This is a genomic window from Sphingopyxis soli (assembly GCF_018682675.1).
GTDB lineage: Bacteria > Pseudomonadota > Alphaproteobacteria > Sphingomonadales > Sphingomonadaceae > Sphingopyxis > Sphingopyxis soli.
Genome location: NZ_JAFMTR010000115.1, coordinates 1 through 57,032, shown reverse-complemented (window position 1 = coordinate 57,032; position 57,032 = coordinate 1). Strand labels below are relative to the sequence as shown.

At 65.9% G+C, this 57,032-nt stretch carries 51 protein-coding genes (1 of these 51 running past the window's edge); 35 read left to right on the top strand and 16 right to left on the bottom strand.

Going from position 1 to position 57,032, the window contains the following annotated elements:
• From J1N50_RS17525 to J1N50_RS17500, 6 genes are all read left to right on the top strand, one after another.
• Window positions 1-2,051, top strand: the 3' portion of a protein-coding gene (locus tag J1N50_RS17525) for a TonB-dependent receptor (RefSeq protein ID WP_215356149.1). It extends 217 nt beyond the left edge of the window; the window shows 2,051 of its 2,268 coding nt (coding positions 218-2,268); the start codon falls outside the window, past its left edge; its stop codon occupies window positions 2,049-2,051.
• A 28-nt stretch (window positions 2,052-2,079) separates the two neighbouring features.
• Window positions 2,080-3,717: a carboxylesterase/lipase family protein gene (locus J1N50_RS17520; protein ID WP_215356147.1), complete on the top strand. Its 1,638-nt coding sequence runs from the start codon at window positions 2,080-2,082 to the stop codon at window positions 3,715-3,717.
• Window positions 3,714-5,273: an AMP-binding protein gene (locus J1N50_RS17515; protein WP_215356145.1), complete on the top strand. Its 1,560-nt coding sequence runs from the start codon at window positions 3,714-3,716 to the stop codon at window positions 5,271-5,273. The genes J1N50_RS17520 and J1N50_RS17515 overlap by 4 nt, the downstream gene beginning before the upstream one ends.
• 50 nt (window positions 5,274-5,323) lie before the next feature.
• Window positions 5,324-6,019: a TetR/AcrR family transcriptional regulator gene (locus J1N50_RS17510; protein WP_246553738.1), complete on the top strand. Its 696-nt coding sequence runs from the start codon at window positions 5,324-5,326 to the stop codon at window positions 6,017-6,019.
• A gap of 292 nt (window positions 6,020-6,311) precedes the next feature.
• On the top strand, window positions 6,312-7,982 hold the full coding sequence (locus J1N50_RS17505; RefSeq protein ID WP_215356143.1) for an MFS transporter: 1,671 nt from the start codon (window positions 6,312-6,314) through the stop codon (window positions 7,980-7,982).
• A 240-nt stretch (window positions 7,983-8,222) separates the two neighbouring features.
• Entirely contained in the window at window positions 8,223-8,399 is a 177-nt protein-coding gene (locus tag J1N50_RS17500; protein ID WP_215356141.1) for a hypothetical protein, read from the top strand.
• Window positions 8,400-8,469: 70 nt separating this feature from the next.
• On the opposite strand, the gene phhA is transcribed toward J1N50_RS17500, so the two are convergent.
• Window positions 8,470-9,303, bottom strand: coding sequence for a phenylalanine 4-monooxygenase (phhA, locus tag J1N50_RS17495; protein WP_215356139.1), 834 nt, complete (start codon window positions 9,301-9,303; stop codon window positions 8,470-8,472).
• A 205-nt stretch (window positions 9,304-9,508) separates the two neighbouring features.
• Between phhA and J1N50_RS17490 the strand changes: the two genes are divergently transcribed.
• From J1N50_RS17490 to maiA, 9 genes are read left to right on the top strand one after another with little or no spacing between them, the layout of a single operon-like run.
• Entirely contained in the window at window positions 9,509-9,976 is a 468-nt protein-coding gene (locus J1N50_RS17490) for an Lrp/AsnC family transcriptional regulator (RefSeq protein ID WP_215356137.1), read from the top strand.
• Between the two features lie 19 nt (window positions 9,977-9,995).
• The gene (locus J1N50_RS17485) at window positions 9,996-10,904 is read left to right on the top strand and encodes a tryptophan 2,3-dioxygenase (RefSeq protein WP_246553736.1); all 909 of its coding nucleotides are present in this window, start codon (window positions 9,996-9,998) and stop codon (window positions 10,902-10,904) included.
• The gene (gene kynB / locus J1N50_RS17480; RefSeq protein ID WP_215356135.1) at window positions 10,901-11,530 is read left to right on the top strand and encodes an arylformamidase; all 630 of its coding nucleotides are present in this window, start codon (window positions 10,901-10,903) and stop codon (window positions 11,528-11,530) included. The genes J1N50_RS17485 and kynB overlap by 4 nt, the downstream gene beginning before the upstream one ends.
• Window positions 11,527-12,762 carry a kynureninase gene (kynU, locus tag J1N50_RS17475; RefSeq protein ID WP_215356133.1) on the top strand — a complete coding sequence of 412 codons (1,236 nt, stop codon included), beginning with the start codon at window positions 11,527-11,529 and terminating at the stop codon, window positions 12,760-12,762. The genes kynB and kynU overlap by 4 nt, the downstream gene beginning before the upstream one ends.
• 10 nt (window positions 12,763-12,772) lie before the next feature.
• Window positions 12,773-13,783, top strand: coding sequence for a carbon-nitrogen hydrolase family protein (locus J1N50_RS17470; protein WP_215356131.1), 1,011 nt, complete (start codon window positions 12,773-12,775; stop codon window positions 13,781-13,783).
• A 20-nt stretch (window positions 13,784-13,803) separates the two neighbouring features.
• Window positions 13,804-14,940, top strand: coding sequence for a cupin domain-containing protein (locus tag J1N50_RS17465; protein WP_215356129.1), 1,137 nt, complete (start codon window positions 13,804-13,806; stop codon window positions 14,938-14,940).
• Window positions 14,941-14,973: 33 nt separating this feature from the next.
• Complete coding sequence (locus J1N50_RS17460) at window positions 14,974-15,882, top strand: fumarylacetoacetate hydrolase family protein (protein ID WP_215356127.1); 909 nt, start codon at window positions 14,974-14,976, stop codon at window positions 15,880-15,882.
• Window positions 15,883-15,893: 11 nt separating this feature from the next.
• Window positions 15,894-16,646, top strand: coding sequence for a maleate cis-trans isomerase family protein (locus tag J1N50_RS17455; RefSeq protein ID WP_281414854.1), 753 nt, complete (start codon window positions 15,894-15,896; stop codon window positions 16,644-16,646).
• 15 nt (window positions 16,647-16,661) lie between these two features.
• The gene (gene maiA / locus J1N50_RS17450) at window positions 16,662-17,303 is read left to right on the top strand and encodes a maleylacetoacetate isomerase (RefSeq protein ID WP_215356125.1); all 642 of its coding nucleotides are present in this window, start codon (window positions 16,662-16,664) and stop codon (window positions 17,301-17,303) included.
• Window positions 17,304-17,335: 32 nt separating this feature from the next.
• Here maiA and J1N50_RS17445 read toward each other — a convergent pair whose 3' ends face one another.
• Window positions 17,336-18,451 carry a serine hydrolase domain-containing protein gene (locus tag J1N50_RS17445; protein ID WP_215356123.1) on the bottom strand — a complete coding sequence of 372 codons (1,116 nt, stop codon included), beginning with the start codon at window positions 18,449-18,451 and terminating at the stop codon, window positions 17,336-17,338.
• Between the two features lie 12 nt (window positions 18,452-18,463).
• Complete coding sequence (locus J1N50_RS17440) at window positions 18,464-20,740, bottom strand: TonB-dependent receptor (RefSeq protein WP_215356121.1); 2,277 nt, start codon at window positions 20,738-20,740, stop codon at window positions 18,464-18,466.
• Between the two features lie 105 nt (window positions 20,741-20,845).
• Between J1N50_RS17440 and J1N50_RS17435 the strand changes: the two genes are divergently transcribed.
• Window positions 20,846-22,096, top strand: a complete 1,251-nt coding sequence (locus tag J1N50_RS17435) for a TetR family transcriptional regulator (RefSeq protein WP_215356119.1) — start codon at window positions 20,846-20,848, stop codon at window positions 22,094-22,096.
• Window positions 22,097-22,101: 5 nt separating this feature from the next.
• On the opposite strand, the gene J1N50_RS17430 is transcribed toward J1N50_RS17435, so the two are convergent.
• Genes J1N50_RS17430 through manD form a run of 4 tightly spaced genes read right to left on the bottom strand, consistent with a single transcriptional unit; the run spans window position 22,102 to window position 26,702 of the window.
• Window positions 22,102-23,805 carry an N-acyl-D-amino-acid deacylase family protein gene (locus J1N50_RS17430; RefSeq protein ID WP_215356117.1) on the bottom strand — a complete coding sequence of 568 codons (1,704 nt, stop codon included), beginning with the start codon at window positions 23,803-23,805 and terminating at the stop codon, window positions 22,102-22,104.
• A gap of 44 nt (window positions 23,806-23,849) precedes the next feature.
• Window positions 23,850-24,563, bottom strand: coding sequence for a FadR/GntR family transcriptional regulator (locus tag J1N50_RS17425; RefSeq protein ID WP_215356114.1), 714 nt, complete (start codon window positions 24,561-24,563; stop codon window positions 23,850-23,852).
• A gap of 34 nt (window positions 24,564-24,597) precedes the next feature.
• Window positions 24,598-25,491, bottom strand: coding sequence for a DUF4861 family protein (locus J1N50_RS17420; RefSeq protein ID WP_215356112.1), 894 nt, complete (start codon window positions 25,489-25,491; stop codon window positions 24,598-24,600).
• Window positions 25,491-26,702, bottom strand: coding sequence for a D-mannonate dehydratase ManD (manD, locus tag J1N50_RS17415; protein WP_215356110.1), 1,212 nt, complete (start codon window positions 26,700-26,702; stop codon window positions 25,491-25,493). Before manD ends, J1N50_RS17420 begins: the two co-directional genes overlap by 1 nt.
• 115 nt (window positions 26,703-26,817) lie before the next feature.
• Here manD and J1N50_RS17410 point away from each other — a divergent pair, with 115 nt between their 5' ends.
• From J1N50_RS17410 to J1N50_RS17385, 6 genes are all read left to right on the top strand, one after another.
• A complete protein-coding gene (locus J1N50_RS17410; protein ID WP_215356108.1) occupies window positions 26,818-27,978 on the top strand; it encodes a glycoside hydrolase family 88/105 protein in 1,161 nt (386 codons plus the stop codon).
• Window positions 27,975-29,198 carry an alginate lyase family protein gene (locus J1N50_RS17405; protein ID WP_215356106.1) on the top strand — a complete coding sequence of 408 codons (1,224 nt, stop codon included), beginning with the start codon at window positions 27,975-27,977 and terminating at the stop codon, window positions 29,196-29,198. The genes J1N50_RS17410 and J1N50_RS17405 overlap by 4 nt, the downstream gene beginning before the upstream one ends.
• Complete coding sequence (locus J1N50_RS17400; protein WP_215356104.1) at window positions 29,195-30,355, top strand: alginate lyase family protein; 1,161 nt, start codon at window positions 29,195-29,197, stop codon at window positions 30,353-30,355. Before J1N50_RS17405 ends, J1N50_RS17400 begins: the two co-directional genes overlap by 4 nt.
• Window positions 30,356-30,625: 270 nt before the next feature.
• Window positions 30,626-33,244 (top strand): TonB-dependent receptor, encoded by a 2,619-nt coding sequence (locus J1N50_RS17395; RefSeq protein WP_215356101.1) that lies wholly within the window; start codon window positions 30,626-30,628, stop codon window positions 33,242-33,244.
• Window positions 33,245-33,314: 70 nt separating this feature from the next.
• The gene (locus J1N50_RS17390) at window positions 33,315-35,003 is read left to right on the top strand and encodes a hypothetical protein (RefSeq protein ID WP_215356099.1); all 1,689 of its coding nucleotides are present in this window, start codon (window positions 33,315-33,317) and stop codon (window positions 35,001-35,003) included.
• A 184-nt stretch (window positions 35,004-35,187) separates the two neighbouring features.
• Window positions 35,188-37,722 carry a TonB-dependent receptor gene (locus tag J1N50_RS17385; protein ID WP_215356097.1) on the top strand — a complete coding sequence of 845 codons (2,535 nt, stop codon included), beginning with the start codon at window positions 35,188-35,190 and terminating at the stop codon, window positions 37,720-37,722.
• Window positions 37,723-37,844: 122 nt separating this feature from the next.
• On the opposite strand, the gene J1N50_RS17380 is transcribed toward J1N50_RS17385, so the two are convergent.
• The gene (locus J1N50_RS17380) at window positions 37,845-40,796 is read right to left on the bottom strand and encodes a TonB-dependent receptor (protein WP_215356095.1); all 2,952 of its coding nucleotides are present in this window, start codon (window positions 40,794-40,796) and stop codon (window positions 37,845-37,847) included.
• Between the two features lie 244 nt (window positions 40,797-41,040).
• On the opposite strand from J1N50_RS17380, the gene J1N50_RS17375 reads away from it, so the two are divergent.
• Entirely contained in the window at window positions 41,041-41,220 is a 180-nt protein-coding gene (locus tag J1N50_RS17375) for a hypothetical protein (protein ID WP_215356093.1), read from the top strand.
• Window positions 41,221-41,231: 11 nt separating this feature from the next.
• A complete protein-coding gene (folE, locus tag J1N50_RS17370; protein ID WP_058454650.1) occupies window positions 41,232-41,828 on the top strand; it encodes a GTP cyclohydrolase I FolE in 597 nt (198 codons plus the stop codon).
• Window positions 41,829-41,837: 9 nt separating this feature from the next.
• Here the strand turns inward: folE and J1N50_RS17365 are convergent, their stop codons facing one another.
• The 3 genes from J1N50_RS17365 to J1N50_RS17355 are packed head-to-tail and all read right to left on the bottom strand — an operon-like array spanning window position 41,838 to window position 43,491.
• Entirely contained in the window at window positions 41,838-42,485 is a 648-nt protein-coding gene (locus tag J1N50_RS17365; protein WP_215356091.1) for a heme exporter protein CcmB, read from the bottom strand.
• Complete coding sequence (gene ccmA / locus J1N50_RS17360; RefSeq protein ID WP_343227913.1) at window positions 42,482-43,066, bottom strand: heme ABC exporter ATP-binding protein CcmA; 585 nt, start codon at window positions 43,064-43,066, stop codon at window positions 42,482-42,484. Before ccmA ends, J1N50_RS17365 begins: the two co-directional genes overlap by 4 nt.
• Window positions 43,063-43,491 (bottom strand): metallopeptidase family protein, encoded by a 429-nt coding sequence (locus J1N50_RS17355; RefSeq protein ID WP_215356087.1) that lies wholly within the window; start codon window positions 43,489-43,491, stop codon window positions 43,063-43,065. The genes ccmA and J1N50_RS17355 overlap by 4 nt, the downstream gene beginning before the upstream one ends.
• A gap of 52 nt (window positions 43,492-43,543) precedes the next feature.
• Here J1N50_RS17355 and J1N50_RS17350 point away from each other — a divergent pair, with 52 nt between their 5' ends.
• The gene (locus J1N50_RS17350) at window positions 43,544-43,831 is read left to right on the top strand and encodes a 4a-hydroxytetrahydrobiopterin dehydratase (RefSeq protein WP_215356085.1); all 288 of its coding nucleotides are present in this window, start codon (window positions 43,544-43,546) and stop codon (window positions 43,829-43,831) included.
• 103 nt (window positions 43,832-43,934) lie between these two features.
• On the opposite strand, the gene rplI is transcribed toward J1N50_RS17350, so the two are convergent.
• The 4 genes from rplI to J1N50_RS17330 form a co-directional block, all read right to left on the bottom strand.
• Window positions 43,935-44,561 (bottom strand): 50S ribosomal protein L9, encoded by a 627-nt coding sequence (rplI, locus tag J1N50_RS17345; protein ID WP_215356082.1) that lies wholly within the window; start codon window positions 44,559-44,561, stop codon window positions 43,935-43,937.
• 13 nt (window positions 44,562-44,574) lie between these two features.
• Window positions 44,575-44,799, bottom strand: coding sequence for a 30S ribosomal protein S18 (gene rpsR / locus J1N50_RS17340; protein WP_058454644.1), 225 nt, complete (start codon window positions 44,797-44,799; stop codon window positions 44,575-44,577).
• Between the two features lie 11 nt (window positions 44,800-44,810).
• Window positions 44,811-45,176, bottom strand: a complete 366-nt coding sequence (gene rpsF / locus J1N50_RS17335) for a 30S ribosomal protein S6 (protein ID WP_058454643.1) — start codon at window positions 45,174-45,176, stop codon at window positions 44,811-44,813.
• A gap of 158 nt (window positions 45,177-45,334) precedes the next feature.
• The gene (locus J1N50_RS17330; RefSeq protein ID WP_215356080.1) at window positions 45,335-46,720 is read right to left on the bottom strand and encodes a Mur ligase family protein; all 1,386 of its coding nucleotides are present in this window, start codon (window positions 46,718-46,720) and stop codon (window positions 45,335-45,337) included.
• Window positions 46,721-46,877: 157 nt separating this feature from the next.
• Here J1N50_RS17330 and J1N50_RS17325 point away from each other — a divergent pair, with 157 nt between their 5' ends.
• The 5 genes from J1N50_RS17325 to J1N50_RS17305 all read left to right on the top strand — a co-directional run bounded on the left by J1N50_RS17325 (window position 46,878) and on the right by J1N50_RS17305 (window position 50,570).
• A complete protein-coding gene (locus tag J1N50_RS17325; protein ID WP_215356077.1) occupies window positions 46,878-47,705 on the top strand; it encodes an LD-carboxypeptidase in 828 nt (275 codons plus the stop codon).
• Between the two features lie 105 nt (window positions 47,706-47,810).
• Complete coding sequence (fabD, locus tag J1N50_RS17320; protein WP_215356075.1) at window positions 47,811-48,749, top strand: ACP S-malonyltransferase; 939 nt, start codon at window positions 47,811-47,813, stop codon at window positions 48,747-48,749.
• Window positions 48,750-48,786: 37 nt separating this feature from the next.
• The gene (locus J1N50_RS17315) at window positions 48,787-49,251 is read left to right on the top strand and encodes a GxxExxY protein (protein WP_215356073.1); all 465 of its coding nucleotides are present in this window, start codon (window positions 48,787-48,789) and stop codon (window positions 49,249-49,251) included.
• Window positions 49,252-49,255: 4 nt separating this feature from the next.
• Window positions 49,256-49,996: a 3-oxoacyl-[acyl-carrier-protein] reductase gene (gene fabG, locus J1N50_RS17310; RefSeq protein WP_215356071.1), complete on the top strand. Its 741-nt coding sequence runs from the start codon at window positions 49,256-49,258 to the stop codon at window positions 49,994-49,996.
• A gap of 34 nt (window positions 49,997-50,030) precedes the next feature.
• On the top strand, window positions 50,031-50,570 hold the full coding sequence (locus J1N50_RS17305; RefSeq protein ID WP_215356068.1) for a hypothetical protein: 540 nt from the start codon (window positions 50,031-50,033) through the stop codon (window positions 50,568-50,570).
• A gap of 63 nt (window positions 50,571-50,633) precedes the next feature.
• Here J1N50_RS17305 and J1N50_RS17300 read toward each other — a convergent pair whose 3' ends face one another.
• Window positions 50,634-52,703 carry a TonB-dependent receptor gene (locus J1N50_RS17300; protein ID WP_215356066.1) on the bottom strand — a complete coding sequence of 690 codons (2,070 nt, stop codon included), beginning with the start codon at window positions 52,701-52,703 and terminating at the stop codon, window positions 50,634-50,636.
• Between the two features lie 196 nt (window positions 52,704-52,899).
• On the opposite strand from J1N50_RS17300, the gene J1N50_RS17295 reads away from it, so the two are divergent.
• The 5 genes from J1N50_RS17295 to rsmH form a co-directional block, all read left to right on the top strand.
• Complete coding sequence (locus J1N50_RS17295) at window positions 52,900-53,871, top strand: cysteine synthase A (RefSeq protein ID WP_215356064.1); 972 nt, start codon at window positions 52,900-52,902, stop codon at window positions 53,869-53,871.
• On the top strand, window positions 53,868-54,251 hold the full coding sequence (locus tag J1N50_RS17290; RefSeq protein WP_246553733.1) for a hypothetical protein: 384 nt from the start codon (window positions 53,868-53,870) through the stop codon (window positions 54,249-54,251). The genes J1N50_RS17295 and J1N50_RS17290 overlap by 4 nt, the downstream gene beginning before the upstream one ends.
• The gene (locus J1N50_RS17285) at window positions 54,248-55,396 is read left to right on the top strand and encodes a Gldg family protein (RefSeq protein WP_215356062.1); all 1,149 of its coding nucleotides are present in this window, start codon (window positions 54,248-54,250) and stop codon (window positions 55,394-55,396) included. Before J1N50_RS17290 ends, J1N50_RS17285 begins: the two co-directional genes overlap by 4 nt.
• A 305-nt stretch (window positions 55,397-55,701) precedes the next feature.
• On the top strand, window positions 55,702-56,202 hold the full coding sequence (locus tag J1N50_RS17280; protein ID WP_215356061.1) for a division/cell wall cluster transcriptional repressor MraZ: 501 nt from the start codon (window positions 55,702-55,704) through the stop codon (window positions 56,200-56,202).
• Window positions 56,169-57,032, top strand: an 864-nt coding sequence (gene rsmH, locus J1N50_RS17275) for a 16S rRNA (cytosine(1402)-N(4))-methyltransferase RsmH (protein WP_425516957.1), incomplete at its 3' end; no start/stop codon positions are given. The genes J1N50_RS17280 and rsmH, both read left to right, overlap by 34 nt.

Genomic DNA, 57,032 nt, shown 5'->3' with positions numbered 1-57,032 from the left:
TCGTCGGCTATGAAGGCATCGCGCAGAATACGCCGGGCATCGTCATCAACCGGCCGACGCAGAATTTCAACAATTTCACCGCGCGCGGCATCAACACCAATGGCTATTCGGCCGGGCTGCAGAGCGCGGTCGCCATCTATATCGACGAACTGCCGATCTCCGCGAACGGCAATTCGACGATCCTCGATCCCAACCTCTATGACGTCGAGCGCGTCGAATTCCTGCGCGGGCCGCAGGGCACGCTGTTCGGGTCGAACTCGCTTGCGGGGGCGATGCGGATCATCACCAAGAGCCCCGATCTCGACGATTTCGAAGCCTCGGCGAGCGTCGACCTTGGCCTGACCGGGTCGAATTCGGTGCGCCAGCGCTATAATGCGATGGTCAATGTCCCGATCATGAAGGACGGGATCGCGCTTCGCGTCACCGGCTATTATCGCGACGAGGACGGCTGGATCGACAATATCGGCACCGGGGTCGAGGATGCGAACAGCCTCGAGGCCTATGGCGGACGCGCGATCCTGCTGCTTCAGCCGAGCGACCGGATGAAGGTCAAGCTGCTCGCCTCCTATGAGAACAGCAAGCCCGCCGATTCCGCCCTGACCAACCCGCTGCTCGGCGATTTCGTGCGGCGCTCCGACCGGCCCGACCTGTTCCAGGGCAAGCTCACCAACTATAATGTCACCGTCAATTACGAGTTCGACTTTGCCGAACTCATCAGTTCGACGACGCTGTCGGACTATGACGCATCCTTCTATGTCGACCTCGCCGGAACATTTGCGCAGGCCTTTCCCTTCGCGCTCGATGCCTATGGCTATGATGATCTGTTCGTCCAGGAAACGCGGCTGGTGTCGCGCCACGACGGGCCGTTCGAATGGGTCGCGGGCTTCTTCTACTACGACAAGCGCCGCACGGTCGATTTCGCCTATCGTTCGACGCCCGAATATCTGGCCGCGCGCCGGCTCACCGGCCTGCCCGACGAATATTATCAGCGCTTCAACAGTTACAGCGACCAGACCGAGATTGCGGGGTTCGGCGAGGCGACATTCCGCTTCAACGACCGCTTCTGGATCACCGGCGGCCTGCGCTATGGCAGCACCGAAGTGCAAAGCTTTACGCGCGGCGGCGGGTACAACAGCAATTATCTGACCGCCGCATTCTTCAATCTTCAGAATTTTGCGCTGACGGTCACGCCGATCAATTATGCGGCGGGGCTCAAGGTCAAGGACGACCGGCTGTCGTGGAAGGGCAGCGTCTCGTGGAAGCCGAGCGACAGCCTGACGACCTATGCGACCATCTCGACCGGCTTTCGGACGCCGGTGGTCAACGCGTTTGCGGGGCGGGTCAGCACCATCAATCCCAACGACCTCGTCATTCCCGACGGGGCGAAATCGGACAGCGTCACCAACTATGAAATCGGCCTGAAGGGTCGCTGGCTGAACGGCGACCTGACCGCCAACATCGCCGCCTATTATATCGACTGGAAGGATATCCAGGTCCAGGCGAACCGCGTGTCGGACTCGGTCCAGTTCGCGACCAACATCGGCGGCGCCGAAAGCTATGGCCTCGAATATGAGATCGTCGCGCGGCCGGTGCGGGGATTGAGCATCGCGCTGAACGGATCGTTCAACCGCGCCAAGGTCACCGACCTCACGCCGGTCGAAGCGGCGGTCTCCGGCGCCGTGCCCGGTGCGCGGCTGGCATCGCCGCGTTTCCAGGGGTCGGGGACGCTGCGTTATGATTTCGGGATCGGCGGGGGCGATACCGCCTTCGCGGCGGTCAATGTATCGCACGCCGGATCCTTCCCGAACCAGTTCCCCAATGTTCCGGGTAATCCCAATGCGGCCAGCCCGACCTACGACTTCACCGAGGCATGGACCAATGTGAACCTGTATGCCGGGGCGAAGTTCGGCGGGCTCGACCTCACCGCCTATGTCGAGAATCTCTTCGACGACAAGTCGATCACCTATGTCCACCCCGAGGCGTTTCTCGACGGTCGCTATGCGCGAATGCGCCCGCGCACGGTCGGCGTCCGCGCCAATTATCGCTTCTGATTGCGGGCATGGGCAAAAGGACGCGGCGATGACTCGAGGTTGGGGTAATTGGCTGTTCGCGATTGCGCTGCTCGCGCCGACCCCCGTGGTCGCCGCCGACGATGCCGTCGTCGCGGCCCCGGCGGGCAGCGTGCAGGGCAGCGAAGAGCGCGGCATACGGGTCTTCAAGGGCATTCCCTATGCGGCGCCGCCGGTTGGTGAACGCCGCTGGCGTCCGCCGGTATCGCTCGCGGCCTGGGAAGGGGTGCGCGATGCGACGAAGTTCGGCGCGGCGTGCCCGCAGCCGAAGCCGCGCGGCCCCAGCATCTATGCGGGGGACCTTCCGGCGACGAGCGAGGATTGCCTGTCGCTCAACATCTGGACGCCCAAGAATGCGCGCGGCGCGCCGGTGTTCGTGTGGATCCACGGCGGCGCGCTGACTTCGGGGGCGAGCAGCGAGGCGATCTATGACGGCAGCGCGCTCGCGAAGCGCGGGCTGGTTGTCGTCTCGATCAACTATCGGCTCGGCGCGCTCGGCTATCTCGCGCATCCCGAACTGAGCGCGGAGTCGCCCGACCATGTGTCGGGCAATTACGGACTGCTCGACCAGATCGCCGCGCTCGAATGGGTGAAGCGCAACATCGACGCGTTCGGGGGAGACGGGGGCAATGTCACGATCGCCGGGGAGTCGGCGGGCGGGCTCAGCGTCATGTATCTGATGGCGGCCCCCGCCGCGCGCGGATTGTTCCACAAGGCGGTGGCGCAAAGCGCCTATATGGTGTCGGCCCCCGGGCTGAAGGCTGCGATCAACGGGATGGTTCCGGCCGAGGAGCAGGGCAGGGATCTGGCGGCGAAGCTGGGCGCCGCCGACCTGGCCGCGCTGCGGGCGTTGCCGGCGGAGGAGATCGCCTCCAAGGCGCCGACGACGGGCTATTTCCCCTTTCCGAATGTCGACGGCAAGGTCGTGCCGCGTCAGTTGGTGGAGACGTTCGACAGGGGCGAGCAGGCGCCGGTGCCGATCCTCGCCGGATTCAACAGCGGCGAGATCAGGTCGTTGCGCGTCCTTTTGCCCAAGGCGCCGGCCGATGCAGCCGCATATGAGGCGGCGGTCCGCGCGGGCTACGGCGAGTTGGCTCCCCTCTTTCTCGCGCGCTATCCGGCGAAAACCATCGATGAAAGCATGCTCGCCGCGACCCGCGACGCGATGTACGGCTGGACGTCGGAGCGGCTGGTGTCGAACCAGTCGGCGATCGGTCAGCGATCCTATTACTATCTGTTCGATCATGGCTATCCGGCGACGCAGGAATGGAATCTCCATGCCTTCCACGCGGCCGAGTTGCCCTATGTCTTCGGAACCGCGACCCGCACACCGCCGCTCTGGCCGAAGATTCCCGACACGCTCGCCGAACGGAAACTGTCGGATGCGATGACCGACTATTGGGCGAGCTTCGCAGCAACCGGCGCGCCGCGCGCCAGGGGCTATCCCGACTGGCCCGACTATGGCGACAAGCGGGGCTTCATGCATTTCGCCGACGTTCCGAAAGCGGGCCATAATCTGTTTCCGGGCGTCGCGGCGCTGCACGAGGCGGTCGTGTGCCGTCGCCGCGCCGCGGGCGACATACCATGGAACTGGAACGTCGGGGTGATCGCGCCGCCGCTGCCCCCAAAGGCCGCGGGGTGCCAATGATCGACGGATCGATGCAGACCTATGCGTTGACGCTCGACAAGTTCCTCTCCCACGCCGCAAAATGGCATCCCGGCGCGGAAGTGGTGTCGGCGGGGGCGGATGGCGGGATCGCGCGCATCGGCTACGCCGCGCTTCGCGATCGCGCGCTGCGCGTCTCGGGGGCGCTGTCGCGTCTGGGGATCGCCACGGGCGACCGCGTCGCGACGCTGGCGTGGAATACGCAGGGCCATGTCGAGGCGTGGTACGGAATCATGGGCATGGGCGCCATCTGCCACACGCTCAACCCGCGGCTGACGCCCGCGCAACTGGGATCCATGCTCGCGCAGTCCGAAGCTTCGGTGCTGTTGGCGAGCCCCGATCTGCTGTCCCTCGCCGAGGATGCGGCCCGGGGCGTCGGCACGGTGCGGCACATGCTGCTGCTCGATACGGACGGAGGGGAGCGGGCGCTCGAACCGCTGATCGCGGCGGCCGACCCCGATATCGTCTGGGGCGGGTTCGACGAGACCAGCCCCTCGGGGCTCTGCTTCACCTCGGGCAGCACGGGCGCACCCAAGGGGGTTACCTACACGCATCGCGGCTGTTTCCTGCACACGATGCGGCAGCTTCAGGCCGACGTCCTCGGTATCACCGCGCGCGATGCGGTGATGCCGGTCGTGCCGATGTTCCATGCCAATGCGTGGGGCATTCCTTTCACCGCGCCGGCGGTCGGCGCAAAGCTGGTGCTGCCGGGGCGCCATAGCGACGGTGCGCATCTGGCGCGGTTGATCCGGTCGGAAGGTGTCACGGCGGCGGTCGGCGTCCCGACCGTGTGGCTGGGGCTGGTCGAGCATCTGGAGGCCGAGGGCGGCGAGGTGCCGACGCTCGAACGCATATTGGTTGGCGGATCGCCGATGCCGCCCGCACTGATGGACCGCATCGAACAGCGGCTGGAGGTCGAGGTGCAGACGAGCTGGGGAATGACCGAGCTGTCGCCGCTGGGCACCGCGGCGTTGCCCGGCGATCCGGGACGCCGCGCCGCGCTGTCGGGCCGTCCCGCGATGGGGATCGACCTGCTGCTGACCGATGCCGACGGTTTGGCGCTGGCCGAACAGCGCGGCGGGGAAGGGCATTTGCGGGTGCGCGGCGGGTCGGTGGTCGAGCGCTATTTCGGCCAGGACGCGCCCGCGACCGATGCCGACGGCTGGTTCGACACCGGCGACCTCGCGCGGATCGACGCCGCGGGCAATCTGACGATCACCGGCCGCGCGAAAGACCTGATCAAATCGGGTGGCGAATGGATCAATCCCGCGGAGATCGAAGCGATCGTCGGCGCGCTGCCGCAGGTTTCGCTCGCGGCGGTGATCGGGCGATCCGACCCCAAATGGGGCGAGCGGCCGATCCTGCTGGTCGAGACCTGCGAGGCGTCGGTGAGCGACGAGGATCTGCTCGCCCCGCTTGGCGGGCGCGTCGCCTCCTGGTGGGTCCCCGATGCGGTGATCCGCCTCGAAACGATGCCGCTGGCGCCGACGGGCAAGATCGACAAAATGCGATTGCGGGCCGAATACGGACAGGTGTAGGCCCGGCCGGGGTCGCGGCTCAGGACCAAAGGGTGCGGAAGGAAGCGAATTTGGCGTCGAACGCAAAGATTGCGGTGAAGCGGCCCACCAAGGCGGAAAAGCGTGCCGAGATGATGGAGCAGATTCTCGACACGGCCGAGCTTCTGTTCTCGAAGCATGGCTTCCACGGCGTGACCCTGAAGGATGTCGCGAAGCAGATCGGAGTCCACCACACGCTGCTCAACTATTATTTCGACGACAAGCGGACGCTGTTCGACGCGGTGTTCGCGCGGCGCGCGGTGGTGACGATCGAGAAGCGGATGAAGGCGCTCGACGATTATGATCGCGCAGCGCGCGGCAAGCCGACGGTCGAGGGCGCGCTCCACGCCTTCCTCGACACCGACCTCGACCTCTATATTCAGGGGGGCGAGGGCTGGAAAAATTACGGCGCGTTCGGCGCGCAGGCGTCGAACAGCCCCGAGGGCGCCGAATTCATGGACAAATATTTCGATCCGGTCGTCCTGCGATTGATCGACCTGCTCAAAAAGGCGCTTCCCGACGCCGCCGAGGAAGATATCTTCTGGGGCTATCATTTCGTCACCGGCGCGCTGATGCTGACGCTCGCGCGGACCGGGCGCATCGACAAATTGTCGCACGGGCTTTGCCGGTCGGACGATTATGAGGCGGTGAAGGCCCGCATGGCGCGCTTCATGGCCGCGGGATTCCGCGATATCTGCAACCAGCGACGGCTCGAACGCGAGGACTGAACCCGGGGCGGCTGGCGATGACTCGATCTCTTCAATTCATTCACTCACCGGTGAGTTATTGATATGCAAGGCAGGGGAGTTGCGGGAATGGATCTGGCGGGACGGGTTGCCCGTGTGACGGGCGCCGACGGCGGATCGGGACGACTGGCCGCATCGCCGCCGGCACGACAAGGCGCGAGCGCGGGCTTCACCGCGTCGAGGATGGCGGCCTGCCGCTGATATTCCACGGGTGGCGGGACGGACGGGACGGACAAGAGCCCGCCGCCGCTGCCGGGTCGAAAGGGAGAAGGATATGGCAACCGACAGCGAAGCCTTGCCCGCCGAAAAGGGGGCAAAGGGCCAGAACGAAACGCTCGTCATCACCGCATCGTCGCTGGGGACGGTGTTCGAATGGTATGATTTCTACCTCTACGGGCTGCTGGCCAGCGCGCTGTCGCACCATTTCTTTTCGGGCGTGAACGAGACGACGGGGTTCATCCTCGCGCTGATGGCCTTCGCCGCGGGCTTCGCGGTGCGGCCGTTCGGCGCGCTCGTCTTCGGGCGCGTCGGCGATATCGTCGGGCGCAAGAACACCTTTCTCGTCACCATGGCGATCATGGGGCTGTCGACCTTCGCGGTCGGTTTCCTGCCGAATTACGAGACGATCGGGGTCGCCGCGCCGATCATCCTGATGTTGCTCCGCCTGCTGCAGGGGCTGGCGATCGGCGGCGAATATGGCGGCGCCGCCGTCTATATCGCCGAGCACGCCCCGCCCGGAAAGCGCGGTTTCTACACCAGCTTCATTCAGACCACCGCGATGATCGGGCTGATCCTCGCCTCGACCTTCGTCGTGTCGTTGCGGCTGTTCATGGACGAGGCCAGCTTCGGCGAATGGGGTTGGCGCCTGCCTTTCATCTTTTCGATCGTCCTGCTCGGGATCGCGATGTGGATCCGTCTGCAACTGGAGGAAAGTCCGGTCTTTCAGCGTATGAAGGAAGCAGGCGCGACGTCGAAGGCGCCGCTCAAGGAAGCGTTCGGCGAGTGGAAGAATTTGAAGATCGTCCTGATCGCGCTGTTCGGTGCGGTCGCGGGGCAGGCGGTCATCGGCTTTGCCGCGCATCTCTATCCGCTCTTCTATCTCGAGCGGATCGCTCGCGTCGACGGCGCGACCGCGAACTTCCTGGTTGCCGCGGCGCTGACGATCATCATCCCCAGCTTCGTCTTCTTCGGCTGGCTGAGCGACCGGATCGGGCGCAAGCCGATCATGATGACCGCGTGCGTCGTCGCGGTCTTCGTCTATTTCCCGCTGTACAAGGCACTCGTCGTTGCGGCGAACCCGGCGATGGCCGCGGCGGTCGAGCGGGCGCCGGTGACGGTCTTCGCGCACGCGGGCGAATGTTCGTTCCAGTTCGATCCGATCGGCAAGAACAGCTTCGACACCACAAGCTGCGATATCGCCAAATCCTATCTGGCGAAGAACGGGATCAACTACGCCAATATCGTGGCGTCGGCCGGAACGGCGGCGTCGGTGCGGGTCGGCGAACGGGTGATCGCAGTCCCCGACCCGGCGGGTCTGGACAAGGAGGCGGGCGCCGCTGCGGTCGCTGCGTTCGGCGCCGCGGCAAAGGCGGCGCTGGATGATGCGGGCTATCCCGACAGGGCCGATCCGGCAAGGGTGGACAAGCCCAAGGTGATCCTGATCCTCTGCGCGTTCGGCGTGCTGGCGACGATGGTCTATGGTCCGCTCGCTGCGCTGCTCGTCGAACTCTTCCCGGCGCGCATCCGTTACACGTCGCTGTCGCTGCCCTATCATATCGGCAACGGCTGGATCGGCGGCTTCATGCCGACCATCGGCTTTGCGATGGTCGCGGCGACGGGGAATATCTACCAGGGGCTGTGGTATGCGGTGACGATCGCCGCGATCACCGCAGTCGTCGGGATTTTCTTCCTGCCCGAAACATACAGGCGGGATATCGAAGCCTGAGCGCGATCGACCGAACCGGCGCGCGCCGCAGGGCGTTCCGTCGCCGTTGGCGCCCCGGTGGCCGCGGCCGGTCAAGATGACGAATCCGTAATCCGGCGGTCATCGGGCGGGCAGGGGCGGGCGTCTATTCCTCGGGCGTCGGGTTGAGCCGGTCCGCTCCATCCCCCTGACCCTGGCAATGGACCGGCTCCCCCTGACACGCCCCCGGAAGGGTGGATCAACAGTCTGAGGAGTCCAATCATGCGTAACTATGCGAAGCTCGTTGCTGCCGGCGCCCTGTCGCTGGCGATGATCAGCGGATCCGCCTTTGCCGCGACCCCGGCCGCCACGCCGGCGCAGTCGCACAAGGCGGTCAAGGCCCCGGTGAAGAAGGCCACGATGCACGCCGCGAAAAAGACCGACAAGAAGGCCAAGTAAACCGGCCGATCCTGTTCCGTCCGAAAGGCCGGTCCGCTTCTTGCGCGGGCCGGCCTTTTCCGTTGTGCGGTCAAAGGGTGAAGGGACTATCGCCTTCAGCCGTTTCGCCGGGCGCGAGCAGCGGCAGCTCTTTCAACCGCGCATAGATCGGGGTGAAATCGGTCTCGTCGGTTTCCTTCAGCAGATGCTCGAAACTCTCGATCACGAAATAGGTCGGCTGGAAGTCGTCGAAGAGATAGTCGCTTCGCATCACGCGCGCGAGGTCGAATCGCAGCCGCCGCGCGCCGGGAGACGTCACCGCATGGACGGTTTCGGCGATGCTCGACAGCAGCCCGGCGCCATAGGCGCGAATCCCGCCCGCCTCGCGCACCAGCCCGAACTCGACGGTGTGGAGGTAGAGACGTCCCAGATAGTCGGCGGCGCCCAGCGTTTCGGCGCGCAGCCCCGCCTTGCCATAGGCGACGAGGAAGTCGGCGAAGACCGGGTTGGTGAGCATCGGCAAATGCCCGAACAGGTCGTGGAACATGTCGGGTTCCTCGCTGTAATCGAGCGAATCCGGGCCGCGCAGGAAGTTGGCGGCGGGGAAGCGGCGTGCGGCGAGGTGCCGGAAAAAGGGCTCGTTCGGGATCACGCCCGGGACCGGCACGATCTCCCACCCCGTCGTCGCCTTGAGCCGCGGGTTGAGGTCGGCGAGGTCGGGAATTCCGGGCCCCGCGAGGTGCAATATGTCGAGCCCGTCGAGAAAGGCCTGCGAGGCGAATCCGCCCAATGCCTGCGACTGGCGCGCGACGAGCTGGTCCCAGGTGCGATGGTCGTCGGCGCTGAACTGGCTCCAGTTCTGCGGCATCGTCCAGTCGGCCGCCACGCCCGCGGGCGGCGCTTCGAAAACATGCGTTGCGGCCATCGCCGGGCTCCCTTGCGTTTCGGCTGTGCAGGATAGCGCGCGAAGCGGCGAACATTGTCCCGAACCCGCATTGATCTTGCGCGCATTTCAGAACAATGTTCTGTCCGGTTTGAAGTACAAAAAAGGCTGTTCTGACCTTTCGCGGGAAACTTGGTTGTTTTCCTGCGGCGGGCGGACTGGCCGGTGAACAGCCGGAGCAGGGAAGATGGACAAGATCGACTGGAAAATCCTGACCGAGCTCGAGGGCGACGGACGCTTGTCGTTCGCCGACCTCAGCGAACGCGTGGGGCTTTCCAAATCGCCCTGCTGGTCGCGCGTGCGCGATCTGGAGGCCGATGGCGTGATAAGCGGTTATCATGCGCGGATCAGCCCCGCGGCGCTGGGGCTCGCCGTCCAATGCTATGCCGATGTGCGGATCAAGTTCGACGGCCATGCGGCGTTCGAGGCGGCGGCGCTCGCGCATCCGGCGATCATCGAATGCCACACCACCGCGGGCGACAGCGATTATCTGCTGCGCATCTACGCGCGCTCGGTCGAGCATCTGGACGAGCTGCTGCGCAACGACCTGTCGAAGCTTCCGGGCGTCCACCGGCTGTCGACGACCGTGTGCCTCAAGACCATCAAACAACATGCGCCCCTGACACCATGGGCCTCGGAAGGAGCGCGGGCGTGACGCGCGCGGGGAGGACGGCTTGAGCATCAGGCGATTTGTCGAGGACGGAGTCGAGAGCTTCGAGGCCGAGATCGACGGCGAAATGATCCAGTGGGACAAGGGATTGTCCTACGCCCGGCATCTGCAGACCGAAAAGCTGCTCTCGGCGCAGGTTCCGGTGACCGACAAGCCCGACGAGATGCTGTTCGTCATCATGCACCAGACGATGGAGCTGTGGCTGAAGCTGGTGCTGCACGAGGCGCGGATCGCGGTTGCCGCGATCCAGGCCGACGACCTCGGCCATGCGGGCAAGACGCTCGACCGCATCGCGACGATCCAGCGCCACATGATCCATAGCTGGGAAGTGCTGGCGACGCTGACCCCGCATGATTTCCTGACCTTTCGCGGCTATCTGCGCAAAGCGTCGGGGTTCCAGTCGCACCAGTATCGCGAGCTCGAATATCTGCTCGGCAACAAGCGCGAGGATCTGCTCCTTGTCCACGCCGACGATGCCGAGACGCACGCACGGCTGAGCGCGGTGCTGCACGCGCCGTCCTTCTATGACGAGGTGCTGAAACTGCTTGCGCGACGCGGCTTCGCGATCCCCGCCTCGCATCTCGAACGCGACTGGAGCCGGCCTTATGAGGCGTCCGAGGCGGTCGAGGATGCCTGGCTCGCCGTCTATTCGGACGTCGAGCAATATTGGGATCTCTACATGCTGGCCGAAAAGGTCACCGCACTCGAATATTATTTCCAGGAATGGCGCTTCAAGCACATGAAGACCGTCGCGCGGGTGATCGGGCAGAAACAGGGCACCGGCGGATCGGCCGGGGTCAATTATCTGGTCAAGGCGCTGAACCTCAGCTTTTTCCCCGAACTCTGGGCGATGCGAACGCGCATGGTCGCGCCGAAGGCCGGCGGCAACTATGCCGACGGAGGCGCGCCGTGAGGATCTGGGATATCTCGCAGGTGGTGCGACCCGACATGCCGGTCTGGCCGGGCGAGCCGCCGGTCCGCGTGATGCGCAACGTCGAGATCGGTGACGGCTGCCCGGTCAACGTCGGCGAGATCGATGCGCCGCTCCACGCCGGCACCCATGCCGATGCGCCGCTGCATTATGCCCCCGATGGCGCCGCGAGCGCCGATTGCGACCTGGCGCCGTACATCGGCCGCTGCGTGCTCGTGGATGTGCGCCACGCGGCGGCGCGGGTCGAGATGGGCGACGTCGACTGGGATGCGGTCGCGGGCGCCGAGCGCGTGATCTTCCGCACCTATGATCGCTTTCCCGCCGAGGTATGGGACAGCGATTTCACCGCGATCGCGCCCGATGTCGTGGCCAGGCTGCGCGAGGGCGGGGTACGGCTGGTCGGGACCGACGCGCCGTCGCTCGATCCCGAAACATCGAAGACGATGGACGCGCATCACGAAATCCTCGCGGGCGACATGCGCATCCTCGAGGGGCTCGTGCTCGATGACGTGCCGCCGGGCGAATATGAACTGATCGCGCTGCCGCTGAAGATCGCGGCCGCCGATGCCAGCCCCGTCCGGGCGATCCTGCGGGAGCTTGCGAAGTGAAGGATGGTCTCGCCGAAGTCGCCGATCTCGACGCGCGCGATCCGCTGGCGCCGTTTCGCGACGAGTTCCGGCTGCGCGACGGGCTGATCTATGTCGACGGCAATTCGCTCGGCGCGCTGCCCAAGGCGACGGCAGCGCGTCTCGCGGCGACGGTGACCGAGGAATGGGGAGAGGGGCTGATCACCTCGTGGCTCGGCGCCAACTGGGTCGGCGCGCCGCAGCGGATCGGCAACAAGATCGCGGCGCTGCTCGGCGCGAAGGCCGGCGAGGTGATCGCGGCGGACTCGACCTCGGTGAACATCTTCAAGGCGGTGACCGCGGCGGCCTCGCTCCGCCCCGACCGGTCGGTGATCCTGTCGGAGACGACCAATTTCCCGACCGACGTCTATATGATGCAGGGGATCGAGGCGTTCAGCGGCGGGCGGCTCAAATCGGTGACGGTCGATCCCGACGCGGTGCTCGATCGGCTGGGCGCGGATGTCGCGGTGCTGCTGCTGACGCAGGTGCATTACAAGTCCGGCCTGATCCGCGACATGGCCGAGGTGACGCGCCGCGCGCACGAAAGGGGCGTGCTGGTCGTCTGGGATCTCAGCCACAGCGCCGGCGCGATCGAGGTCGACCTCAATGGTGCGAACGCCGACTTCGCGGTCGGCTGCGGCTATAAATTTCTGAACGGCGGTCCCGGCGCGCCCGCCTTCCTCTTCGCGGCGGAGCGCCACCATGACGCGATGCCCGTGCTGTCGGGCTGGTTCGGCCATGCGAGCCCCTTCACTTTCGAGGAGGATTATCGCGCCGCCGCGGGCGTGACGCGCTTCCTCTGCGGAACGCCGCCGGTGCTCGGGCTGGCCGCGCTCGAATGCGGCGTCGACCTGATGGCGCGCGCCGACATGCGCGAGCTGCGCAAGAAGTCGGTCCGGCTTGGCCAGCTCTTCATCGAGCGGATGACCGCGCGCTGCGGCGAGTTCGGCTTCGCACTCGTGAGCCCCGCCGATCCCGAGCTGCGCGGAAGCCAGATTTCCTATGCGCACCCCCATGGTTACGAGATGGTGCAGGCGTTGAAGGAGCGCGACGTGATCGGCGATTTCCGCGCCCCCGACGTGCTGCGCTTCGGGCTGACGCCGCTCTATCTTCGCTACGCCGACGTCGTCGAGGCGGTCGAGCGGCTGCGCGACATTTGCGTGACGCGCGCTTGGGACAAGCCCGAATATCGCGTCCGCGCGGCCGTGACCTGAGGAGACGCCGATGCTCGAACTCCCCAAATCGAAGGTCGCGGCGGTCCAGACGGCACCCGTCTTCCTCGACCCTGCGGCGACGGTCGACAAGGCATGCGCGCTGATCGCCGAGGCCGCGGGCAACGGCGCGAAGCTCGTTGCCTTTCCCGAGGTGTTCGTCGCGGGCTATCCCTATTGGAACTGGCTGATGACGCCGGTCGAGGGGAGCGAATGGTTCGAACGGCTCTGCCGCGCCGCGATCACCGTGCCGGGGCCCGAGGTCGAGCAATTATGCGCGGCGGCGCGTGCGCATGACTGCACGGTGGTCATCGGAGTCAACGAACGCGACCCGCGCGCGCTCGGTACGCTCTACAACACCAACCTTGTCATCGGCGCCGACGGGACGTTGCTCGGCCGGCATCGCAAGCTGGTGCCCACCTGGGCCGAGAAGCTGACCTGGGCGGGCGGCGACGGCGCGAGCCTCCGCGTCTATGACACGCCGGTCGGCCCGCTCGGGACGCTCGCGTGCGGCGAGAATACCAATACGCTCGCGCGCTTCGCGCTGCTCTCGGCGGGCGAACTGGTCCATGTCGCCAATTATATTTCGCTGCCCGTCGCGCCGGCCTCGTACAATATGGCTGACGCGATCCGCATCCGCGCCACCGCGCACAGCTTCGAAGGCAAGTTGTTCACGATCGTCGCCTGCTCGACCGTCAGCGAGGAGATCATCGCGGCGATGAGCGCCGGGCGGCCCGAGAACCGCGCGCTGCTCGAGCGGCGGCAGAGCGCCTTTTCGGGCGTGATCGGCCCCGACGGCAATCTTGTCGGCGACCCGCTGATCGACGACGAGGGCATCGTCTATGCCGAGATCGACCTCGCGCGCTGCATCCAGCCCAAGCAGATGCACGATATTATCGGCGCCTATAACCGCTTCGACATTTTCGACCTGCGCATCGACCGGCGCCCGCGCACCAGCGCGAGCTGGCGCGATCACGAAGTGCCGCCCGCCGACGACGACGGTGCGGAGCCGCCCACGGCTTGAGATTGGCAAGGAGAGGCAAGATGGCCAGCGTCGTGTCAAAACCCGATCCCCGCGATGCGCAGCTCGGGCGCGCGCGTGTCACCGATACCGACGAGCTCCGGCAATTCTATGCCGAGCTCGGCGCGCATAATGCCGACGCCTTCTGGAACCGCGCCAACGCGATCGAGCCGTGGGAGCCGCAAAGCCGGTACAATCCGACGCTGTGGAAATATGCCGAGATGCGCGAGCTTTGCCTGCGCGCGGTCGAACTGGTGCGGCCCGAGGATGCCGGGCGGCGCGTCGTGACCTTGCTCAACGACAGCGATGCCGGGCGCGCGAATACCGCGGTCTGCGGCTGGCTGTTCAGCGGCCTGCAGGCGATGCGTCCCGGCGAGATCACTCCCGCGCACAAGCATACCGCCTCTGCGCACCGCTTCATCATGGAGGGCGGCGGCGCCTATACCGTCGTCGACGGCCATCACATCACGCTCGGCAAGAATGATTATGTGCTGACGCCGAACGGGTGCTGGCACGATCATGGCGTCGCCGCCGACGGCCAGCTTTCGATCTGGCAGGACGGGCTCGACATTCCGCTGATGAACTGCATGGAGAGCAATTTCTATGCGGTCTATGACGCGCCGGCGCAGACACCGGGCTTTCCCGCCGACGACCTGCCGCTGTCCTATGGCGGTGCGATGCAACCCGACGGGGTCGAGGCGTGGGCGCGGCCTTTTTCGCCGACGATGGTCTATCGCTGGGAACAGGTGCGCGACGCGATCTGGAATTTCGCCAAGGTTTCCGATGGCTCGCCCTTCGACGGGCATATCATGCGCTATTCGAACCCGCGCACCGGCGGCTGGGCGCTTCAGACGATGGGTGCGCATATGCAGATGCTGAAGGGCGGGCTGCATACGCGCGCCCACCGGCACACCGGCAACGTCGTCTATAATGTCGCGCAGGGGCGCGGCTATTCGGTGATCGGCGGCCGGCGCTTCGACTGGGCGGAGCACGATATTTTCTGCGTTCCCGCCTGGGCCTGGCACGAGCATGTCAATCTCGATGCCTCGGAAGAGGCGTTCCTCTTCTCGTTCAACGACTTCCCGGTGATGGAGGCGCTCGGCGTCCGGATCGAGGAGGCGCTCGAAGACAAGGACGGCCGTCAGCAGGTTCAGGCCTGAACGTTCATCGCAACCCGCAACAGGAAAACAACCATGCGCTTCGTCACCTATCGCACGGCCGAAACCGGGCCGCGCCTCGGCCTCGTCCACCAGGGACTCGTCATCGACGTCGAATATTTCGGCGACGCGATCGGTCATGATCTGCCCGCAACGATGCTCGACTTCATCGATCTGGGCCCGATCGCGCTCCGCTTTCTGCAGGAGGCCGTCGCGGCCGCGACCCCCGCCGATCTGGTCGGCACGTCGCTGCCCGAGGGCAATGTGACGCTGCTCGCGCCGATCCCGCGCCCGCGCAAGAATATCTTCGGCATCGGCCTGAACTATACCGAGCATGTCGCCGAATCGGCGCGCGCGCTCGACACGTCGGACGCGCTGCCGAAGGAGCCGGTGATCTTCTCGAAGCCCCCGACGGCGGTGGTCGCGTGGAACGACCCGATCCGCCACAATGCCAAGGTGACGCAGCAGCTCGACTGGGAAACCGAGCTGGCGGTGGTGATCGGCCAGACCGCGCACCGCGTGGCCGAGGCCGACGCGCTGGGTCATGTGTTCGGCTACACCGTTATCAACGATGTCAGCGCACGCGATTGCCGCCGCGCGGGGCAGTGGATCGTGTCGAAGGGGCAGGACAGTTTTGCGCCGATGGGCCCGGCGATCGTCACCCGCGACGAAATCACCGATCCGCAGAACCTTAATATGTGGACCAGGGTCAACGGGGTCGAAAAGCAGAACAGCAACACGCGCTTCATGCTGTTCAGCGTCGCGCAGCTCATCGCCGACATATCGGGCGTGATGACGCTGGAGCCCGGCGACATCATCGCCACCGGTACCCCCGCCGGTGTCGGCGCGGGCCGCGACCCGCAGGAGTTCATGTGGCCGGGCGACGTCGTCGAATGCCATGTCGAGGGCATCGGCACCTTGCGTAACCCGATCGTCGCCGTCTGAAGGACCAAGCGATGACCCGTCCTTTCCGCGTCGGCCAGATTGTGCCGAGTTCGAATGTCACGATGGAAACCGAAATCCCCGCGATGCTCCGCGCGCGCGAGGCCATCCTGCCCGACCGTTTCACCTTCCACAGCGCGCGGATGCGGATGAAGAAGGTGACGAAGGAGGAACTGGCGGCGATGGACGCCGATTCCGACCGTTGCGCCTTCGAGCTGTCCGACGCCGCGGTCGACGTGATGGGCTATGCCTGCCTCGTTGCGATCATGAGCATGGGCCCCGGCTATCACCGCGTGTCGGAAAAGCGGCTTCACGGGCGGACCGTCGAAAACGGCCATGCCGCGCCGGTCGTGACGAGCGCGGGCGCGCTGGTCGATGGCCTGCACGCCCTCGGCGCGAAGCGAATCGCGGTGGTCGCGCCCTATGTGAAGCCGCTGACCCAGCTCGTCGTTTCGTACATCGAGGGGGAAGGGATCGCGGTGCAGGACTCGCTGGCGCTCGAGATTCCCGACAATCTCGAGGTCGCGGCGCAGGATCCCGCGAACCTTCTTGCCCACTATAAGAAGCTCGACCTCTCGGGGATCGATGCGCTGGTGCTGTCGGCCTGCGTCCAGATGCCTTCGCTGCCCGCGATCCAGAAGGTCGAGGATGAAATCGGATTACCGGTCGTTTCCGCGGCGGTCTGTACGGCGCATCAGATGCTCAAGCGGCTCGGCCTCGAAGCGCGGGTGCCGGGCGCCGGTGCGCTGCTTTCGGGGCGCTACTGATCGAAGGGACGGGCGATGCGGCTCTACAGCTATTTCAGGTCATCGGCCGCCTATCGCGTGCGGATTGCGCTCGCGCTCAAGGGGATCGACGCCGAGCAGGTTGCGATCAACCTGCTCGCGCGCGAGCCGCTGCCGGACTATCGGCAGGCGGTCAATCCGCAGGGTTTCGTGCCCGCGCTCGACACCGACGCCGACGGGCTGATCGTCCAGTCGCTTGCGATCATGGAATATCTCGACGAGACGCATCCCGAGCCCGCGCTCTTGCCCGAGCGTGCCGCGGATCGTGCCTATGTCCGCGCCGCCGCCCAGCTTGTCGCCTGCGACATCCATCCGCTCGCGAACCTTCGCGTGCTGCGCTACCTGAAACGCGATCTCGGACACGATCAGGCGGCGATCGACGGCTGGTACCGGCACTGGGTCGAGGACGGGCTGGTGCGGCTCGAGGCCTTTGTCGCGGCGGAACGGACGAGCGGGCGCTTCCTGTTCGGCGATACGCCGACGATGGCCGATTGCGTCCTCGTTCCGCAACTCTTCAACGCGCGCCGACTCGCCTGCGATCTGGCAGGGATGCCGACGCTCGTCGCGATCGATGCCCGCTGCGCCGAACTCGACGCGTTCAAGAGAGCGCATCCGGACCGGCAGCCCGACGCCGCCTAGATTCCGCTTCAATCTGACCCTAGCCCGCCCGCTCACAGACAGCGATAGACCGCCTCGATCAGCGCCACGTCGCGCGGGTCGTCGCGAAGCTGGGTTCCCATGCGGTTCATCGTGTAGCTCAGCGAGAGGTTCGCGTCCGGATCGGCGAAAGCGAAGGAGCCGCCCCAGCCCGAATGGCCGAACGCCCCGCGATTGGGGCCATAGATGCCGTCCGAATTGGTCAGGAAGCCCGCCGCCCAACGCGCGGGCAGCCCGAGCACGAGGTCGATGCCATCGGTCCGCGGCGCGGTCGCGGCGGCAAGCGTCGCAGGGCCGACGAGTCCATCCGCGAAGCGCGCATAGAGCCGCGCGAGCGCCCCGGCGTTCGCGTGTCCGTTCGCCGAGGCGAGGTCGGCGGCGCGCCACTGCGAATCGTTGGGCAGCAGCGGATCGAGCGGCGGGTTGGCGAGCGCCGCAATCTGCGGCGGCGTCAGGCTCCCGATCGTGTCCGAACTCAGCTCGGGCGGCGCGATCATCTCGGCGCGCCGGCCGTGCAGTTGCGGGTCGAGCCCGATCGAGAGGTCGAGGCCGAGCCCCGCCGCGAGCTCGTCACGGACGAAGGCCTTGAGCGACCGCCCTTCGATCCGTTCGAACAGCGCGGTCGCGAGGATGCCGATGCTGATTGCATGATAGCCCGACGCGCTGCCGGGCTCCCACAGCGGCGCCTGCGCGGCCAGCCGGTCTGCGGCCGCCGCGCCGCTCAGCAGGTCGGCCACCGTCGCGGGCGCGGTGAAGCCGCAGATCCCCGCCTGATGCGACAACAGCATTCCGACCGTGATGGCCTCCTTGCCTTCGGCGGCGAATTCGGGCCAGTGGCGCGCGACCGGGTCGTCATAGGCCATGAGCCCGCGATCGACGAGCATCGCAAAGGCGATCGCAGCGATGCCTTTCGTCGTCGACCAGAGATTGACCAGCGTATCGTCCTGCCACCGCTCGGTCCGGCCGGCGTCGCGCCAGCCGCCGACGAGGTCGACGACAGGTTCGCCGCCGACGACCAGGCACACGGCGGCGCCAATATCGCCGCGCTCGGCGAAATTGGCGGAAAAGGCATCGCGAACGGGCGCAAAACGGGGATCACAGCGGCCGGCGATCGGGGTGTGGGTCGTCATCGCTCCTTCTCCTCAGTAACGGAAGCTGAGTTCGACGCCATAGGTTCGGGGCGCGTTGTAGATGCGATTGACGATGCCGAGCGACGCGAGGTTCACCCCCTGCACGACATAGCTTTCCTTCGTCAGGTTGCGGCCCCACAGTGCGACCTCCCAGCCCACCTTGCTATCGCCGAGCGAGACGCGTGCATTGAGCAGCCAATAGGCGCGCGATGCGATCAGCGGATCGTTCGAGGCTTCCTTGAACGCCGAGGACGCATAGCGCGCGTCGCCCTGAAGCGCGGCGGTCAGCCGCGACGACAGGTCGAACTCGTAGCGCGCCTTGCCCGAGAAGGAGGTCGCGGGGGCGTTGGGGAGGCGGTTGCCGGCCGGCACCGTGCCCGCAGCGGTTTCGAACGAGGAAAGATGCGTATCGAGCAGGCCCAGCCCGCCCGAGAGCGTCAGCCCCGAAACCGGGCGCAGGATCAGGTCGATATCGGCGCCGAAGACACGCGCGCTGTCGACATTGCCGACCTTCTGCACCGACAGGCCCGTGGCGGGATCGATGAAGCGGACGAAGGTCTGCGGGTCCTTGTAGTCATAATAGAAGGCCGAGACGTTGAGCGTCACCGCACGCCCGAACTCGCTCTTCACGCCGACCTCGTAAGCGGTGAGGGTTTCGGGGCGATAGGGGAGCAGCTGGCTGTCGTTGTTGGTGAAGCCGCTGAAGAAGCCGCCGCTCTTGCGCCCGCGCGAGACCATCGCGAAGAGCAGCAGGCCGTCGCGGGGCCGGACATTGAGCCCGATGCGCCCGGTCAGGTTGCTGTCGCGGATCGTGTCGTCGATGAAGGTGTCATTGACCCCGACCAGCGGGGAGGGGGTGATGAAGGTCGTGCCGCCCTCATAATGCCGGCGCTCGCGCGTGAAGCGGAGCCCGGTGACCAGATCGACCTTGTCGGAAAGCGTCCAGGTGGCGTCGGCATAGAGCGCCGCCGAGCGCGTGACCTGATCGTAATTCGTCTTGCCCGATCCACTGGCTGCGCCGAGGAAGACGAGCGGCCAGGCGTCGCCATAGTTGGTGTTGTCGCCTTGGACCCGGTCCCACGAGTAGAAGGCGCCGCCGACGAGATCGATCGTATCGTTGCGATAGCCGATGCGCAGTTCCTGCGTGAACTGGCGGACATCCTCATCCTCGTCATAGTCGAACTGCTGCAGCGGGGTCGCGTCGACGTCTATATGATAGAGGCGCGAGAAATCGATATAGCCCGTGATCGCGGTGATATCGACCGTGCCGATGTTGTAGCTGACCTTGCCGGTCAGATTGAGCTGATCGATGTTGTAGGGGAAGCGCCCCACCCAGTCGCCATGATAGGGATTGGCGTTCGTGTTCCGGTAGCCATAGGCATCGACGCAGGCCGCATTGTCGAGCCGGCCCTGCAGCACTGCGGCGCACGGCACGAAGGGCGTGCCGATGCCATAGGTGCCGTTGAACTGCGGCACGCCCATCTCGGACCGCGACCGCTCGCCCTCCGCCTTCAGCAGGATATCGAGCCCTTCGGCGGGATGGAGCGCGAGTTGCAGGCGCCCCAGCCAGATATCGCGCGTCCCGATATCGCGGCGGCCGGGGGTGCCATCCTCCTGCAGCGAACTGGTCCAGTAGCCGCGTCCCTGCTGGATCGTCTTGCCGCCGATCCGCAGTTGTGCGGTCTCGGATAGCGGGATGTTGAGCGTCGCCTCGGCATCGAAGCTGTCGAAATTGCCGTAGCTCGCCTTGGCAAAGGCGGCGAAGGCGTCGCCCGGGGTTGCCGAGACGATGTTCACCGCCCCCGCTGTCGTGTTGCGGCCATAGAGCGTGCCTTGCGGACCCTTGAGAATTTCGATGCGGCCGAGGTCGAAGAAATTGCCGCTCATCAGGCCGGGCGAGGCGAGGGGGATGTCGTCGACATAGATGCCCGCCGCGGGGCTGCTGACCGTGCTGAAATCGTCGAGGCCGATGCCGCGGATCGTCACGGTCGGCAACGCGCCGGGGACGGTTTCCTTGATGTCGACGTTCGGCACTTGGGTGGCAAGATCCTTGATTTCGGCGACGCGGGCATTGCGGATGCCCTCGGCCGAGAGCGCCTGGATCGTCGCGCCGACGTCCTGCAACCGCTCCTCGCGCTTCATCGCGGTGACGACGATATCGCCGTTGTCCGCATCGGATGCATCCTGCGCATAGGCGCCGGCCGGTTCCATCATCGTCGCCAGGCCGACAAGCAATGCGGATTTCCGTACCTTCGACCTCGCGGCACTGCCGCCAGCCATCTTTGTCATCGCCTCTCCCTTTCCCGAACATTCTTGTTCGTTTATGATTCTGACAAACAGGTATGTTCAACATACCGACTTGTCAATTCTTTCGTATCAGGGCAGGCAGGCGCGATGGAACGGGCTGTATCGGCGAGCGGCGACAAGCCGCTGCTCAGCGCGGCGCGCGCCGCGCGTCGCGGGCGCCTGCTCGATGGCGCCGCGGGCGAGTTCCGCCGCAACGGCGTGGCGGGGGCCGATCTTGCGCTGATCACGCGCGAGGTTGGGCTGACACGGTCGAGCCTCTATAATTATTGCACCGACCGCCATGATCTCGCGCGGCAATGCTATCTGCATCTGCTCGATCCGATGTTGCAGGATCTGGCGCGCGCGATGGCGCGGAGCGGGTCGGGGCTGCAGGCGATCGTCGATTTTCTGGTCGAGGCCCGCGACCGGGATCAGTCGCACGCGATCATCGCGTCCGAACTCGATACGCTGTCGGCCGACGGCCGACGCGAGATCGAGCGGCGCCAGACCGAGGCGTTCGACATGCTGGCGGCGCTTGTCGAGCGCGGCATCGGCGATGGGTCGATCCGGCCGAACGATCCCGCGATCGCGGCGCGGACGATCTGGGGCATTCTCGCCTGGGCGCCGCTGGGCGACATCTGGTCGCGCCGCGCCGAGCGCGATCCCTTCGGGCGGCTTTCGGTCGAATTGCCGCGGATCGTCGAAAGCGGCGTCTCGACCAGGCCCGCACCCGCGCGCATCGAGGCGGTCGAAATCGACGACTGGTCGGCGCTTGCGCCGCCGCCGCCCGCCGACCGCGCCGGCGAAATCGTCGCGACCGCGTCGGCACTCTTCAACGCGCGGGGCGTCGACGGCGTGTCGCTCGACGATATCGCCGCTGCCATGACGGCGACGAAGGGCCTGATCTACCACCATTTCGACAGCAAGGCGGCGCTGGTCGCACAATGCCTCGACCGTGCCTTCGCCATTTACGACAGGCTGCTGGATCGTGGCGAGCGGCATTCGAGCGGGGTCGAGCGCGCGCGCGCGGGCATCGTGCTCAATGTCCAGGCGCAGCTCGATCCGGCGGGGCCGATGTCGCTGACGGCAACCTCCTATCACAAGCTTTCGAGCGAGGAGCAGGCGCGGTTCAGCGTCCAGACCAACCATCTGCTCGACCGATCGATCGCGACGATGGAACTCGGCAACCGCGACGGCACGTTGCGCCCCTTCGAGGCCGAGCCCACTGCGCTGGCCTCGGCCGGCACCTTCAATTTCGTCGCGCGCTGGCTTCCCGCAGAGGCGGCCGCGTCACCGATCCGCGTTGCATTCGAGGTATCGAACCTGTTCCTGCACGGACTCAGCGCCGACCGCCGATAGCGGCATCAGCCGCAGCGCCCCCATCCCCTGCCCCGCACCGCACGGCCCGGCGTCGCGCCGCTGTGCCGCCCGTCCTTGAGAACGGCGACGCCGTTCACATAGACGTCGCGCATGCCGACCGCATAGCGATGCGGCTGTTCGAAGGTCGAGCGATCGGCCACCGCCGCGGGATCGAAGACGACGACATCGGCGTAATAGCCGGGCTTCAGCGCGCCGCGTTCGGCGATGCCGAGATTGGTCGCGGGCAGGGTCGTCAGGCGCCGCACCGCTTCCTCGAGCGTGATCAGTTTCTCGTCGCGGACATAGCGGCCGAGCAGGCGCGCGAAATTGCCGTAGGTGCGCGGGTGGGCGCCCGATTTCAGGAACACGCCCTCGGTCGATTGCGACGCCGCGTCGGACCCGAAGCTCATCCACGGCAGTTGCACCTGTCGCCGGACATTGTCCTCCGACATCAGGAAATAGACGGTGCCGACGCGCGACCCGTCCTCGATCACGAGGTCCATTGCGGTTTCTTCGGGCGATTTGCCGCGCATCGCCGCGACCTCGGCGAGCGTCTTGCCGGTGAGCGGCTTCAGCGCCTCATTCTTGAACCCGGTCAGGATCATCTTGTCGGCGCCGGCGCCGAAATAGAGATTTTCCCAGTCGCTGCCCGGTTTCTGCATCTCGGCGGCAACGCGCGCGCGCGTCGCGGGATCCTTCAGCCGTTCGATCCATGCTTCGAGGCCGCCCGCCTGCACCCAGGTCGGCATCGCCGCGTCGAGCCCGGTCGCCCCGGCGGTGTAGGTGTACATGTCGGCGGTGATGCGCAGCCCCTCGGCGCGCGCCGCCTCGATCTTCTGCACGACCGCGTCGAGCTTGCCCCAGTTCGCGCGGCCCGCCATCTTGAGATGATAGATTTCGGCGGGCGCACCCGATCGGCGCGCGATCTCGATCAGTTCGTCGACGGCTTGCTCCAGCCGGTCGCCCTCCGACCGCATATGGCTGATGTACATGCCGCCGCACTTGCCCGCCTCGGTCATCAGCGCCGCAAGCTCGTCGGTCTCGGCATAGGAACCGGGCGCATAGATGAGCGAGCTGCCGACGCCGAGCGCGCCCTCGTTCATCGCCTGCCGGACGAGCAGTTTCATGCGCGCAAGCTGTTCGGGGTTCGGGTCGACGTCATCCTCGCCGAGCTCGTGGACGCGCACCGTCGCGGCGCCGACGAAGCTTGCCACATTCGTCGCAATGCCACGCCTTTCGAGCCAGCCGAGATAGTCGCCAAGGCTCGTCCATTCGATCGTGTAGCGGATATCGCCCTGCCGCTCGGTTTCCTGCCGCTTCATCGTCGCATTATACGGGCCCATCGACCAGCCTTCGCCCATCACCTCCAGCGTCACTCCCTGCCGGATATCGCTTTCGCTGCGCGGATCGGCGATCAGCGATTCGGTCGCCCAGCTCAGCATGTTGATGAAGCCCGGGGCCACCGCCATGCCGCGCGCCTGCACCTCGCGCTTCGCCGTGCCGTCGACCTTGCCGACCGCGACGATGCGGTCGCCCTTGATCGCGACGTCGCCCGTGACGGGCGGCGCGCCCGACCCGTCGTAGATCGTGCCGCCGCGAATGATCAGGTCATAGGCGGGGCTCGCCCCCTTGGCGGCCGCGGGCGGCGTCGCCGCCATCGAGCCGCCCAGCAGCATCAGCGAAAGGACGAAAGGCCGTGGCAGCGTCATCTTTTTCTCCGTGGATGGCCGGTGAGCGGTCGTCGAATCGTCGATCAATCCTTCGGCAGCGCCTGCTGGATTGCGCGGTATCGCGCGACCGATTTTTCCATATGACGTCGCGCCGCGCGGCGGGCAGCGGCGGGGTCCTGCGCTTCGATAGCGGTATAGATCGCGCGGTGGTCGTTATTGATCGTGCGCGCATAATGCTGGTGCCGCTCCGGGTCGCTGCCCTGCAGGTACAGCTTGCGCGAGGGGACAAGGCGGATGCCGAGGAACTGGGTGAAGCGCAGGAAATAGTCATTGCCGGTTGCCGCGGCGATCGCGGCGTGGAAGGCGGTATCGGCGGCGACCGACGCGTCGACGTCGGTGCTCGCCTCCATCGCATCGAGTGCGCTGCGCAGCGCGGCGAGGTCGGCGTCGGTGCGGCGCCGCGCCGCGAGGTCCGCCATTTCGGCCTCGAACCCCATGCGCATTTCGAGCAGGCGCAGCACATCCTCGATCTCGCCGACCTCGTCGGCGGCGATCTGGAAGGCGCGATATTGCGCGCCGTCGGGGACATAGGCGCCCGAGCCGCGCCGCGACACCAGCAGGCCGCGCGCGGCGAGGCGCGAATAGGCCTCGCGCACGACGGTGCGGCTGACGCCGAACGCCTCGGTGATCGCCTTCTCGGTCGGAAAGCGCGCGCCAGGGGGCATGTCGCCCTTTTCTATCTGTTGTTCAAAGCGCTGGACCAGATCGTCGGCCAGCGACGCTGCCTTGGTCGCCATGGCGGGCAGGGTTATCAAAGCGCCGCGACGCTGGCTAGGGCCGGAAGCCGGGGTGCTGGTCGGCGACGTAGCTTTCCCATGCCTCGCGCGTCGCGAAATCGCCGCCGCGGTCCCACGCCGCGCCGCTATAATAGACGAAGGGCTTGCCCGGCGTGACACGGACGAGGATCAGATAATTGTCGGCGTCTTCGGCAAAGCCCGCGAACGCGGCGGGATCGACGATCACCGCGGCGGCCATGCGGCCCTTGTCGCCATCGGGCGGTCCCCACCAGCTCATTCGCGCATTCGCCGCGTCCTTGGCTATCTCGCCGAGCTTGCCGCCGTTTATCGGGCGCTTCGCGAGGCCGATGCCGACGACCAGTTCGGCGTCGCTGCTCGACGTCAGCGTCGAGGTCAGCCGCGTGAAATTCGTACCTGCGGGCAGGGTGAAGCGCCGCGTCTCGCGCACCGTGTACAGCGTATCGACCGGCCACGGATCATAGTCGACCGTGAAGTCCGCGACCGCGGGTCCGGCGCTCAGGATATGCGGGCGGACATAGTTGCGCGAGGTCCACAGCTTGTTGTCGTACCAGATGCCGATCCCGCCGGCGCCGCGCCCGGTGCCGACATTATAGAAATCGAGTCCCTCGCCATGGTCGGCGTGCTGATCGCCGGTGCGGAGCTGGCGGTCCATATAGGGCCAGCGGACGCGCTTGCCCCATGCGTCGATTCCCGACGAGGATGGCGGTTCGGCGGCTTCGAGCGCGCGCGAATAAATCCGGTGCGCGATGCGGTCATTCTCCCAGAGCAGGTCGCCGTAACGATAATCGGCGATCACGACCGCGGCTCGTGCCTGCTGCTCGTCCGGCGTGGCGGGACGCAGCCGTTCATGATCCTCCGCGAGTGCGGGCGCCGAAATCAACAGGGCAGCGAGCAGGGTGCCGCGCATCACCAACTCCACATCGTCCCGTCCTCGAGCCGGTTCACCGGCAGATAGGCGCGGGCATAAGGATGGTTGGCGGCCAGCGCCTCGTCGATGTCGACGCCGAGTCCGGGGGCCTCGCCGGGATGGAGCATCCCGTCCGCGAAGCGATAGGCGTGCGGGAAGACAGCGTCGGTCTCGGGGGTGTGGCGCATATATTCCTGAATGCCGAAATTGGGGATCGCGAGCCCGAGGTGCAGCGCCGCCGCCATCGTGACGGGCGACAGGTCGGTCGCGCCGTGACAGCCGGTGCGGACCTGGTGCAGGTCGGCGAGCGAGGCGATCTGGCGCATATGCGTGATGCCGCCCGCGTGGAGCACGGTCGCGCGGATATAGTCGATCAACCGGTTCTCGATCAGCGCCTTGCAGTCCCAGACCGAGCTGAAGATTTCGCCGACGGCGAGCGGCGTCGTCGTGTGCTGGCGGATCAGGCGAAACGCCTCCTGATCCTCGGCGGGAGTCGCGTCTTCGATCCAGAAAGGCCGATATGGCTCCAGATCCTTGCCCAGCCGCGCCGCCTCGATCGGGGTCAGGCGGTGGTGGACGTCGTGGAGCAGATGGACATCCCAGCCGAGCGCCTCGCGCGCCGCCGCGAACAATTCGGGGACGACACGCAGATATCTGGCCGTCGACCAGATATTTTCGGTGGGCAGGTCGGCGTCGGCGGGCTCGTAGAAATATTTGTCGCCGCTGACGCCATAGGTCGACGCCATGCCGGGCACCCCGCATTGCAAGCGGATCGCCCTGTACCCCTGCCGCTGATAATCGAGCGCGGCCGCGACCGTGTCCCCGATCGTCGTGCCGTTGGCATGGCCATAGACCATGCATCCCTCGCGCGAGGCGCCGCCCAGAAGCTGATAGACGGGCAGTCCCGCGACCTTCCCCTTGATATCCCACAGCGCCATGTCGACCGCGGCGATCGAAGTCATCGTCACCGGACCGCGCCGCCAATAGGCGCCTTTGTAGAGATACTGCCAGATGTCCTCGATCCGGTGCGCGTCGCGGCCGATCAGACAGGGGACGACATGGTCGGCGAGATAGCTCGCGACCGCAAGCTCGCGCCCGTTCAGGGTCGCGTCGCCGACGCCGGTCGTGCCGTCGTCGCATTCGATCTTCAGCGTCACGAAATTGCGTCCGGGGCTCGTTACGATCACCCGGGCGGACACGATCTTGGGCATGGCCTCTCCATTCGTCGATAGTTGTATGACAACCTTATTGACAGGCTCGACGTAAAAGGAAAGAGAGAAGTCGCCGGCGACAAGGACTGGCGAGCGAACCTTGCGGGAGAGAGCGATGCCGATGAATTTCTTCGCGCCGCTGATGCTGGTCGCCGCGCCCGCAGCGGTCGCCGATGCCGATCCGGCGATGCCGACTGCGACGGCGATCCTCGTCGAGACGCGGCGGGTTGCCGACTGGCAGCTGGCCAACCGCACCAATTGGGGGGCGATGCCGGCGGCGCGGCCGAGCGTTCGCAACCCGCGCGACTGGCAGCAGGCGACCTTCTGGGTCGCGCTGACCGCGCTTGCCGACCGCGATCCGCGCTATCGCAAGCCGTTGGTCGAGCTGGGGCGCGAGCTTGGCTGGAAGCTCGGCGACAAGCCCTATCATGCCGACGACCAACTCATCGCGCGCGCCTGGATCTGGGCGGCGAAGAATGGCGAAGGGGACAAGGCGCTGGCCCCTGCGCGCGCCTATTTTGACCATGTGCTTGCGAACCAGCCGACGACCGGCCTCGCCTTTGTTTCCAATGCCGCGGGGCAGGGTGATCCCGCCTGCACCGATCGCTGGTGCTGGTGCGATGCGCTGTTCATGGCTCCCGAGACGCTGCTGAAGCTCGCGAAGGCGACCGGCGACAAGCGTTACGCCGATTTCGCGCACGCCGAGTTCAAGTCGACGACCGACTATCTCTACGATCCGGCGGAGCGGCTCTATTTCCGCGACAGCCGCTTCTTCGACCAACGCGACGCGCAGGGGCGCAAGCTGTTCTGGAGCCGCGGCAACGGCTGGGTGATGGCGGGGCTGGTCGGTATTCTCAAGACGCTCGACAAGGACGATCCGAAGCGCGGCTATTATGAACGGCTGTTCCGCGACATGGCGGCACGGCTCGTCACGCTGCAAAAACCCGATGGCTATTGGCCCGCTTCGCTGCTCGACCAGGGTGCGGGGACGCCCCCCGAAACGAGCGGCACCGCCTTCTACACCTATGCCTTCGCGTGGGGGATCGAGGCCGGGCTGCTCGACCGCGCGACATACGAACCGGGGGCGGTGCGCGGGTGGCAAGCGCTGGTCCGCGCAGTGCAGCCCGACGGGATGCTCGGCTGGGTGCAACAGGTCGGCGACAGGCCCGACAGCGTATCGGCGCACGAGACGCAATTCTACGGCGCCGGGGCTTTTCTGCTCGCGGGGACGGCGATGGCCGACCTCGCGGAGACGCGCCGCCTGAAAATGAAATGAAGATTCTTGCCTCTGTCTCGCTGGCGTTGCTGTCGCTGGCTTCGCCCGCCGTTGCTGCTCGATCGGATCAGCCGGTCTGCGAAGGCAGCGAGGGCTATGCCGCCAGTTTCGGGGGACGGCGAACCTTCGCTCTGAACCCCGCCGACCTTGAGGCGATCAAGGCGCGGCGGACGAGCGACCCGGTCGTCGCCGCGGCCTATCGCGACCTGATCGCGCGGGCCGACAAGGCGCTCGCTGCCAGGCCCGCGTCGGTGATGGACAAGCGGGCCGCTCCACCATCGGGCGACCGCCACGATTATGTCAGCCTCGCGCGCTATTGGTGGCCCGACCCCGCCGATCCCGAGGGACCCTATGTGCGCCGCGACGGCGACACCAATCCCGAGATCGAGACGAACCGCTTCGATCGCATCGCACTCGCCCGCATGGCGCGCGAGGCGGAGACGTTGGCGCTCGCCTATTATTACAGCGGCGACACCCGCTATGCCGATGGCGCGGCGCGGGCGATCCGGACCTGGTTTCTGGATCCGGCGACCGCGATGAACCCGAACATGGATTTCGCGCAGGCGGTGCCGGGGGTCGCGAACGGCCGCGCCGAGGGCGTGCTCGACGGTGCAGGGTTCATCGGGGTGATCGACGCGGCGGGGCTGATCGCACCTGCGGGATCGCTCTCGCCCGCCGAAAATGCCGCGCTCGAAAGCTGGTTCGCGCGCTACATCGACTGGATGCAAAACAGCGCGAACGGAAGGGCGGAAGCTGCCGCGGGAAATAATCACGGCCTTTGGTACGACGCCCAGCTTGCCCGCTTCGCGCTGTTTGCGCGGCGCCCCGATATAGTGCGCGACATTGCGCTGCATTTTACCGAAGGGCGCATCGACAGGCAGGTCGATGGATCGGGCGCGATGCCCGCCGAGCTGACCCGCACCCGCAGCTTCCATTATTCGCTCTACGCGCTCGACGCCGCCTATACGGTCGCCGACAGCGCGGCGTGCATCGGCATCGATCTGTACGCGGAAACGGGGCCAAAGGGGCGCTCGCTCCGCCAGGCGACCGACTATCTCGCGGCCTATCGCGGGCGCGCCGCGGACTGGCCCTACAAGGAAAAGGACTGGCCCGCCGACAGGCTCGACGGCTTGCTGGTGCGCGCCGACCGGGCGTGGGGGCCGGGTGCCTATCCGCGGCACATCCCTGCAGATCTCGTACTCCGCTATCGGGTGCCATGATTGCGCGGCGCACCCTGCTTCTGGCCTTGTTGCTGGCAGCGCCGGCGGCATGGGCGCGCAATTCGGGGGCGTTCGACATTCGCGCGATCGAGCGCAAGCGGCTGCTGCCGCAGGGGCCGGCGTTGCTGGCGGTCGAACCCCGGACGATCGCCACCATCCCCGCGCCGCGCAGCCCCGCGGGACCGCATGACTATTATTCCGAGGGCGACTATTGGTGGCCCGATCCTGATCATCCGGGCGGTGCTTATCTACGCCGCGACGGACGATCGAACCCTGACAAGTTTGACGGGCACCGCGACGCGCTGATCGCCTTCGGTCGTACCGTTCCCGCGCTCGCCGCTGTCTGGGAGCTGACCGGCGATCCACGCTACGCCGAGGCGGCAATGCGGCATCTTCGCGCCTGGTTCGTCGACCCGGCGACGCGGATGAACCCGCAACTCAACCATGCGCAGGCGATCATCGGGGTGAACAGCGGGCGCGCGATCGGGGTGATCGATACGCTCCAGATCGTCGAGGTTGCGCGCGCTGCGGAGCTGTTCGCGCGCCGCCAAGCCCCCGGCTATGCGGCGATGCGGGCCGAGGTCGAGCGGTGGTTCGCCGACTATCTCGACTGGCTGACGACGTCGCCCTTCGGGATGCAGGAGCGCGACGAGAAGAATAATCACGGTAGCTGCTGGCTGCTCCAGGCCTCGGCCTTTGCGGCTCTGCTCGGGCGCGGCGATGTGCTGGAGGCGGCGCGGGCGCATCTCAGGACCGTGATCGTCCCGACACAGATCGCACCCGACGGCCGCCAGCCGCTAGAGCTCGCGCGGACCAAGCCCTATGCCTATTCGCTGTTCAACCTCGACGTGCTTGCCGCGAGTGCGTGGCTGCTCGGCGGTCACGATCTTGTCGCGTGGGAAACCGGCGACGGGCGTTCGATCGCCAAGGCGATTGCCTTCATGGCGCCTTATGTCGCCGACAAGGCGCGCTGGCCCTTCGCGCGCGACATCGAATATTGGGATGGCTTCCCGGTGCGCCAGCCGAGCCTGCTGTTTGGCGGACTCGCGCTCGACCGCCGCGACTGGACCGCTTTGTGGCAGCGCCTCGAACCCGATCCCCGGATTGACGAAGTCGTTCGCAATTTCCCGGTCCGCCAACCTTTGCTCTGGCTATAGGCATCGATGCGTCCGCGGTGCGGGACAAAGATGTCTGACATTTTTCTTGACATGATGTGGCGAAAGGGCAATCACTAATGACACCGGTTACCAAAAGTGGAACCGGACAGGAACGGAGAGGGTGCGTTCGGCCTGCCGCATCGATTGCGGGCGCCCGGACATTCCCTGAAAATGAGGACAAGCAGCGCACGCCGCTTCATTTGTCCGCAAAAGTAACCGGTGTCATTCCTTGTCAGCGCGGGAATGCATTGTAAAAGTGGGAGGGATCAGATGGCAAATCGGGCGAAATACGGCGTCGGAATGTGGGCGCGGCTGGTGGGCGGCGCTTCGCTCGCGGTGCTGGCGGTGACCCCGGCGCTCGCGCAGGATCAGGCGGGCGGCACTGCCGCCGATCCGCCCGGCGAGGAAATCATCGTCACGGGCATTCGCGCGTCGCTCGAACAGGCCGCGGACATCAAGCGCGATGCGCCGCAGGTGATGGATGTCATCACGGCGGAGGACGTCGGCAAGCTCCCCGATTCAAACGTTGCCGAAGCGTTGCAGCGCGTGACCGGCGTTCAGATCACCCGCGTCTTCGGCGAAGGCCAGTCGGTATCGGTGCGCGGCCTGCAGCAGGTGCGCGTCGAGGTCGACGGCCGCACCCTGCTCGGCTGGTCGGCGCGCCTGTCGCCGCCCGAGAACGACCAGCTCGGCCGCTCTTCGGGGCTCGATTCGGTGCCGTCCAGCCTGTTCGGCCGCCTCGAAGTCCGCAAATCGCCGCTGGCCAGCCAGGCCGAGGGCGGGCTCGGCGGCACGGTCAATCTGGTCACGCCGAAGCCGCTGTCGTTCAAGGAGCCGACGATTTCGGTGCGCGCGCAGGGCGTCTATTCCGAAAACACCGACAAGTTCGAACCCGCGATCACCGGCTTTGCGACGACCAAGTTCGCCGACGGCCGCATCGGCGTCATGATCGCCGGCGAATATCAGAAGCGCACCTCGACGACCCAGACGTTCGAGCGCAACAATTTCCTCAACCGCAATTACACCGGAACGGGCGGCGGGGCGATCCCGACTCCGGTGCTGCTGCAATATGAACAGTTCGTCGTCGATCGCTCGCGGCTCGGCCTCAACGGCGCGATCCAGTTCGAGGTGACCCCCGAATTCACGATCACCGCCGACGCGCTCTATTCGAAACTGAAGACCGGACGGCACCAGGATTTCTTTGCCTTTCGCCTGCCGACGGGCAGCAACCCCGTCACCAATCGCGTCGTCGAGGACGGCATGGTCGTCGCGGGCAACGCCAACGGCACGGTGACCACCGCGGGGCAGATCCGCAACGAGCCGACCGAGAGCTTCCTCTACGGGCTCAACGGCAAGTACGAGAATGACGGACTGACGGTCGAGGCCGACGGCTATTACAGCAAGGGCACGATCGACCAGACGATCCAGATCATCACGTTGCAGGCGACCGCCGCGGTCCCCGGCGCGTTCGATTTCCGGGACCAGACGGTCCCGTCGCTGACGCTGGGCGGAACCTTCAATCCGACCAACTATGCCTCCTACAATCCCGCGAACAACGGCGTGCGCAGCAACCGCCTCATCGGCCTGCTCGAGGAATGGACCGGCAAGCTCGACGTCAGCTACGAGGCTGACAGCGGCGTCACCATTTCGGCGGGCGTGCGCTACACCGACCTCCACGCCCGCTCCAACGCCTTTCGTAGTCAGGTGACCCCGACCCGCGCCGAGATCGAGCCCTATCTGAAGCTCATCAATGCTGGCGACATCCTGGCGGATATCCCGGGCAGCTTTCCGCGCAGCTTCCTCAGCACCGCGCCGACTTTCGACTATGTCTTCAACCGCGCACAGGCGGCCGAGCCCAACCCCGATCCGAATGGCCGTTCGACGCTGCTTCCCAATCTGCAGCGCGACTATGATCTCAGCGAAAAGACGATCGCGGGCTATCTGATGGTGTCGGGCGAGGGCGAGATTCTCGGCGTGCCGTACAAGGCGAATGGCGGCGTCCGCATCGCGGCGACGCGCCTGTCGGTTGACAGCTATGTCAACGTCGGGGCGGTCAGCACGCTGCGCAACGACAAGAACCGCTACACCACCGTGCTGCCGAGCGCGAACATCGCGTTCAACGTCACCGACAATTTCCTCGTCCGCGTGTCGGGATCGCAGACGATGCAGCGCGCGTCGATCGCCGACCTCGCGCCATCGACCTTCTTCAACGCGACGAACCTGTCGGTTACCGGCGGCAACGTGAACCTGAAGCCGCCGATCTCGACGCAGGCCGACGTCAGCTTTGAATATTACACCGGCAAGAGCTCGCTGATCTCTGGCGCCGTCTTCTATAAGGACGTCAAGGATTTCATTGCCAGTTTCGTGACCTCGGGGGTCGACACCAACCTCGATCCGCAGGGTCGGGTGCTCGTATTCTCGCGTCCGGAGAATCTGGCGAGCGCGAAGATCAAGGGTTTTGAAATCGGCATCCAGCAGTTCGCCGATTTCCTGCCGTCGCCGCTCGACGGCCTCGGCATCATCGCGAACTACACCTATTCGGACTCCGAAGACCAGTCGGGCTTCCCGCTCGTTGCGGTGTCGAAGAACAGCTATAACCTCGTCGGCCTGTACGAGAAGGGACCGTTCTCGGCTCGCCTGGCGTACAATTATCGCGACGAGGCGGTGTTCGAATTTTCCGAAGGGCGGCCGAGCTTCATCGGCTCGCGCTCGCAGCTCGACGCGCAGGTCGGATTCGACATCAACAGGAATTTCGCCCTGTCGCTGCAGGCGCAGAATCTGATGCCGAAGAAATCGGCGACGAAGGAATATAGTGTGAACGAAGTCGCCCTGAACAGCTATGCTCTGTCGGAGCGGCGCTTTTCGGTCGGGCTCCGCGCCAAATTCTGATTCCTTGAGAACGGCGCGGCGCCCGTCCACAAGCGCCGCGCTGTCCACGGACGATATGGGAATGAATGATATGCGATTGCCTGACCGGGCCGGACGCCCCCTCCGTCTCGCCCTGTTCCTGTCGGCTGCGGCAGCGTGCGGGACGATGGCTCAGGCTCGGCCGGGCGATCTGCCAAGGATACTCACCGACCGCGCGACGATGGCCGCGAACCCGCTGCCCGATTTCTCCTACGCGGGTTATGGTTTCGGGACGCAGCCGATCCCCGGGGATGACGGGACGGTCGTTGACGTGACCGGCTTCGGCGCGATCCCCGACGACGGGCTCGACGACACGAAGGCGGTGCTGCGCGCGCTGGCCGCCGCGAATGCCGTCAAGGGCAAGGTGACGCTGCGCTTTCCCAGGGGACGCACGCAGATCACCGAGGTGCTGCGGATCACGCGCAGCGACATCACGCTCGACGGCGCCGGTGCGGGGGCGGGGGGCAGCGAGCTCTGGTTCCCGCGGCCGCTGAAGCTGATCGACAAGAGCCATGATTATGACGAGCTGCGCGACTATCTCGTCCGCGAGAAGAAGCAGCAGGTCGAGCCCGAGCATAATATCGACTATCTCTTCACCGAATATAGCTGGGCGGGCGGGATGATCTTCGTCGCGCCCGAAGGAAGTCGGCCCGTATCCTATGACGCGGCGAAGGATGTCCGCGACCCGGTGCTTGCGAAGGGCGTCGCGGGCAAGCAATTCGCCCGCACCCTGACAGTCGACAGCGCGACCAGGCTGCGCGTCGGCGATGTTGTCCAGCTCCAGTGGTTTTCGGTCGATGGGCCGAAGAGCGCGATCCTGAAATCACTCTATGGCGACACCGACCTGCCGATCGGATCGCACCACTGGACCTCGCCCGACCGGCCGGTCGTGGTGCAGGCGACACGCGTGACGGCGGTCACCGGCAGGACGGTGACGCTGGGCGATCCGTTGCTTCACGACGTGCGCGCCGACCAGCCCGCGGTGCTTGCCGAGTGGCGGCACCTCACGAACGTCGGCATCCAGAATTTGCGCTTCCAGTTTCCCGACGCGCCCGCTTTCGGACATCATCTCGAGCAGGGCTATAACGGCATCTACATGACCGGGGTGTTCGACGGCTGGTTTCGCAACCTCGTCATCGACCAGTCCGACAGCGGCATCCTGACCGACAATGCCGCGAGCCTGACGATTGCGAATGTCACGACGACGGGGGCGCGGCGCGCGCATTATTCGGTGCATGTCGGCGCGGTGCACAATGTGCTGGTCCGGGATCTGAAGGTCGAAAATCCGGTCATCCATCCGCTCAGCGTCAACACGCGCTCGACGCGCTCGGTCTTTTTGCGCGCCGACGTCGCGGCCGGGGCGGTGCTCGACCAGCATAGCGGGTCCAACCACCAGAATCTCTTCGATCAGGTCACGCTTCATATCGACCCCGAGCAGGGGAAGGACGGCTGGGTCTATCGGTTGTGGGTCGGTGGCGGCGCGCCCTATTGGAAGCCGGGGCACGGGCTCTACAACACGCTGTGGAACGCGCGGCTGGTGATTCCGGAGAGCGTGCCGGTCGACGCGACGGTCGCGATCACCAGCGGGCTCGAGGGGCCGGGCGAACGGATCGTCGGGCTTCACGCCAACCGCCGGATCAGCGTCCACTATGATCCGGCACCTTATATCGAGGGCACCGGCGAGGCCGTGGCAGGCGCGCCGTCGCTCTACGATTATCAGCTCGCGCGGCGCCGGAAATAGCAAGCGGCGCTCGCTTCCGTAACGTAAACTGTTGCTATTCGGCCACGAATCCATGAAATATTGCCAATTTTCGCGCGCGCGCGTTGACGCGCCGATTGCGGTCGCTACAGCGACACGTTGCTGCCGGGCATCTCCCACTTAGGCCTTTGGGCTGCGTCCGGCGGTTTGGAGAGAGAGAGACATCATGACTTTGCGCAACATCCTGTTGGGCGCCACCATGCTGTGCGCCGCGACCACCCCTGCCTACGCCTTTGCCCAGGACGCCGACGCGTCTGCCGACACCGCGACCACCAATGACGACGCCGAATATGGCAACGAGATCATCGTTACCGCCACCGGCCGTTCGCAGATCGCACAGGATGTGCCGATTGCCCTGAGCGTCGTCGGCGGCGAGCAGCTTGCGAACGCCGGCATCTCGGACATTCGCGGACTGCGTCAGGTGGCGCCGAGCCTTCAGGTGACGACCGGTCAGTCGTCGGCGACCGGCGTCGTGCTGCGCATCCGCGGCATCGGCACCGCGGGCGACAACCCCGGGTTCGAGCCGGCCGTGGGCGTGTTCATCGACGGCGTGCTGCGGGCGCGTGCCGGTGTCGCGTTGGCCGACCTGCCCCCGATCGATCGCGTCGAAGTGCTGCGCGGTCCGCAGGGCACTTTGTTCGGCCGCAATACGTCGGCCGGTGCGCTCAACATCATCACCCAGAAACCCTCGTTCGACCTCGGTGGCTATGCCGAGCTCAGCTATGGCAATTATGACGAGATCGAGGCCAAGGCAGGCATCACCGGCGGTCTTTCCGAGGCGGTCGCGCTCCGGCTCGACGGTGGCTACCACAAGCGCGACGGCTATATCAAAGACGCCAATTCGGATCGCCGCTTCAACGATGTCGACCGCTGGTTCGTCCGCGGTCAGGCGCTGTTCGAAAAGGATGACGTCAGCCTTCGCATCATCGGCGACTATGCCAAGACCGACGAACAGTGCTGCGGCGCGATCAATACCAATTCGGGCTTCCTGATCGCTCCGAACCCGGCCGACATCAACACCGTGCTCGGCTTTGCGGCCAGCAACGTCATCCAGGCCTTTTCGGCCAACCCGCTGCTCGGCGGCGCCGTCGGTCGCATCGGGATCGTCCGGCCGTTCGACGCCAAGTCGCGCACGATGGCGACGTCGCCGAACCGCGACCTGTCCGAAAAGGTCAAGGAATGGGGCGTTTCCGGCGAGTTGAACTGGAATCTGGGCGATGTGACGCTCACCTCGATCACCGCCTACCGCGACTGGAAGGCGCTGCGTAACCAGGATATCGACTTCTCGGGTCTCGATCGCGCCTACCGCGACGGCTATCGCACCGGTCTGACCGACTTCACGCAGGAAATCCGGTTCAACGGTTCGGCGTTCGACGGCGGTCTCGACTGGCTGGTCGGCGGCTTCTACCTGAATGAAAAGACGACGCTCACCGACCGGGTGCGCTTCGGCACCCAGGCCGACCAGTTCGTCGACGGCATCTTCAACGCGCTGACCGCCGGTCAGCCGGGCCTGCCGGCGCAAGGCCTGCAGCTTTACGGCACGCTCGGGCCGCTGGTGCCGGTCTATGGCGGTGTGCCGCTTCCGCGCACCCCCAACGGTGGTGGTCAGGTTGCCGACCAATATAGCGTCAAGACCGAAGCCTTTGCGCTCTTCACGCATAATATCGTCAACTTCACCGACCAGCTCTCGCTGACGCTCGGCCTGCGCTACAACCACGAGAACAAGGACATCAAGGCCAACCTGAACTCGGTTGTTCCGGCCTGCTCCTTCCTGCAGAGCCCAGGCGCCGCCGCCTATCGCGCCGGTCTCGGTGCGCGCTTCCCGCTGGTCTATCTCTATGCCTGCAACCCGACCGTCAATTCGGAGTTCAACGGCAACTACACCGGCGACCGCAGCGAGAACGAGTTCACCGGCACGGCGAAGCTGTCGTTCAAGGTTACGGACGATGTCCTGCTCTATGGCGGCTACGACCGTGGCTACAAGTCGGGCGGTTACAACCTCGACCGCGGCTCGTTCGACAGCGTTCTGCTCGGCGGCAACGGTGCGCAGATCACCGACCTCGAATTCGGCAACGAAACCGCCGACGTTTTCGAAGTCGGCGTGAAGAGCAACTTCGGCCACGCCTTCCAGGTCAACGCCTCGCTGTTCCACTCGACGTTCAAGGGCTATCAGAACAACGCGTTCGAAGGGACGCGCTTCGTGGTCCGCAACTTCGACAAGGTGATCTCGCAGGGCGTCGAGCTCGACACGATCATCCGGCCGGTGAGCGACCTGACCTTCCAGTTCGGCTACACCTACCTCGATACCGAGGTGAAGGATCCGCTGGCGGGCAGCGACAACGGCAAACCGCTGACCAATTCGCCGCGCCATGTCATTACCTCGGCAATGACCTGGACGCCGCAGATCAGCAGCTCGGTCGGCGGTCTCGTCCACATCGATGCCCGCACGAACAGCGACTCGAACACGCTCAACTCGCCGCTCGGCGTGCCGTTCACGAAGAATGACGGCTATTCGATCGTCAACGCGCGCGTCGGCCTGAATTTCAACGACAACAAGTTCGGCATCGAGGCCTATGTCGAGAATCTGTTCAACAAATATTATAATATCACGTCGTTCCCGGTTCCGGAGCAGGGCACGAGCTTTGCGGTCTATCCCGCACCGCCGCGCTTCTACGGGGTGAAGCTTCGCGCTTCCTTCTAGGCGACGCATAACGGAAAGGGCGCGTCCGTCGGGCGCGCCCTTTTTGGCTTCTTGCCGGGGCAAAAGAAAGCCCGGCCTCTCGATGGAGAGGCCGGGCCTTTTTGTTTACGCGGTGCGCAGGGTCAGAATTTGACCCCGGCGCCGATGCCGTAACGGCGCGGTTCGAGCGTGAAGATGTTCGTGAACAGACCCGACGACTGGTCGGTCAGGTACAGACCCGTCGTTGCGTTGCTGTCGAAGATATTCTGCACGAAACCACGGACATACCAGCGGTCGTCCCTGCCGTTGAGCTGGATCTGGGCATTGGCTTGCGCATATCCCTTCACCTTGTTCACCCGGCCGTTGAAAATATTGCCATAGCTGTCGCCGGTGTAGGTGAGATCCATGCGCGGGACGAGCGACATGCCGCTGTCGAAGTTGATCGTGTGCTGGACACCGGCCGAGAATTTGACGTTCGGCGCCTGCGGCAGCTTGTTGCCCTTGATGCTGATCGGCACGCCGCCGCCATAAGCGGTGATCGCGCCCCCGGTCCCCGCCGCCGCCGCAACGAGCGCGTCGCAGCTCGAGAAGGCCCCGCTGCCGGCACCCAGCCCCGAGTCCGACGGGAAGGCGGTCGGTCCGCGCAGACCGTTGGCGGCGGTCAGCCCGCGGCTGGCGTTGATGCCGTTGTTGACCGCGGTGACGAAGGCATCGGCCGCCGCCTGGCCGCCGACATTGGCGACGATCGCGCAGTTGAACGCCTGGCCGATATCCTTGATGATCACCGAATTCGGCAGGCCACCCGACGGGTCGCGCTGGTTGATGAACAGCGTGTCGTCGGTAACCTTCGTGTTGAGGTAGCTGAAGCCGAGGTTGATCAGCCAGTCCGGATCGGGGCGAATGATGCCTTCGGCCTCGAAGCCCCAGATGTCGGCGTCGACATTGTCGTTGAGCGAGGTGCGCGCGACGATGCGGCTGAGCTGGAGGCCCTTGTACTTATAGTAGAAGCCCGTCAGGTTCAGCTGCAACTGGCCGCCGCCGAAGGTGTTCTTCGACCCGACCTCGAACGCGTCGACGATTTCGGAATCGAAGGATTCGGTCACGCCGGGAATGATCACCTGCAGTGCCGGATTGATGCCGCCCGACTTGTAGCCGCGCGAGTAGGACGCATAGAGGAGATTGTCGTCGGTGATCTTGAAGTCGACGACCGCGCGGCCCGTGAATTCGTCGAACTTGAAGGTGCGGTCGCGGAACCGCTGCGGTCCCGGCAGTCCGGTCGCGCCCGTGTCGGCGTCGAACGTTCCCGAATAGGGCGACTGGAAGATGTCGCCGGTCGTGGTGTACGGCACCAGGAAGTTCGCGAGCGTCGAGTTCGAGATGTCGTGCTTCTTGTCGTTGTTGTAGCGCAACCCGACGGTGAACTTCAGCCGGTCGCTCGCCTCGAAATAGGCCTCGCCGAAAATCCCGTAGGAGGTCAGCTTGAACATCTCGTCATGGTTACGGAAGTAGGGCGAGCCGAGGTATGAGGGCGGCAGACCCCGCGACAGTGCGGTGAAGGTACCGAACAGCGATGCGAAATAGTCGATCGAGAAGGCGTTGATATAATAGTCGCCGTTGGTCGTCTTCGACTGCGAATAGATGCCGCCGAGCAGGAAGTTGAACGGTCCGTCGAAGTCGCTGGTGATGATGGCTTCACCCGCCCAGCTTTCGTTCTTCGCGACCGAGCGGTCGAACGCGAGCGGCGTTGCCGCGCAGACGCCGTCGCCGCCGAAGACGCCGAGCCCGTTCGGATTGGTGTTCGACGTGCAGACATTGCCCGCCGGTCCGTTCGGGATCAGCGCAGCCGCGATCGGCGCGAAATAGGCGTTCGTGCCGGGCAGGCCGGGGATGCCATTGGCCGCGAGGAAGGCCAGCGAGTTCAGGCCCTGTTGCAGCGGGGCGCGGCTCGCGACGTCGAGGTTGTAATCCTGGCGCGAATCGACGCGGGTGCGTTGATAGATACCCGTCAGGCCGAGGTTGATCGTGCCGAAGCTGTGATCGAGGTGCGCCTGCGCCTGGATTTCGTCGGTGAAATATTCGGGCGTGAAGTCGGTGTTGACCGTCCGCACATCGGCCGGCTCGACCGAGGTCGCGTTGATGTCGGCGCCATAGAGGCTGCCGGTTCCAAGCCCGAGCGCGGGCGAAATGCCGTTGAGGCCGAACACTTCGCGCGAGCCCAGCACGCTGGGGAAGGTCGCGTTGCCGTTGACCTTGCCATATTCGCGGCGGTTGTTGAGGCAGCCGAGAACGCCGGTCGGGTCGCGCTGGCAAAGCTGCTTCTGGATGCGCAGGCGGTCATCCTTTTCGCGGAAATAATAGCCCATCAGGTCCAGCGTCGTGTCCGGGCCCGGCTCCCAGCGCAGCGAACCACGGATCGCGTACATTTCGCGACCGTCGATGTGGCTGTTGTCGAACAGGTTCTTCGTGTAGCCGCCGCGCTTCAGGTAGAAGCCCGCGGCACGGACGGCGAGGGTGTCGCCCAGCGGGACGTTGACCATCCCCTTGACTTTCCACGCATCGAAATTGCCATATTCGCCGTCGACCGACGCCTGGAATTCACCGGGCTTGGGCTTGGCGGTGACGAAGTTGACGACGCCCGACGTCGCGTTGCGGCCGAACAGCGTGCCCTGCGGGCCGCGCAGCACCTCGATGCGCTCGAGGTCGAAATATTCGGTCTCGAACAGGCGGGTGCCGAACAGCGGCGACCCGTTCACATGGATCGCGGTCGCGCTGTCGCAGCTGAAGCCCACGCAAAGGTCGCCGATGCCGCGAATGGTAAAGCTCGATCCGGTGAAGTTGCCCTTGGAAAAGGTGACGTTGGGCAGGGTGAGCTGAAGGTCGGACGCATTCTCGATCTGCTGCGCTTCCAGCGCTTCGGCCGAAAAGGCGCTGACCGCGATCGGCACGTCCTGCAGGCGTTCGGCCTGGCGCTGCGCCGTGACGACGATCTCGCTCCCGTAAGCATTGCTGCTTTCGTTGTCCGCGTTTTGCGCATGGGCCGGTGTCGCCACCGCCATCGCAAGGACCGACGAACCGATCAGTGCCTTGAACTTCATCAACATCCTCCCTTTTTCGAGCCCGCGCTGGCGGGCCGCCCAAACTCAATTGTGCTTAAAGGGGAGGGGCTGAGACCAGACATGCAAAAGGCACCGGGCCTGAAAGGCCAAGTGCCTGCGTGTATCCCGCTTTGCCAGCAAGGCTGGTCATCGTCCTCTCCCACCGGCGTCGGGGAAGTACGCCGGCATCTCCGGATTACGGCCCGCTTGAGCGAACTCTGTAATGCCTCGAAGGTGCGCCGAGTTGACGAAAGCGTCAAGTCACTTGTTCGCGGAAAAATTGGCAGAAATTCAGGCGAGTCCCGAAATGGAAAAAGCGCAGATTCCGCAACGTAAACTTGGCCGGGGTCGACAAATTATTGCCGTGCCGGGGTTGCGCATCGCGCGCTTCGCGCCGAAATGTGCGGCATTGATGCAACAGTGAAGGCAGGGTGGATGGCAAAGGTGGAACTGGGCGCCGACGGCAAGCCCGTGGTCCCGGACGAGGTGCTGGGGGCGGTGCGCACGCTGATCGAATGGGCCGGCGACGACCCGACCCGCGAAGGCCTGGTTGACACGCCGCGGCGCGTGGCGCGCGCGTGGCTCGAATATTGCCAGGGCTATGCCGAAGATCCGGCGATCCATCTGTCGCGCACCTTCGAGGAGGTCGGCGGCTATGACGAGATCGTGATGCTGCGCGACATTCCGTTCCAGTCGCATTGCGAACACCATATGGCGCCGATCACCGGCAAGGCGTCGATCGCCTATCTGCCGCGCGACCGGGTCGTCGGCATTTCGAAGCTCGCGCGCGTGCTCAACGGCTTCGCGCGGCGCCTGCAGGTGCAGGAGCGGCTGACCGCCGAGGTCGCCAAATGCATCTGGGACAATTTGCATCCGCACGGCGTTGCGGTGGTGATCGATGCGCAGCATGGCTGCATGACCGGGCGCGGCGTCCGCACGCCGGGCGTGGGAATGGTCACCAGCCGCCTGCTCGGCTGCTTCCTCGACGACGAGCGCAGCCGCAAGGAAGTGCTCGCGCTGATGGGATATTGATCGTCGGCGCTATTCGCGCAAACCCCTGAGCGCCGCGCCCGCCGCGAAGGGGCCGATCACTGTCAGCAGCAGGCTCGCCGCGCCAAGCAGCTTCATCGCGCCGCGCCCCGAGGGGTCGAGCATCCCCGCGCCGAAGATCAGCATCGGTACCGCCAGCGGCAGAACGAGCAGGCCGCCGATCGCGCTGCCGCCCTTGAGGTTGGCGGTCAGCGCTGCGCTGAGCACCGCGAGCGAGGCGAGCGCCGGGATCGCGACGGCAAGGCCCGTGGCGAGCGTCTGCACCCGCGTCGCATCCTGCGCCAGCAGCGCGGCGGCGGGCAGCAGCGCGACGAGTAAGGGCAGGCCGAAGCCGATGGCGTGGGCGGCAATCTTCACCGCCGCGACCGCCTCGTCGGCGAAGCCGCGCACCGCCAGCTGGTCGAGCACCCCCGCCTCGCGATCGGGGCGCACGAGCCGGTCGATCGGGAGCAGCGCGGCGAGCAGCGCCGCGACCCACATCATCCCGCCGCCGGTCCGTGCGAGCAGCGGCGCGTCGGGCCCGACCGCAAAGGGAAAGGCGGTCGCGACGAGCAGAAAGAAGACGACCGGCAGCCACAACGCCCCGCTGCCCCACGCGCGGCGCAGGTCGCGCCAGAACAGGGCGATGAGCGCCGTCATACGAACGCGCCCATGTCGATTTCGGCCAGATCGGAAATGCCGAGGGCGAAGTGCGAGGCGAGCAACACCGCGCCCCCGTTGGCGCGATGCTTCGCGATTCCCGCGACCAACCGCGCCTGCGCGGCATCGTCCATGCCGTTGGCGGGTTCGTCGAGCAGCCAGATCGGCGCGCAGCTGGCGATGACCCGCGCCATCGCGGCGCGTTTGCGCTGGCCGGTCGAGAGCATCGAGACCGGCACTTCGGCGAGCGAAGCCAGCGCCATGTCGTCCATCGCGCGCGTCACGGCAGGACCGTCGACGGTATCGACCCGCGCCCAGAAATCGAGCGCCTTGCGCAGCGGCAGCTCGGTATCGAGCGCTGCGGCCTCGTCGATCAGCGCGATGCGCTCGCGGCGTGTCACCGTGCCGGCAGCGGGCCGCAGCAGCCCCGCGGCGAGCCGGATCAGGCTCGACTTGCCGGCGCCGTTCGGTCCGCGCAGCCACAGCGCTTCGCCGCGGCCCAGCGCCAGCGACAGCCCCTCGAACACTAGCCGGTCGCCGCGGATGCACGCCACGCCGTCGAGCCGCAAAAGCTCCGTCACGCCATGTCTTCCAGCGCGTGCATATCGTCGTCGGAAAAGCCGAAATGATGGCCGATCTCGTGGATCAGCACATGGCGCACCAGCCAGTCGAGGCGCTCGCCGCCCTCGATCCATTCGACGAGAATGGGGATGCGATAGAGCGTCACCCGGTCGGGCATCCCGCCGCTGTGGTCGATGCTGCGCTCGGTCAGCGGGCGACCTTCGTAAAGGCCGGTGAGGTCATAGGGATGCTCGATATCGAGCGAGGCGAGCGTCTCGTCGTCGGCGAATTCCGCAATCTCGATCACGACGTCGCGGATGTGCGGCTTGAAGACGGCGGGCAAGGTCTCGAGCGCCGCCTCGGCCATCGCGAAGATCGCATCGGCGTCGGGAGCGGTTCCGGTCCAGCCGGGCGGAAGTCGGGTCGTGGCACTCTTGTCGCTCATCGCGCCCTTCCTTATGGCGGCGGCTCGGCCTTTACCAGCGGGAGAAAATGCGATGGTACGGAAACTCGACGATGCGCAGCGCGCGGCGCTGTTCGCGCGCTTTCCCGAATGGACCCACGAGCCGGTGCGCGACGGCATCACCCGCCGGTTCAGGTTCGACGATTTCGCGCAGGCGTTCGGCTTCATGGCGAGCGTCGCGATCATCGCCGAGAAAATGGACCATCATCCCGAATGGTCGAACGTCTATAATCGGGTCGACATATTGCTGACGACGCATGACGCAGAAGGACTGTCGGAACGGGACGTCGCGCTGGCCGAAGCGATCGAGGCTTTGCTTTAGGCAGGGGGCGGGGTTCGGCCCAGCCCGGTTCTGCCGGCAAAGAAAAAGGCCCCGGAACCTTGTCCCGAGGCCTTTCCTGTCTCTTGCGAGAGGCGAGGGAGGCTCAGGCTTCCTCGCCTTCGCCCGCGGCGGGCGCTTCGGCAGCCAGCTCCGACGGGGGCGTGGCGTCCTGGAACTCGTCTTCGCTGTCGGGCTCGAGGGCCGAGGCGACCGCTTCGGCCTGTTCTTCCTCGAACATGGCGGCGATCACGTCGATGCCCTGCTTCTGCATCTCGGCCTCGTCCGGCGAGCGCGCGACGTTGACCTGAACGGTCACGACGACTTCGGGGTGCAGCTTCACCTTGACGTCGAACAGGCCGAGCGACTTGATCGGGCGTTCGAGCTCGACCATCGCCTTGGTGATGGTCGCGGCGCCGTCCTCGACCAGCGCGTCGACGATGTCGCGCACCGAAACCGAGCCATAGAGCTGGCCGGTGTTCGACGCCTGACGGATCAGGACGACCTGCTTGCCGTCGACATCCTTGGCATGGCCTTCGGCGGCGGTGCGGCGTTCGGCGTTGTCGGCCTCGATCTTCGAGCGGTTCGCTTCGAACAGCTTGCGGTTGGCTTCGTTTGCGCGCAGCGCCTTGTTGTTGGGCAACAGGAAGTTGCGGGCAAAGCCGTTCTTGACGGTGACGACATCGCCGATACCGCCCAGTTTCTCGATACGTTCGAGCAGGATGATTTCCATCGGTCCGCGCTCCTTACTTCACAATGTAGGGGAGCAGGCCGATGTGGCGGGCGCGCTTGATCGCCTTCGCCAGCTCGCGCTGCTTCTTGGTGGACACCGCGGTGATCCGCGACGGGACGATCTTGCCGCGCTCCGACAGGTAACCCTGGAGCAGGCGGACGTCCTTGAAATCGATGACCGGTGCGTCCTTCGCGCTGAAGGGGCAGGTCTTGCGGCGGCGGAAAAAGGGTCGTGCCATTGTCGTTATCCTTATTCTTCGCCGTCGCGGTCACGGCCACGGCCGCCGCGGCGTTCCTGCTTGCGCATCATCACCGACGGACCCTTTTCGAGTTCGTCGACCTTGATGGTGAGCCAGCGGATGATATCTTCGTTGATCGACGCCTGACGCTCGATCTCGGCGATGGCTTCGCCCGACACTTCGGCCGACACCATCACATAATGACCCTTGCGGTTCTTCGCGATCTTGTACGCGAGCTGCTTGAGACCCCAGGTTTCGGTCTTGTGGACCTGACCCTTATATTCGGTCACGATGCCCGCGACACCTTCGGCGAGCGCATCGACCTGAGCCTGGCTCAGGTCCTGACGCGCGATAAAGACATGCTCGTAAAACGGCATGGTTTGCGTCCTTCGATTTGGCCGATCGCTGATTCCGCGCCAATCGCGAAACCCCTCCGGCTGTCGTCCGGCTTTGCGTATTGGTGCAAAGCAAACGGGGCGATGGCAACGTGGCCTCGCCCCGGATGAGCGCGCCTATACAGATTCGCGCGCGGAAATCAAGCTTGGCCGAGCTTTTCCAGCAACTCGCGCCCGAATTCGGTCAGCGTGTCGTCGCGCGCGCCGAGGATCAGGATGCGGTCGCCGGGCTTTGCTTCATCCAGCATCGCCGCGCCGCATTCGGCGCGGGTGGCGAGATGCACCGCATCGCCGCCGCCTGCGACGATATCGGCGACGAGCTTTTCGCTGCCGACGCTGCGGTCGACGGTGCCGCCGAAATAGACGGGATCGCTGACGTAGAGCTTGTCGCCGCTCCGCATCCCTGTCGCAAAGCTCGCCGCGAGTTCGGCGCCCATCTGGCGGAGCGGGCCATAGCCATGCGGCTGGAAGAAGAGCAGGGCGCGGCCGGGCAGTTCGGCGACCGCGGCGAGGGTCGCGGCCACCTTGTCGGGATTGTGCGCGAAATCGTCGATCACAGTGACGTCGTTCGCCTGCCCCAGCACCTCATAGCGACGCGCGAGGCCCGCGAAGCTTGCGAGCGCCGCCACCGCCTCTGCGACGGGAACGCCCGCCGCGCGGGTCGCGGCGATCGCGGCGAGGGCATTGGCGGCATTGTGGCGGCCGGGCATCCGCAGGGCGGCGGCGTGTGCCGTGTTTTCGACGGTCACCGTAAAGCGGCACCCCTCGGGAAGCGCTTCGAAGTCGCTGCCATGCACGTGCGCCGTTTCGGCGAAGCCGAAGGTGGCGACATTGGCGCCCGCGAGCAACGGCGCCGATTCCGCGTCATCGGTGTTGACCACGGCGATCCGTGCCTTGCCTGCGAAGTCGCCGAAGAGCTGGTGGAGCTCTTCGAGGCTCTTGTGGTCGAGGCTGATGTTGGTGACCACCGCAACGTCGGGCCGGTAAAGCGCGATCGATCCGTCGCTTTCATCGACTTCGCTGACATAGGTGGCGGCGTCCCCGACGAGCGCGCTTGCGAATGGCATTGTGTCGCTGGCGAAATTGCGCATCACCGCGCCGTTCATCACCGTCGGTCTGCCGCCCGCGCTTTCGAGGATCCAGCCGATCATGCCGGTGACGGTCGACTTGCCGCTGGTGCCGCCGACGCCGATGCCCCGATCCGCCTCGTTGAACAGCGCGGCGTTGAGGTCGGCGCGGGTCAGGCGGGGCAGGCCGAGCGCGTTCGCCGCGGCGATGTCGGGCACGCTGTCCTCGACCGCGGCCGAGGCGACGAGGATCTGGCCCGCGGTGACCCCGCTCCCGTCCTGCGGGAACAGCGCAATCCCCTGCCGTTCGATCCAGTCGAACTTGTCCGGCGATCGCCCTTGATCGCGGCTGCGATCCGACCCTGCGACCCTGGCGCCGCGCGCCGCGACGATCATCGCAAGCGGCAACATGCCCGACCCGCCGATGCCGCAGAAGAAATAGGATTTGTTTTCCGACATGGCGGGGCGATATGGCTTTAGAGAAGGGTATGCAACCGGCACTCACCCCAATTTCCGTTCGTGTCGAGCGAAGTCGAGACACCCCACGGGATGGCATGAGGCCGAGGGGCATCTCGACTTCGCTCGATGCGAACGGTTTGAGGGGTTGGTTCAGTCCATGCGTATTGGCATCGTCGCCCCTTCAACGCCCATCCTGCCCGACGATGCCGAGGCGGTGCGCGCGATCGCCAGCATCGGTTATCCCGACGTCGAACTCGAATTCGACCCGCAATGTTTCGCGGTCCACGGTCATTTCGCGGGCGAGGACGGGCATCGCTTTGCGGCGCTCGTCGACATGGCGAACCGGCCGGATATCGAGGCGGTCTGGTTCGCGCGCGGCGGCTATGGCGCGTGCCGCATCGCCGAGGATGCGGTCGCGGCGATGGCTCCGGCGGCGCGCGGAAAGGCGTTCCTCGGCTATTCGGATCAGGGGAACCTGCTCGGCGCGCTCTATCGCGACGGCTTCGACCATGTCGCGCACGGTCCGATGGTGGCCGACATTCGCCGCGAGGGCGGCGACGCCGCCGTTGCGCGCGCGCTCGACTGGCTCGTCGCGCGCGATCCCGCCGCGTGCGAGCCGGGGCTGGCGCACGGCGCACGGCACGCGGCGTTCAACCTGATGACACTGTCGATGCTGCTCGGCACTCCGCTCGAACCCGACCTGACCGGCCATGTGCTGATCGTCGAGGAGGTCAGCGAATATCTCTACGCCTTCGACCGCGCTTTCTTCCATGTCGCGACCTATCTGGCGCCGCGCGGGCTGGCGGGCATCCGGCTCGGCCGGGTCAGCGACGTGCCCGAGAACGACCGGCCGTTCGGGATGGAGGCGGAGGATATCGCGCGCGACTGGTGCGCGCGGAGCGGTATCGCCTGGCTCGGCCGGGCGGACATCGGCCACGACGCAGCGAACAAGGTCGTGCCCTTCGGCTTGCATCGCGCGGGGTGAAGGAATAGGCGCTTGCTCTTTCCGTCATCCCAGCGAAAGCCGGGATCGCTGGAGTGATAACGCAACCGATCCCGGCTTGCGCCGGGATGACGAGTAGGAAATTTCATGCGCGCATTCATCTTTCCGGGTCAGGGCAGCCAGGCGGTCGGTATGGGCAAGGCGCTTGCCGATGCATCGCCGGTCGCCCGCGAGGTGTTTCAGGAAGTCGACGAGGCGCTCGGCCAGAATCTCTTCAAGCTGATGAGCGAGGGCCCCGAGGACCAGCTCACGCTTACCGAAAATGCCCAGCCCGCGATCATGGCGAACGCGATCGCGACCTTGCGCGTGCTGGAAAAGGAAGGCGGCGTCACGCTCGCCGCCAAGGCCGATTATGTCGCGGGCCACAGCCTCGGCGAATATAGCGCGCTCTGCGCCGCCGGCGCCTTCGACCTCGCGACCACCGCGCGGCTGCTCAAGACGCGCGGGCAGGCGATGCAGGCGGCGGTGCCGGTCGGCGTCGGCGCGATGGCGGCGCTGCTCGGCGCCGATATCGAGACGGCGCAGAAGCTTGCCGACGCCGCGGCAGAGGGCGAGGTCTGCACCGTCGCCAACGACAATGACCCGTCGCAGGTCGTGATCTCGGGTCACAAGGGCGCGGTCGAGCGCGCCGTCGCGCTGGTCAAGGATTATGGCATCAAGCGCGGCGTATTGCTGCCGGTGTCGGCGCCCTTCCATTGCCCGCTGATGCAGCCCGCCGCCGACGCGATGGCCGAAGCGCTCGGCGCCAGCCCGCCCGCCGCGCCGCTGGTGCCCGTGGTCGCCAACGTCACCGCCAGCCCGGTCAGCGACGCCGACACGATCCGCGACCTGCTTGTGCAACAGGTCACCGGCCGCGTCCGCTGGCGCGAAAGCGTCGGCGCGATGGAGGAGATCGGCGTCGGCCAGTTCGTCGAGTTCGGCGGCAAGGTGCTCTCGCCGATGGTCAAGCGCAGCGCGTCCGGCGAGGTCGAAACGGTCAGCGTGATTTCGATGGACGATATCGAGGCGCTGCTGAAAACACTCTAGAATATTTCGCGCAGAGAACGCAGAGATCGCTGAGGAGATGGCTCGACATATTGACCAAATCTCGCATGATCTCATCGGCGTGGCCATGAGACTGCACACAGAAATTGGTCCTGGCTTGTTGGAAAGCGTCTACGAGACCTTGCTGGCCGGTCGTTTGGCGACAATGGGATATAAGGTCGAGCGGCAGCGACCGATCGGCATCGTCTTTGATGGAATTGAGTTTTCCGAGGTGGCCCGGGTTGATCTGCTGATCGATGAAAGACTTGTTGTAGAAATCAAATCTGTCGAGAAACTGCATCCTGTCCATGCGAAGCAGGTGCTAACCTATCTTCGGTTGCTGCGTATGCCCGTCGGGCTGCTGATCAACTTCGGTGAAATGACTCTCAAACAAGGGATCAGGCGTCTCGTCATCGACCATAAGGACTCTGCGTTCTCCGCGCTCTCTGCGCGAAATTCACATGGAGCCGACGTTCCGTTCGGCGAAGCAAATATGAAGGAATGACGAAATGTTCGATCTCACTGGCATGACCGCCCTTGTTACCGGCGCCAGCGGCGGCATCGGTTCGGCTATCGTGCAGGCGCTTGCGGCGCAGGGCGCGCGGCTTGCGGTTTCGGGGTCCAATGCCGACAAGCTGAACGCGTTTCGCGACACGCTCGGCGGCGATCATGTCGCATTGCCGTGCAACCTCGGCGACGCCGCCTCGGTCGATGCGCTCGTCCCCGCGGCGGTCGAGGCGCTGGGGCGGCTCGATATCCTCGTGAACAATGCGGGGGTCACGCGCGACAATCTGATCATGCGGATGAAGGACGAGGAGTGGTCGGATGTCATCCGCATCAATCTCGAGGCCAATTTCCGCCTGGCGCGCGCTGCTGCCAAGCCGATGATGAAGGCGCGCTTTGGGCGCATCATCTCGATCACCAGCGTCGTCGGCGCCACGGGCAATCCGGGGCAGGCCAATTATGCCGCATCGAAGGCGGGGGTGACCGGCATGAGCAAGGCGCTGGCGCAGGAACTCGCCAGCCGCGGGATCACCGTGAACTGCGTCGCGCCGGGCTTCATTGCCACCGCCATGACCGACGATCTGCCCGATGCGCAGAAGGAAGCGCTGAACCAGCGCATCCCCGCGGGCCGGATGGGCGAGGGAAGCGATATTGCCGCCGCCGTGGTCTATCTCGCGTCGAAGGAAGCGGGCTATGTTACCGGCCAGACCTTGCATGTGAACGGCGGCATGGCCATGCTCTCCTGACGGATTGATCCGTGGGGGTGGAAGGAACAGGTTGATGTTCAGGACTTTGGCGGGAAGCGCGGCTTTGGTGCTGGCGGCGGTCTCGGGAGCGGTGTCGGCGCAGGAAGGCGCAAAGTTCGACTGCCCGTTCGCCGCATCGGCGCCGGCCTTTCGCGCGTCGCTCGGCGAGGCGATGGTGGGGCAGGGCGATCCGGCCGAGCGAAGCGCGCTGGTCGAGCAGCTTCGCAAGACCGTCGATGGCTGCGTCGCCAGCCAGGGGGTCGCCGAAGCGCAGAAAGCGGATTATTTCGACTATAGCCTCGCGCGGATTTCGCGCGAATGGCTGATCGGCGCCATTGCCCGGGCGAACCTGAAGGCGGAAATCGTGGACAAGGCGCTCGATTTCGGGCCGGGCCGCGCGAACCCCGACCTGTCGGGCGACATGACCGAAGATCAGATCGTCCTGATCGTTCAAGGCTATGTCAACGCCGGGGTCGACATCGAAAAGGTCGACCAGTCGGTCTGGGAAAAGGTCGGGGCCTATGCGGCCGCGACCTCGATCTATTGGAACAAGCGCCAGCGCCTGCCTTTCTGAACCTTCGACAGGGACCGGGTCCGGCGGCGGTGCCGGACCCGGCCACCGCCGGACGAGCGGAGATCAGAAGCTCGCCCGCGCGGTGATGCGGATATCGCGGCCGGCGAGCGGCACATAATCCTTGGTGAAGCTCGCGTGGCGGCGCGCGTCGACGTCGAAGATATTGTCGGCGGCGAGCGTCAGCGACAGATTTTTCGTGTCTGGCAGCGGGCGCCAGGTCAGCGAGGCGTTGACGAGCGTGAAGCCCTTCGTCGCCGTCTCGAACGGCGCGATGCGGGTCTGGTCGTCGGTCCATTCGACCTCGGCGCGCGCGTCGATCCGTTCGCTCGATGCTTCGAGCCCGCCACGGATGCGCAGCGGCGGGATGCGCGGCACATAGGGCCCGTCGACGATCTTCGCGCGCGTCATGTCGGCGGTCGCATCGGCGGCGATGTGGAAGCCGCCGACCTGCGCGATCGGGGCGGCGCCCTCGAACTCGAAGCCCCAGACGCGCGCCTTGTTCTGGCGGAATTCGAACAGGGGCAGGTCATCGGCGATCAGGCCGGTGTCGGTTTCATAGATGAAATTGTCGAACCAGCTTGCGTAGCCGGTGAGGCCCGCCGACCAGCCGTCGCGCTTGAATTTCAGCGATGCCTCTCCGCCCCAGCTCGTTTCCTTTGCGAAGTCCGGGTTGCCGCGCTCATAGGTCAGCGTCGCGGCGTGCGGACCGTCGGACAGCAGCTCTTCCGCCGACGGCGCGCGCTCGCTGCGCGAGACCGAGAAGCTTGCCTTCAACCCGTCGGCAAGCTGGTAGGACAGACCCGCCGCGCCCGAGAAGCTGTCGAACGAGCGGTCGAAGCCGATGCTGTTGGCGGTCACCTTCGAATTTTCGAAGCGCAGCGCGCCTTCGAGTGTGACCGGGCCGCGTTCGAGTTCCTGCAGGGTGAACGCTGCGATGCGCGTCGTCTCGTTCGCTGGCAGGAAGGCTTCGTCGCCGATCGCCGCGAAGTCGCGGAAGCTGTACTGGATGCCGCTCGCCCCGCGCCAGCCGCCGCGGTCGTTCTGCGCCAGCTCGGCGCGCGCCTCGATCCCCTTGTTGGTGAATCGCGTCCCCGGCTCGCCATCGTCGAATTCGGTGTGCGCATAATCGGCATAGGCGCCGCGCACGCGCAGCTTTTCGAACAGGCCGTCGCCCAGCTCGACCTCGCCGCGCAGGTCGACGCGATATTGCCGCGCCCTGATTGTCGGTACTTCGTCGATGTCAGCGCGCGGCGGGATGCCATAATCATCCTCGAGGTAGCCGAAGCTGATGCCGAGCGAGCCGCCGTCGTCGATGAAGGCGGCGCCGACGCCCGCGCTCTTGCTGGTGCTCTGGCTGTTCGGAACCTTGCCGCGGCTGTTCGCCGCATCGGTTAGGCGCGTCGCTTCGGCGGCGTCGCCATCGGCGCTGGCGTCGGCGGCGAGGTCGAGCAGATGCGCGCGCAGTTCGGGGGCATAGATCAGCCCGCCGACGCGGACATTGTTCGAATCGCGGTAATTGCCGTCGGCATGGACAACGAAGCGCTCGCCGAGCGGCACGTCGACCGACGCGCCGATGCTCTTGTCGTCGGCGGCGGTGCCATAGCTGGCGAGCGCGTCGAGATGGAGCGGCGCTTCGGGGATGCCGCGCGGGATGCGCCGGTCGAACACGTTAACCGCGCCGCCGACCGCCTGGCTCGAAAACAGCAGGACCGAGGGGCCGCGCAGGATTTCGATGCGTTCGGCGGTCAGCGGGTCGATCGACACCGCATGGTCGGCCGAGGTCGAGGAGGCGTCGATCGCGCCGAGCCCGTCGACGAGCACCGCCGCGCGCTCGCCCGAAAAGCCGCGCAGGACGGGACGCGAGGCGCCAGGCGAGAAGCTGCTCGACGACACGCCGGGCTGCGAGGCGAGCGTATCGCCGATCTGGCCGCGGATATCCTGCGCCAGCTTTTCGCCTTCCATCACGGACACATTGCCGAGGATGTCGAGGCTGCGCACGAAGGGGGCGGTGACGACGATCGCCTGGTCGGTGTGATAATCGTCGTCGCCGGTCTGCGGCGTGGTGTCCTGGGCAAAGGCGGGCGCGGAAATCAGGACGGCAAGCGTGAAACCGGCGGCGGAGAGCAGTCGCATTGGGGAGATATCCTGTTGTTCGTGACGCGAATTCGAGGCGTCAGTAATGTTATACTGTTACAGACGCAACCCGGATTGGTTCGGTTGTGCCGCCGTTCGTCGGCGCCCGTGCTCCGTTGGTCGACAAAGGCGCGCGATGGCGCATCCTAGAGAAGCTGTCTTGCAGCGTTGGGGGCGCCGCCCTAGATCATGGGGCATGACCATTGCCAAAACCAGCCTCGAGCTGATCGGCAACACCCCGCTGGTGTTGCTCGAAGGACCGAGCAAAGCCACCGGGTGCGAAATCTGGGGCAAATGCGAATATGCGAACCCCGGCGGATCGGTGAAGGATCGCGCCGCGCTCTATATCGTCCGCGATGCAGAGGCGAACGGCAGTCTGCGCCCCGGCGGCACGATCGTCGAAGGGACGGCGGGCAACACCGGCATCGGCCTCGCGCTTGTCGGCAACGCGCTGGGGTACAAGACGATCATCGTCATGCCCGACAACCAGAGCGCCGAGAAGATGGCGACGATCCGCGCGCTGGGCGCCGAGCTCGTGCTCGTGCCGCCCGCGCCGTTCGCCAACCCCGGTCATTTCGTCCACACGTCGCGCCGCATCGCCGAGGAAACCGACAATGCGATCTGGGCGAACCAGTTCGACAATATCGCGAACCGCAAGGCGCATATTTTCGGCACCGCCGAGGAGATCTGGGAGCAGATGGAGGGCCGCATCGACGGCTTCACCTGTGCCGCGGGCACCGGCGGCACCATCGCGGGGACGGGGCTTGGCCTCAAGGCCAAGGACCAGACGATCACCGTTGCGCTCACCGATCCGCACGGCGCCGGGCTCTATAATTACTACCAGTGCGGCGAACTGAAACCCGAAGGATCGAGCGTGGCCGAAGGGATCGGCCAGAACCGCATCACCGCCAACCTGGAAGGCGCGCCGATCGATACCCAATTCCGCATCTCGGACGAGGAGGGGCTGAAGATCGTCCGCCAGTTGCTCGACGAGGAGGGGCTGTGCCTCGGCCTCTCGTCCGGGATAAATGTCGCCGGCGCGATGGCGCTCGCGCGCAAGCTCGGACCGGGCAAACGGATCGCGACGATCCTCTGCGACAGCGGCTTTCGTTATCTGTCGACGCTCTACAATCCCGAATGGCTGGCGAGCAAGGGGCTGGCGGCATGACGAACAAGACAACCGCAACCCGGTCGGGCGTCGAACCGCCGCCGGTGCAGGTCAGCGATTCGGTGCGCCGGCTCCAGATCGGCATTGCGGGTGTGCTGACGGTCTTGCTGCTCGTCGGCATGGCGGGGCTGATCGGCGACCGCGCCCGCGAAAGCGCCGCGCAGCAAGCCGCTCCCACCGCGCAGGCGGTTGCGCCCGGCACGACGAAGCCCGCGGGCAGCGCCCCGCTCGAGGAACTGGGCGTTCAGCCGGTCTCGAAGGACCAGAATGTGCCGAGCGACGCCAAGGCGCCGCAGGCGGCGCCGGTCCCGCCCGCGTCGACGGTGCCCGACCTTGAACCCGATCCGGCGCTCGCACGGGCTCGCCAATCGAAGCAGTGACCCGCGGCGGATCGCTTGCGCTGCGCGCTGCGACGGCGGCGCTTGTCGCGTTGTCGCTCGCGTGGATCCTCGGCGGGCAACGCGCGCTCGGAAGGGTCGATCCGGCGCTGTTGCTGCCGCTGGTCGCATTTCCGACGCTGATACTCGCATGGAGCCTGCGCTCCGCTGCCCGCGGCGAACGGTGGCGGGCGGTCGCGCTCTCCCTGCTCATGCTTCTCGCGGCACAAGCGATTGTCGCCCGCGCCATGTCGGATGGATCGCCCTGGCTCCAGCTCGCGCTGGTCGCGGTGGGATGGATCGTCGCCGCAACGGTCGCCGACACGCTCGTCCGGCGGCGGAGCGGCGCGGCGCCGACCTTCGTCATGGCGGCGCTGTTCGCCGCCGGCTGGTTTGCCGCCGGGCATGTGCTGCTCGCCGCGTTTTACCGGCCCGCAATGGCGTCCGGGCCGCCCGCCACCCTGCTCACCGGTCTGCCGCTGCGCTGGTCGGCGGGCGAGGATATGGCGGCGATGATCGCGGCGGGCACGAACGAGGATCCGGCGCTGGCCCGCCTGCGCGCGAGCGGACCGGTCGAGATTGTCGACAGCCTCGTCGATCACCCGCCCGTATCCGGTGGCGCGCTGCTCCTCGCGCATCCGCGCGCGCTGGCACCGCAGGAGCTGGTCGCGATCGACGCCTTCGTCCGCGGCGGCGGACGCGCCGTCATCTTCGCCGATGCGTTGACGGGCTGGCCGGTGCGCCATCCGATCGGCGATCCGCGCAATCCGCCGGTGACGAGCCTGCTGACCCCGCTGCTCGACCATTGGGGCGTCACGCTCGCCGCCGCGCCCGCTGGCGAGAAGGATCGGTCGGCGGGCGTCGGGGACGCAAGGCTGCGCCTGTTCAGCGCCGGCCGCTTCGAACGCCTGCCGTCCGCGTGTCAGGCGTTCGCTGCCAGCCGCATTGCCCGATGCCCGATCGGCCGCGGCGAGGTCTGGCTCGTCGGCGATGCCGACCTGCTCTTTGCCCCGCTGTGGCAGGGCGATCCCGTCTGGGCCAACCATCTGCGCCGGGCCGACACGATGGAATGGCTCGCCGCCCGTTTGTGGCCCGACGCTCCGCGCGCCCTATTCCGTCCGCTCTGGATTCGATTGCCCGCCGAATAAGCGTCTCAAAGCAGAGACTTCCCAAACTCCGGACAGCGATTCGCCACCGCATGCCCGTTGCTGCCCCTGCGCGCGGGTTGTTTTCGCGCGCCCCGACCCGTCCGGCTGCTCAATTCACCCCAAAATCACCCTTCTGGGGCATAGATTCCCCATATTACCCTAAATTTCCCCTTTTCACCCCGATGGAGTCTTGATAGGCAGGAGTCGGAGAGGGGCAATCTCCACCTGAGTCTTTCGGCGCGGAATCCATGGATTCCGCGGGCAGGGAATTATTGCCCGGAGGCGCGAGACGGGGGGCTACAGCGATGGCGGTTGTTACGCCCGGCCGGTATTCGGGCACCAACTTCGCCGCGATCGATGGCAAGGGACGCATCGCCGTCCCCTCGCAGTTCCGCAACAATGTGCCCCTCAATGCGGACGGCCAGCGCGTGCTTTGGGTCGGTTTCCACGAAAAACTCCCGTGCCTCGTCGCCTATGGCCAGGATCAATATGATCGCCTGTCCGACGAGATCGAGCGCGACCGCGACACCGCGCTGACCCGCAACCTCGATTTCGACGAGGACGAGGCGTTCAAGAAGCGCTTCAGCTATACCGAGGCCTATACGCTCGACGACAGCGGACGCTTCCTGCCCAACTTCACCGCGCGCGACCGGGTGGGCGAGACGGGGGCAACCGCCTTCGTCGGCTCGGGCCGCCGTTTCGAAATCTGGTGGTTGCCAAGCCTCGCCGAATGCGTCGAGGCCGATCCGGTCCTCAAGCGCCTCGCGGCAGTATGGGAAGAAACGAAGGGGAAGGCGCGAAAGTGACCGAGCTTGCCCCCGACCTTCCTCGGGATCCCCGCCACGACCCGGTCCTCCGTGAAGAAGTCATCGCCGCCCTCGCCATCCTGCCCGGGGAGCGTCATGTCGATGCGACTTTCGGCGCCGGCGGCTACACCCGCGCGATGCTTGCGGCGGGCGCACAGGTCGTCGCCTGCGACCGCGATCCCGACGCGATTGCCGAAGGGCAGGCGCTCGTCGCCGAGGCGGACGGCCGGCTGACGCTGATCCACGGCCGCTTCGGCGAGATCGACCGGCTGCTCGCCGAACGCGGGATCGATGCGGTCGACGGCATCACCTTCGACATCGGCGTTTCGTCGATGCAACTCGACCAGGGCGAGCGCGGCTTCTCGTTCCAGAAGGATGGTCCCCTCGACATGCGTATGGCGCAGGAGGGCGAAAGCGCCGCCGACTGGCTCAATCGCGCCGACGAGGAGGAAATCGCCGACGTCCTCTATCATTATGGCGACGAGCGTCAGTCGCGCCGCGTCGCGCGCGCGATCGTCGCCGCGCGCCCGCTCAGCCGCACGGCCGAGCTCGCCACCGTGATCCGCAAGGCGCTGCGTCATCCGCCCGGCGCGCCGAAGGATCCGGCGACGAAAAGCTTTCAGGCCATTCGTATCCACATCAATGGCGAACTCGACGAGTTGGTCGCGGGGCTGAGTGCCGCCGAGCGCATCTTGCGTCCCGGCGGCCGCCTCGCGGTGGTCAGCTTCCACAGCACCGAAGACCGGATCGTGAAGAATTTCCTGCGCGAACGCAGCGGCGGCGACGCCGGTGGTTCGCGGCACCGGCCCGCGCGTTCAACCCCCGCGCGG

Excerpts from the sequence above, each read along its gene's own strand:
- J1N50_RS17520 (WP_215356147.1), top strand. The coding sequence starts at position 2,080 with ATGACTCGAGGTTGGGGTAATTGGCTGTTCGCGATTGCGCTGCTCGCG.
- J1N50_RS17515 (WP_215356145.1), top strand. The coding sequence starts at position 3,714 with ATGATCGACGGATCGATGCAGACCTATGCGTTGACGCTCGACAAGTTC.
- J1N50_RS17505 (WP_215356143.1), top strand. The coding sequence starts at position 6,312 with ATGGCAACCGACAGCGAAGCCTTGCCCGCCGAAAAGGGGGCAAAGGGC.
- J1N50_RS17500 (WP_215356141.1), top strand. The coding sequence starts at position 8,223 with ATGCGTAACTATGCGAAGCTCGTTGCTGCCGGCGCCCTGTCGCTGGCG.
- phhA (WP_215356139.1), bottom strand. The coding sequence starts at position 9,303 with ATGGCCGCAACGCATGTTTTCGAAGCGCCGCCCGCGGGCGTGGCGGCC.
- J1N50_RS17490 (WP_215356137.1), top strand. The coding sequence starts at position 9,509 with ATGGACAAGATCGACTGGAAAATCCTGACCGAGCTCGAGGGCGACGGA.
- J1N50_RS17470 (WP_215356131.1), top strand. The coding sequence starts at position 12,773 with ATGCTCGAACTCCCCAAATCGAAGGTCGCGGCGGTCCAGACGGCACCC.
- J1N50_RS17465 (WP_215356129.1), top strand. The coding sequence starts at position 13,804 with ATGGCCAGCGTCGTGTCAAAACCCGATCCCCGCGATGCGCAGCTCGGG.
- J1N50_RS17460 (WP_215356127.1), top strand. The coding sequence starts at position 14,974 with ATGCGCTTCGTCACCTATCGCACGGCCGAAACCGGGCCGCGCCTCGGC.
- J1N50_RS17455 (WP_281414854.1), top strand. The coding sequence starts at position 15,894 with ATGACCCGTCCTTTCCGCGTCGGCCAGATTGTGCCGAGTTCGAATGTC.
- maiA (WP_215356125.1), top strand. The coding sequence starts at position 16,662 with ATGCGGCTCTACAGCTATTTCAGGTCATCGGCCGCCTATCGCGTGCGG.
- J1N50_RS17445 (WP_215356123.1), bottom strand. The coding sequence starts at position 18,451 with ATGACGACCCACACCCCGATCGCCGGCCGCTGTGATCCCCGTTTTGCG.
- J1N50_RS17440 (WP_215356121.1), bottom strand. The coding sequence starts at position 20,740 with ATGACAAAGATGGCTGGCGGCAGTGCCGCGAGGTCGAAGGTACGGAAA.
- J1N50_RS17435 (WP_215356119.1), top strand. The coding sequence starts at position 20,846 with ATGGAACGGGCTGTATCGGCGAGCGGCGACAAGCCGCTGCTCAGCGCG.
- J1N50_RS17430 (WP_215356117.1), bottom strand. The coding sequence starts at position 23,805 with ATGACGCTGCCACGGCCTTTCGTCCTTTCGCTGATGCTGCTGGGCGGC.
- J1N50_RS17425 (WP_215356114.1), bottom strand. The coding sequence starts at position 24,563 with ATGGCGACCAAGGCAGCGTCGCTGGCCGACGATCTGGTCCAGCGCTTT.
- J1N50_RS17420 (WP_215356112.1), bottom strand. The coding sequence starts at position 25,491 with ATGCGCGGCACCCTGCTCGCTGCCCTGTTGATTTCGGCGCCCGCACTC.
- manD (WP_215356110.1), bottom strand. The coding sequence starts at position 26,702 with ATGCCCAAGATCGTGTCCGCCCGGGTGATCGTAACGAGCCCCGGACGC.
- J1N50_RS17410 (WP_215356108.1), top strand. The coding sequence starts at position 26,818 with ATGCCGATGAATTTCTTCGCGCCGCTGATGCTGGTCGCCGCGCCCGCA.
- J1N50_RS17405 (WP_215356106.1), top strand. The coding sequence starts at position 27,975 with ATGAAGATTCTTGCCTCTGTCTCGCTGGCGTTGCTGTCGCTGGCTTCG.
- J1N50_RS17400 (WP_215356104.1), top strand. The coding sequence starts at position 29,195 with ATGATTGCGCGGCGCACCCTGCTTCTGGCCTTGTTGCTGGCAGCGCCG.
- J1N50_RS17395 (WP_215356101.1), top strand. The coding sequence starts at position 30,626 with ATGGCAAATCGGGCGAAATACGGCGTCGGAATGTGGGCGCGGCTGGTG.
- J1N50_RS17390 (WP_215356099.1), top strand. The coding sequence starts at position 33,315 with ATGCGATTGCCTGACCGGGCCGGACGCCCCCTCCGTCTCGCCCTGTTC.
- J1N50_RS17385 (WP_215356097.1), top strand. The coding sequence starts at position 35,188 with ATGACTTTGCGCAACATCCTGTTGGGCGCCACCATGCTGTGCGCCGCG.
- J1N50_RS17380 (WP_215356095.1), bottom strand. The coding sequence starts at position 40,796 with ATGAAGTTCAAGGCACTGATCGGTTCGTCGGTCCTTGCGATGGCGGTG.
- folE (WP_058454650.1), top strand. The coding sequence starts at position 41,232 with ATGGCAAAGGTGGAACTGGGCGCCGACGGCAAGCCCGTGGTCCCGGAC.
- J1N50_RS17365 (WP_215356091.1), bottom strand. The coding sequence starts at position 42,485 with ATGACGGCGCTCATCGCCCTGTTCTGGCGCGACCTGCGCCGCGCGTGG.
- J1N50_RS17355 (WP_215356087.1), bottom strand. The coding sequence starts at position 43,491 with ATGAGCGACAAGAGTGCCACGACCCGACTTCCGCCCGGCTGGACCGGA.
- J1N50_RS17350 (WP_215356085.1), top strand. The coding sequence starts at position 43,544 with ATGGTACGGAAACTCGACGATGCGCAGCGCGCGGCGCTGTTCGCGCGC.
- rplI (WP_215356082.1), bottom strand. The coding sequence starts at position 44,561 with ATGGAAATCATCCTGCTCGAACGTATCGAGAAACTGGGCGGTATCGGC.
- rpsR (WP_058454644.1), bottom strand. The coding sequence starts at position 44,799 with ATGGCACGACCCTTTTTCCGCCGCCGCAAGACCTGCCCCTTCAGCGCG.
- rpsF (WP_058454643.1), bottom strand. The coding sequence starts at position 45,176 with ATGCCGTTTTACGAGCATGTCTTTATCGCGCGTCAGGACCTGAGCCAG.
- J1N50_RS17330 (WP_215356080.1), bottom strand. The coding sequence starts at position 46,720 with ATGTCGGAAAACAAATCCTATTTCTTCTGCGGCATCGGCGGGTCGGGC.
- J1N50_RS17325 (WP_215356077.1), top strand. The coding sequence starts at position 46,878 with ATGCGTATTGGCATCGTCGCCCCTTCAACGCCCATCCTGCCCGACGAT.
- fabD (WP_215356075.1), top strand. The coding sequence starts at position 47,811 with ATGCGCGCATTCATCTTTCCGGGTCAGGGCAGCCAGGCGGTCGGTATG.
- J1N50_RS17315 (WP_215356073.1), top strand. The coding sequence starts at position 48,787 with ATGGCTCGACATATTGACCAAATCTCGCATGATCTCATCGGCGTGGCC.
- fabG (WP_215356071.1), top strand. The coding sequence starts at position 49,256 with ATGTTCGATCTCACTGGCATGACCGCCCTTGTTACCGGCGCCAGCGGC.
- J1N50_RS17305 (WP_215356068.1), top strand. The coding sequence starts at position 50,031 with ATGTTCAGGACTTTGGCGGGAAGCGCGGCTTTGGTGCTGGCGGCGGTC.
- J1N50_RS17300 (WP_215356066.1), bottom strand. The coding sequence starts at position 52,703 with ATGCGACTGCTCTCCGCCGCCGGTTTCACGCTTGCCGTCCTGATTTCC.
- J1N50_RS17295 (WP_215356064.1), top strand. The coding sequence starts at position 52,900 with ATGACCATTGCCAAAACCAGCCTCGAGCTGATCGGCAACACCCCGCTG.
- J1N50_RS17290 (WP_246553733.1), top strand. The coding sequence starts at position 53,868 with ATGACGAACAAGACAACCGCAACCCGGTCGGGCGTCGAACCGCCGCCG.
- J1N50_RS17280 (WP_215356061.1), top strand. The coding sequence starts at position 55,702 with ATGGCGGTTGTTACGCCCGGCCGGTATTCGGGCACCAACTTCGCCGCG.